The sequence below is a fragment of the Streptomyces sp. NBC_01257 genome, assembly GCF_035917255.1.
GTDB lineage: Bacteria > Actinomycetota > Actinomycetes > Streptomycetales > Streptomycetaceae > Streptomyces.
On sequence record NZ_CP108472.1, the window covers coordinates 4,904,770 to 4,959,494 of the forward strand.

The window sequence follows — 54,725 nt, forward strand, 5'->3', positions numbered from 1 at the left end:
GGATCATGACGAAGGCGATCAGGACCAGGGCGGCGGCCCATGCGCGGTCGTAGGACGCGGCCTCACCGATCTTGTACTGCTCGTAGATGTAGAACGGCAGTGACGACTGGGCGCCTTCGAAGGGGTTCGGGTTGATCAGCTGGCTGCCGAAGACCAGCAGGATGATCGGCGCGGTCTCGCCTGCGATGCGCGCGACGGCGAGCATGACGCCGGTGGCGATGCCGCCGATCGCGGTCGGCAGGACCACCTTCAGGATGGTGCGCCACTTCGGGATGCCGAGGGCCAGGGACGCCTCGCGGAGCTCGTTCGGTACGAGCTTCAGCATCTCCTCGGTGGAGCGGACCACGACCGGGATCATCAGGATCGTCAGGGCCAGGGCGCCCATCAGACCGGAGGGTTCGAGTCCCGCGATCAGCATGATCGAGAGGATGAACAGACCGGCCACGATGGACGGGATGCCCGTCATCACGTCGACGAAGAAGGTGACGGCCCTGGCGAGCGCGCCCTTGCCGTACTCCACCAGGTAGACCGCGGTGAGCAGTCCGAGCGGGGCGGAGATCACCGTGGCGATGCCGACCTGCTCCAGGGTGCCGATCAGGGCGTGGTAGACACCGCCGCTGGCCTCGGGTCCGAGGACGCCGGCCATCGAGTGGGTCAGGAAGTAGGGGTCCAGGCGCTCGGAGCCGCGGCTGATGGTCGTCCAGAGCAGCGAGGCCAGCGGGACGACGGCGATCAGGAAGCAGACCCACACGAGGCTGGTGGCGAGGCGGTCCCTGGCCTGGCGCTGGTTCTCGACGACGGTGGTCGCGACGTACGAGATCGTCAGGAAGAGCAGTGCGGAGATCAGGCCCCACTGGACGCGGCTGTGCCAGCCGGCGGCCACGCCGATGCCGACGCCCAGGGCGATCGACACGACGGCGAAGCCGAGCGGGGCCAGGCGGGGCAGGGTCCGGCTGCTGAGGCTGTTGCGCGGCGCGGCGGGCGCGGGGGGCGTCGGGCGGTCCTGGACGCTGGTGGATGCGTGGCTCATGCGTTGGCCCCCGAGTACTCCTTGCGGCGGGCGATGATGAGCCGCGCGGCGCCGTTGACCAGCAGGGTGAGGACGAAGAGGACCAGGCCGGAGGCGATCAGGGCGTCGCGCCCGAACGCGTCGGCCTCGCCGAACTTCGCGGCGATGTTCTGGGCGAACGTCCCGCCGCCCGGGTTGAGCACGTGCAGCGAGATGAGGAAGCTCGGCGACAGGACCGTGGCGACGGCCATCGTCTCGCCGAGCGCGCGGCCCAGGCCCAGCATGGACGCGGAGATCACGCCGGAGCGGCCGAACGGCAGCACCGAGAGGCGGATGACCTCCCAGCGGGTGGCGCCGAGGGCGAGCGCGGCCTCCTCGTTCATCTTCGGGACCTGGAGGAAGACCTCGCGGCTGACGCTGGTCACGATCGGCAGGATCATGATCGCGAGCAGGATGCCGACGGTGAACAGCGAGCGGGCGACGCCGATCTCGGTCTTCTCGAAGATGTACGTCCAGCCGAAGAACTGGTCGAGCCAGAGGTTCAGGCCCTCCAGGTACGGCACCAGGACGAGCGCGCCCCAGATGCCGTAGACGATGCTGGGCACCGCGGCGAGCAGGTCGATCACGTACGCGATCGGACCGGCGAGCTTGCGCGGTGCGTAGTGCGAGATGAAGAGGGCGATGCCGACAGCGATCGGAACCGCGATGGCCATCGCGATGATCGAGCTGATGACGGTGCCGAAGAGCAGGACGGCGATGCCGAAGACGGGCGGGTCGCCGGCCGGGTTCCAGTCGAAGGTGGTGAGGAAGTTGCCCTCGTCCCCGGAGATGGCGATCGCTGCGCGGTAGCTGAGGAACACGGCGATCGACGCCATGATCACGAGCAGCAGGATGCCCGAGCCGCGGGAGAGGCCCAGGAAGATCCGGTCACCGGCGCGGCCGGTGGACTTGGCGCGGGCGCGCCTGCCCGGCGGGGCCGGTGGAAACTCTGTCTGCGTGGTGGAAGCCATGGTCTTTCCGGTCTGTGTGGGGGAGCGGGGCTCCCCTGGCGGCGGTGCACCGGATGGGGGTGGCGGACCGGTCCGGAGGGGTGCACCGGACCGGTCCGCCTGTTGCGTCGTACGTCTTGCGTCGTGCTCGTTACGAGAGGCCGGCGACCGTCTCGCGGACCTTGGCGTTGATCGCCTCGGGGATCGGGGCGTAGCCGGCCTCGGTGAGGAGCTTCTGGCCGTCCGCGGAGGCGGTGTAGGTCAGGAAGGACTTCACGGTGCCGAGGGTGTCGGCCTTGTTGCCGGTGTCGCAGACGACCTCGTACGTCACCAGGACCAGCGGGTAGGCGCCGTCGGCCTTGGTGGTGTAGTCGAGGTCGAGCGCCAGGTCCTTGCCGGTGCCCTTGACCTTGGCGGCGGCGATGGCCTTGGAGGCGTTCTCCGAGGAGGCCTTCACCGGGGCGGAGCCGCCGGTGTTGATGTCGACCGTGGTGATCTGCTGCGAGGCGGCGTAGGAGAGCTCGAAGTAGCCGATCGAGCCGTCCACCTGCTTCACCTGGGTGGCGACACCGGAGGAGCCGGTCGCGCCCTGGCCGCCGGGGGCCGGCCACTTCTTCTCGGGCTCGTACTTCCAGTCGGACGGGGCCGTGGCGCTCAGGTACTTGCCGAGGTTCTGCGTGGTGCCGGAGTCCTCGGAGCGGTGGAAGGCCTGGATCGCCTTGTCCGGCAGCTTGGCGTCCGGGTTGAGCTTGGCGATCGCCTCGTCGTTCCACTTCTTGATCTTCGTGTCGAAGATCTTGGCGAGGGTGGGGGCGTCCAGGGTCAGGCTGTCGACACCCTCCAGGTGGAAGCCGACCGCGATCGGGCCGCCGACCATCGGGAGGTTGATGCCCTGGCCGGTCTTGCAGATCTTCTTCGAGTCGGCGACCTCCTCGGGCTTCAGCGCCGAGTCGGAGCCGGCGAAGCCGACGGTGCCCTGGTTGAAGGCGACGATGCCCTCGCCGGACGAGGAGGAGTTGTAGTTGATCTCCACGCCGGAGCAGGCGGCCATGTACTCCTTGACCCAGAGGTCCATGGCGTTCTTCTGCGCGCTGGAGCCGGAGGCGCGCAGCTGGCCCTTGGCGCCGTCGCACTTGACGTTCGAGGCGGCCTTCGTCTGGCTGGCGTTCCCGCCGGTGTCGCCACCGCTGTTGTTGTCCGAACCGCACGCCGTGAGGACCAGGGCGCCGGAGACGGCGAGGGCACCGAGCGCGGTGGCACGAAGCCGGTTCTTGCGCTGAAGCTTCACTTTCGGGTGTTCCTTCCAGAAGCCGCCGCGGTGGTTTCGGTCTACGACGGCGTGCGAGGTGTGGGTGGTGCGGAAGTCATGTCCGGTGCGGGAGATTCCCGGAGTGGTGCGGTCGTTCGCCGCGCACCGTGTACTGCCGAAATTAGGCAGAACAGGTGAAGCGGTTTGCGGGGGTGAGTGAACGGAAGGTGAACCGTGTCGGGCGGCCCGGTTCCGGGGCGGCGGGGTCCACGGCATGACGGCTCCGGGCGCACGCCACACGCGGGGGCGGCCCGGTCCCGGGCGGCGGATTCCGCCCTCGGACAGCGGGCGGGGCGGAGCGGCCGGCGTTACGCGGCCGGCAGGGTCCGCAGGGCCGCGTCCAGCAGATCGCGGTCGCGGGGCTGGGTCAGGCGGGTGCGGGCGGCCGACGCCGGGAGCCACAGCACGCCGTCCACCTCACTGTTCGGGACGAAGGCGCCCGCCGTGGCCTCGGCGGACCAGTACGTGACCTCCTTCGGGCGGCCGTTCGCGACGTACCGGGCCGTGGGGAGCACGGCACCCGGCACACAGTGGTGGCCCGTCTCCTCCAGGACCTCGCGCAGAGCCGCGTCCCGCGGGGACTCGCCGCGTTTCAGCTTGCCCTTCGGGAACGACCAGTCGTCGTAACGCGGCCGGTGGACGAGGCAGAACTCCACGCCCCCGCCGGCGGACGCGGGCGGGCGGCGCCAGAGCACGCACCCCGCCGCCCGCACCGTGCCGTTCGCCGTCCGGGTCATGGCCGGGTCGCCGCCGCGGTCGCGTACGGCCAGCACTCCCGGAAGACCGACCGCGCCGCCTCCACCTCGTGGCGCTGGTCGGCGTGGAGCACGCCCAGGGCGTACGCGGTCGTCGGCGCGATCCGGGGGGTGCGGGCGGCCGCTGCCGCCGCTGCCGCCGCCTCCGCCGCGTCCCGGTGCAGGTCGAGGGCGTGGCCGGGGCCGGCCAGGACCGGATCGGGGGCGCCGCGTACCACCTCGTGGGCGTACCGGTGCAGGCGCAGCAGCAGCCGGGTCTGGTGCCAGGGCGCGTCGTGCGCCTCGTTGTACGGCTCGGCCGTCTCGTACGGGGGGAGCGCGGCGACGGCGCCGAGCAGGCGCTGCTCGGCGCGGCCGGCCGGGTCGTGCAGCAGGTCGCCGGAGGGGTCGGCGGCCGCGGCGGACAGCGGGACCTCGGAGGCGAGCAGCGCGACGGCGTCGGCCACCGCGTGGAAGCGGGAGGAGCCGAGCGCCTGGAGCGCGGCGGAGTGGGCGCGGGTCCGGGCCAGGGTCAGCTGGCGCTCCAGCAGCGCCCCGGCGCGGGCGGCGCCGACGCCGAGTACGGCGCGCTCCTTGTCGGCGGAGGCCGAGGCGGAGGCGGAGGCGGTGCCGGACGCGGTACGGGCCGCAGGCAGCGGCGCCCCCGAGAGGCCGTGCAGTGCGTCGAGGAGCCGGTTCAGCCGGTCCGCGTACGCGTGCTCGCGGCCGAGCGTGCCGGACAGCCAGGCCAGCTCGGTGCGCAGCTGCTCGGCCCAGAGCGGGTCGAGCGCGGCCCGGAAGGTGTGCAGGGTGCCGCTGATCCGGCGGGCCGATCGGCGCAGCGCCCAGGCGGCCTGTTCGGCGGCCTGGGGTCCGGCGTCCGTGGGGGCACTGTTCTCGCGGTGCAGACGCAGGCTGCGCAGGAAGTCCGCGGCCTGTGCCCGCAGATACGGTGCGAGCACCGCCCCCGCGGTCACGTCCGCCTGTGTCTGGTGGTCAGGGCGTCGCACGCCGGCGCCTCCGGGCGTCAATGAGCATTTCCTGTACGTGCCGCAGCGGCCGGCCCTCCGCGTCCGTGGCGTGCCGGGTCCAGTTCCCGTCGGGACCCAGGTGCCAGGAGGAGGAGGTGTCGGCCATGCCGGTCTCCAGGAGCCGGCTGAGGGCGGCCCGGTGGGCGGGGTCGGTGACCCGGACCAGGGCCTCGATGCGGCGGTCGAGGTTGCGGTGCATCATGTCGGCGCTGCCGAACCAGACCTCGGGCTCGCCGCCGTTGCCGAACGAGAAGACCCGGGAGTGTTCGAGGAAGCGGCCGAGTATCGAGCGGACCCGGACGTTCTCGGAGAGGCCGGTGACGCCGGGCCGGATCGCGCAGATGCCGCGGACCCAGATGTCGACCGGGACGCCCGCCTGCGCGGCCCGGTAGCAGGCGTCGATGATCGCTTCGTCGACCATCGAGTTGACCTTGATGCGTACGTACGCGGGCCGGCCGGCCCGCTGGTTCGCGATCTCCTTGTTGATCCGGACGATCAGCCCGTCGCGCAGGGACTTCGGGGCGACGAGCAGCCGGCGGTAGGTCTCGCGGCGGGAGTAGCCGGAGAGCCGGTTGAAGAGGTCGGAGAGGTCCGCGCCGACCTGCGGGTCGGCGGTGAGCAGGCCGAGGTCCTCGTAGAGCCGGGCCGTCTTGGGGTGGTAGTTGCCGGTGCCGACGTGCGAGTACCGGCGCAGGGTGTCGCCCTCCTGGCGGACGACGAGGGAGAGCTTGCAGTGCGTCTTCAGGCCGACCAGCCCGTAGACGACGTGGCAGCCCGCCTCCTCCAGCTTGCGCGCCCACTTGATGTTGGCCTGCTCGTCGAAGCGGGCCTTGATCTCGACGAGGACGAGGACCTGCTTGCCGGACTCGGCGGCGTCGATGAGGGCGTCCACTATCGGTGAGTCGCCCGAGGTCCGGTACAGCGTCTGCTTGATCGCGAGGACGTCCGGGTCGCCCGCCGCCTGCTCCAGGAAGGCCTGGACGGAGGTGGAGAAGGAGTCGTACGGGTGGTGCAGCAGTACGTCGCGTTCGCGCAGGGCGGCGAAGATGTCGGGCGCGGAGGCGGACTCGACCTCGGCGAGGTCGCGGTGCGTGCCGGCGATGAACTTGGGGAACTTCAGCTCCGGCCGGTCCAGCGACGCTATGCCGAACAGTCCGGTGAGGTCGAGCGGCCCGGGCAGCGGGTAGACCTCGGCGTCGGACACCTTCAGCTCGCGGACCAGCAGGTCCAGCACGTACGGGTCGATGGACTCCTCGACCTCCAGGCGGACCGGCGGCCCGAAGCGGCGTCGCATGAGCTCCTTCTCCAGGGCCTGGAGCAGGTTCTCGGCGTCGTCCTCCTCGACCTCCAGGTCCTCGTTCCTGGTGACCCGGAACATGTGGTGCGCGAGCACCTCCATCCCAGGGAAGAGCTCCTCCAGGTGGGCGGCGATGACGTCCTCGATGGGGACGTAGCGCTGCGGCGAGGCCTCCAGGAAGCGGGTCAGCAGCGGCGGGACCTTGACCCGGGCGAAGTGCCGGTGGCCGCTGACCGGGTTGCGTACGACGACGGCGAGGTTGAGCGAGAGGCCGGAGATGTACGGGAAGGGGTGCGCCGGGTCCACGGCCAGCGGGGTGAGCACGGGGAAGACGCGCTGGCGGAAGAAGGTGAACAGGCGGGCCTGCTCCTTCTCGTTCAGCTCCGGCCAGCGGATCAGCTGGATGCCCTCGTCGGACAGCGCGGGGGCGACGTCCTGCTGGTAGCAGGCGGCGTGCCGGGCCATGAGTTCGCGCGACCGGGTCCAGATCAGGTCGAGGACCTCGCGGGGCTGGAGGCCGGAGGCGGACCGGGTGGCGACACCGGTCGCGATACGGCGCTTGAGGCCCGCGACCCGGACCATGAAGAACTCGTCCAGGTTCGAGGCGAAGATGGCGAGGAAATTAGCCCGTTCGAGGAGGGGGGTCGACGGGTCCTCGGCCAGTTCCAGAACGCGTTCGTTGAATGCGAGCCAGCTGCGTTCCCGGTCCAGGAATCGGCCCTGGGGCAGTTCGTCGCCGTCGGCATCGGGTTCGTACGCGTCGACGTCGGCATCGATGTCGGGGTCGAGATCCGCCGCAGTGGACAGGGCGGCGTGGCCGGCCGACCCGGTGGCGACGGCGTGCGGCCGGTGCGCGGCGAGGGAGCCGACGGACGGCTGGGCGGTGGGCTGGACCGGGACCTCGGAGCTGGGCTGCTGGCTCATGGGCCCATTCTTCCGCGCGGAGTGCTCGGGGGGCGCGTCGGAGGGGGATGAGATCGCGGAGATCGCGTGGTCGGCGCGCTCTCCGCCGGGAATTCTCCCGTTGCGGGGGGTCGGCACAGCTGGCTGCATTGTGTGAGGGTCGCAAGACCGTCTGAATGGCCGGTAACGGCGACATGACATGCAGGAAGCGGTGTGGGCCCGGTCCGGGGGCCGGTGGGGCCCCCGGGCGCGGTTCCCCGAGCCTCAGCCGTGCCGTCGGCGCAGCACCCGGAACGTGACGGCGACCAGGACCGCGGCGAGGGCGAGCAGGATGCCGGTCTCGACGAGCTGGAGCGGCCAGAAGTGCGAGGTGGGGTGGTAGTCGATGTAGAACCCGGTCGCGTGGTGCTCCGCCGCGCAGCGGGCCTCCTCAGCGCTGAAGTCCGGCCGGCAGGTCTCCATCGCCAGTCGGCGGCCGTCGGCGGTGATCCGGCCCATGTCGACTTCCCAGGAGTTCCCCTCGAGGCCGGTGATTTCGGTGCTGATCGACGTCCGCAGGGGCCACAGAGCATCTAGCTGGGTGGTCAGCACCACGGTGGACGCGGAGGCGGCCAGTACTGCCACGGACATCGCGGGCACCGTGCGGCGGATCAGGACGCCGGCGAGCGCACCGATGGCGAGCCCGAGCAGGGCGCGGCCGACGGGCGCGGTGCCCATGGCGGGGAAGACCAGGGGCGACCACCAGCTGGACGTGTGGTCGAAGTCCAGGTGTGACCGGGCCCAGGCGAAGGCGGCGGACAGGACGGACACCACGGCGATGAGCAGCACGGCCGGAACGGCGAGCTTGGCCAGCAGCCAGCGGGTCGGGGACACCGACTGCGTCCAGGAGACCTTGTACGACCCGTTCTCGAACTCCCTGGCGATCATGGGCCCCGCGACGAATGCGCCGACGAACACGGGCAGGAGCAGCAGGGCCAGTCCGGTGTACGTGAGCAACGTGCCGAACTCGGACATGGAGTCGCCGAACTCCTGGATCCTGGCATCGCAGCGGGCGCCGCTCGCCCCGGCCGACGAACAGGGGTCGCTCTCGAACGCGTCGGTGACGTGGACGGCCCACAGTGTGTAGCCGACCAGAACGAGGATCCCGACGAGAGCGAGTGCGCCCGCGGCCCACAGGGCCCGCCGGTGCTGCCGCAGAACGACGCGGGTACTGGCGCGCAGAGTGGGGCCGGACCTGGTAGGGAGGGGCGGTGCGGGTGCGATGGTCGCACTCATGCCGCGCTCACCGCCACTCGGGTCCCGGCGTCCGCGCTCGGCGTGAGCAGGGCGGGTGCGTCGGGGGACCGCAGGTGCGCCAGCAGCAGCTCCTCGAGGGACGGTTCCGTCGTCTCCCAGGCCGAGGTGTCCACCGGGCCCTCCTTCCTGACGAGTGCGGTCAGCTGCCGTCCCGTGGTGCGCGACTCCACGACGGTGTGCGGGGACAGGTCCCGCACCGGGCCGGTGAGCAGGGTGTGCGCGGCGAGCAGTTCGTCCGTCTCGCCGCCGAGCCGGATGCGGCCGCCGTCGACCAGGAGAAGGTAGTCGCAGGCGCCCTCCAGTTCGGTGAGGATGTGCGACGACATCACGATGGTCGTGGCGTGCTCGGCCGCCTCCACCATCAGGGCGCCCATCAGCTGGTGCCGGGCCAGCGGGTCGAGATCGGCCATCGGCTCGTCCAGCAGCAGCAGTTCGGGCCGCTTGCCGAGGGCGAGGGCCAGGGCGAGGCGGGTGCGCTGGCCGCCGGACAGGGTGCGGACCTTCGCGCCTCCGGGCAGCGGCTCCGTGATGCGTTCGGCGGTGTCCTGGTCCCACGTGGCGGGGTTGAGTTCGGCGCCCGCCCAGAGCGTCTCGGTCACCGTCAACTGCGGGTACAACGGCTTGTCCTGGGCCACGAAGGCCATCCGGCTACGGGCTTCGGCGGGCGGCGAGCCCAGCACCCGTACCGTTCCCTCGGCGGGCCGTAGGAAGCCCGCGGCGATGCCCAGCAGGGTCGACTTTCCGGCACCGTTGGGTCCGACGAGGGCGCACACGCGCCCGGCGGGCAGCCGGAACGAGCAGTCGCGCAGCGCCCAGCCCCCGCCCCTGCCCCGGTACTTCATGCCGAGGCCGTCGGCCTCGATCGCAGCGCCTGTCATCCGGGCTGATCCCCCTCGAAGGTCGTGTCCAGTACGGCGGTGAAGAGCGCGCTCACGTCGTCCCTGTCCAGGCCGGCGGAGCGGGCCCGGCGGGCCCAGTCGCCGAGTTCGGCGCGCAGCGGGGCGTCATCGGCGGCCGCCGCGCCGCCGAGGGTCCGGGTGACGAAGGTGCCGAGCCCGCGCCTGGCCTCGACGAGGCCTTCGCGCTCCAGCTCGCGGTAGGCCTTGAGCACGGTGTTCGGGTTGATGGCGGTGGCCTCCACGACCTCGCGGGCGGTGGGCAGCCGGTCGCCGGGCTCCAGCAGCCCCAGACGCAGGGCGTGCTTGGTCTGCTGGACGATCTGGAGGTACGTGGCGACGCCGCTGCGCCGGTCGATGCGGAACTCGACCGCTGCGGACTGTGCCATGTTCACCCCTTTCACTAATTGAGTAGTGAAAGGGTGGCGCAAAGAAGGGGCGACGTCAAGAGACGCCGCCCCTTGGGGTGTTGAGGGGAGGTCAGGACTCCGTGCGGTACATCAGGTCCACCTCGTGGGTGGTGAAGCCCATGCGCTCGTAGACCGTCACGGCCGCGACGTTGTCCGCGTCGACGTAGAGCATCGCCGTGGGCACCCCCTCGGCGGCGAGGTGGCGCAGCCCGATCGCGGTGAGCGCCTTGCCCAGGCCGCCGCCCTGTGCGTCGGGACGGATGCCGACCACGTACACCTCGCCGAGCTGCTCCTCGGAGTGCACCTTCGTCCAGTGGAAGCCGATGAGCTCGGTGCCCCCGTCGTCGGTGGCCCGCTCGGCGAGGAAGAAGCCCTTCGGGTCGAACCAGGGCTCGGCCTTGCGGTCGTCGAGGTCGCGCTGGGTCAGCGATCCCTGCTCGGGGTGGTGGGCGAACGCGGCGCTGTTCACCGCGAGCCAGGCGGCGTCGTCCTCGCCGGGCACGAAGGCGCGGACGGTGACGCCCGCCGGCAGCACCGGCTCCGCGAGGTTCAGCGGGTTCAACGGCCTCCGCAGCTGCCGCAGTTCGCGGAACAGGGACAGGCCGAGCACCTGGGCGAGGTGACGCGCCGCGGACTTCCCGCCGTGCGCCCAGACCCGCAGCCGCTTGCCGGTCGCGGCGAGCAGCGCCGCCCCGAGCGCCCGCCCGTGCCCGTGCCCGCGGTGCGCGGGGTGCACGACCAGCTCGGCGGCCGGTGCCTCGACGGGGTCGGTGTCCTCCAGCTGTGCGTACCCGACCAGCACGCCCCCGGCGGTCAGCAGGAAGTGCCGCACACCCTCCCGGTGCCCGCCCCGCAGCTGGAGCCGCCCCTGCTCGGACACGGCCTGCCGGCCGTCGGACCGGGCGGCCTCGGCGAGGAGCTCGGAGACGGCTCCGGCCTGGTCGGGGGAGAGGGTGTCGAGCGTCTGGATCTCGCGTCCGGGGGCGGGGAGGGGTACGTCAGTCGTCATGTGTACGAGCGTACGGGGGGTGGCGGGGTTCCGTCCTCAATCGCCGGACGGGCTTGTTCGTGCGGGTTCCCCGCGGGGCGCGCTTCCGGGTGGGTGGGGGTCCGGTGCCCCTCCGGGGCGTCTCCTCAAACGACGAACGTTTCCAGTCCCACGCGGCGGGAGCCCGGTATGTGTTCGTCGTCCTGCGGGGACTCCCCTGCACGGCCCCGGACCCGGCCGCCTTGCGTCTGCGGCGTTCGTTTCGTCGGGGTTCAGACGCGACTGATGCTGGGTGGGGGCGTGCAGGGGCGTCCCCGCAGAAAAATGGCGTACTACCCGGCCCCCGCTACGTGTCGGGTTGCCACGCCAGTTTTTGAGGAGACGCCCCGGAGGGCCCCCACCCCCACACACCGGACAGGGGCGAACCCCGCGAAAACCTCGGCGGCAACCTTTTCGTAACCCCAAACATCTGTCGCGCTACGCGCGTTGACTCTAGGCTGCGGCACGCAGGATCCAGACTCGTCACCACCCTCAAACCTCCCGCTGAACTCACAAGGGGTCCGATGTCAGCGACACCGCAGAAGAACCGCGCGTCCCGGCGGGTGCTCGCCGCCGCGGCCGGTCTGGCCACCGTCGGCGCGCTCGTCGCCGCCATGCCGGCCGGCGCCCACGGGCACGGCAAGGGCCACGGCCATCACCCCCCGGCCCGGACCGTCGACGTCCAGCTGCTGTCCTTCAACGACCTGCACGGCAACCTGGAGCCGCCGGCCGGTTCGGCCGGCACGGTCAACGAGACGCAGGCCGACGGCACGGTGAAGGCCGTTCCGGCCGGTGGCGTCGAGTACCTCGCCTCCTCGCTGCGCACCGCGCGCAAGGGGCACCCGTACTCGATCACCGCGGCCGGCGGCGACATGGTCGGCGCGAGCCCGCTGCTGTCGGGTCTCTTCCACGACGAGCCCACCATCGAGGCGCTCAACAAGATCGACCTCGATGTGACGAGCGTCGGCAACCACGAGTTCGACGAGGGCGCCACCGAGCTGGCCCGCCTCCAGAACGGCGGCTGCCACCCGGTCGAGGGGTGCTACGAGCAGGGCAAGAAGTTCAAGGGCGCCGACTTCCCGTACCTCGCCGCCAATGTGACGGACGAGAAGACCGGCAAGCCGATCCTCAAGCCGTACACCGTGTGGAAGAAGAACGGCGTCAAGATCGGCTTCATCGGGGTGACCCTGGAGGGCACGCCGAACATCGTGACGGCCAACGGCGTCAAGGGCCTGAAGTTCCACGACGAGATCGAGACGGTCAACAAGTACGCCAAGGAGCTGGACCGCCAGGGCGTCAAGTCGATCGTCGCGCTCATCCACGAGGGCGGCGCCCCGGCCTCGTCCTCGTACAACTACGACTGCGACAGCCCGGGTGCCGGTGACGGCATCTCCGGACCGATCACCGACATCGCCAAGGGCATCTCGCCGAAGGTCGACGCGCTGGTGACGGGCCATACCCACCAGGCGTACGTCTGCACGATCCCTGACCCGGCGGGCAACCCGCGCCTGGTCACGTCGGCCGCGTCGTTCGGCAAGCTGTACACGGACACCACGCTCACGTACGACCGCCGCACCAAGGACATCGTGCGCACGGCGGTGAAGGGCTCCGGTACGGCGAAGTCCTCCAAGCACCACCCCGCGCCCGCGAACCCGGTCTCGGCGAACCACGTCGTCACCCGGGACCAGGCGAAGGCCACGGACATGACGGCGCTCATCGCGCGCTGGAACACCCTCGCGGCGCCGATCGCCAACCGGCCGCAGGGCTTCATCTCCGCGGACATCAACGGCCGCGGCTCCACGGCCCCGGAGAAGCCGCTCGGCAATCTGATCGCCGACGCGCAGCTCGAGGGTCTGGCCCCGGCCGACAAGGGCGGGGCGGTCGTCGCGTTCATGAACCCGGGCGGCATCCGCGCCGACCTCGTCTACAAGGCGACGGGCAGCGAGGGCGACGGCGTGGTGACGTACGGGGAGTCGTTCACCGTGCAGCCCTTCACCAACATGATGAACGTCGTCGACCTGACCGGCGCGCAGCTCGTCACCGCGCTCCAGCAGCAGGTCAGCGGCTCGAACGAGGCCAGCCCGAAGATCCTTCAGGTGTCCAGGGGCCTCACCTACACGCTCGACATGACGAAGAGCGGGGCGGACCGGGTGGTCGCGGACACGATCAAGCTGAACGGTGAGGCGATCGACCCCGCCAAGAGCTACCGCGTCGCCATGAACGAGTTCCTGGCGGGCGGCGGCGACGGCTTCGCGGCCCTCGGTGCGGGCACCAACAAGCTGGTCGGCGCATCCGACCTGGACCTGTTCAACGCCTACCTGGCCGCGCACTCCACGGCCGCGGCGCCGCTGGCCCCGCCGGCGACGGACCGGATCACGGTCGTTCAGTAGGACGTACGTGGCAGGGGCGCGGGGGCGGTGGGCCGGACGGTCCGCCGCCCCCGCGCCCGTGTCCGAGTCGGTGCGGGCGGTCCCAGGGCCGGTGCTGAGGATGACCGTCTGTTCCGCGGCCAGCAGGGATGCGGTGTTCAGGTCCGACCGGGCCCAGGCGGTGTGGGTGACGTCCACGAGGTACGGACGCACTCCGACGGACCGGGCGGCGGCGAGCCGCGGTCCCCGTGTGTGAAGGCCAGGCTCCATATGCCGATCGTTCCGAGGTTCATCCGCGGCTCCTCCGGTGTGGGGGCTCTTTTCCAACCACGCGTCAGCGGCACGCTGCCGGTGCTTGCACCACTCTGTCCGGAACGGGTCCACGGGTGTCCGGATGCCCGGGGGACGGCCTCTTCCTGCGGTGACGTGCACCCGACATAATCCATGGGCCCGGCCCGCACGCCAGTACCACGCTGACCCCACACGGCACCCGGAGGCGACCCCGCATGAGCCCGTACACAGCCAACCGCCGGAACTTCCTGGCCGGCGCACTGGCCGTTTCCGCCACCGCGGTCCTGGGCACGGCACCCGCCCGCGCCACGGCCCGCAGAGCCCTCACCGCTCAGGACTGGATGAGCGGCATCGCGGACGCCACGGAGCTGCGACGGCTCACCATCCCCGGCTCGCACGACTCCGGCGCCCGCTACGGCGGGCCCTGGACGGAGTGCCAGAACACGACGATCGCGGAACAGCTGAACAGCGGGCTGCGCTTCCTCGACGTGCGGTGCCGGATCACGGACGGGTCTTTCGCGATCCACCACGGAGCCTCGTACCAGAACCTGATGTTCGGGGATGTCCTGGGCGCCTGCCGGGACTTCCTGTCCGCGCGGCCCACCGAGACGGTACTGATGCGGGTCAAGCAGGAGTACTCGGAGGAGAGCGACGCGGCGTTCCGGGCGGTTTTCGACGACTACCTGGACGCCAGGGGCTGGCGGCCGCTGTTCCGCATCGACTCCGCGCTGCCCGCGCTGGGGGAGGCGCGCGGCAAGGTGGTGCTGCTGGCTGACAACGGGGGCCTGCCGGGGGTGCGTTACGCCGATCCGGACCTCTTCGACATCCAGGACGACTACATGGCGGAGCCGTTCGCCAAGTACCCGAAGATCGAGGCCCAGTTCCGCAAGGCGGCGGAGCAGCCGGGCAAGCTCTTCATGAACTACGTCTCGACCGCCGCTCTCCTGCCGCCCCGGGGGAACGCGGACCGGCTCAACCCCCAGGTCCAGTCGTTCCTCGACGGCGCGGAGGCGTCCGGCTGGACCGGTCTCGGCATCGTTCCGCTGGACTTCCCGGCGACCCGGTCCGGACTGGTGGAGTCCCTGCTCCGGCACAACCCGGCGGCCTGAGCCGCCGTTCCGGGTCTACGACCTGCTCGCATGGACCTGCGTACTCGGCCCCTTGGCCGGGATCACCGAGGGTGTGCAGCACGGTCCTCTGTGCGGCTTCCTGAGCGGGCTGGTGTTCGGGCTCGTGTCCGCGTTCGCGGGCGGGATCGGACACGGACTCACCATGACCGCGTGGTGCCAGTGGGTGGCCCTGTGCCGCATCTGGCTGCCCTTGCGGGGACGCCTGTCCTGGGCACTGATCGCCTTTCTCGACGACGCCCACGAGCGGGGTGTGCTGCTGCGGTCCGGTGCGGTCTACCGGTTCGGGCACGCACGGCTGCAAGACCAATTGAGCCGCACTTCATACCGAACCGTTGGGCCGGAGTGACCATCGACCGCACCGACGTCGAAAAGGCGGCGGGCTCCGGAGCCCCGGAGTACGCGGTCAGGGGTGGCGGGCCGACCGGCCTGCCACCCCTGACCGCGGTTCCCGGCTGTCAGACCTGGGAGCCGGCCTTGCGGCGGCGGACGACGAACATTGCCGCCGCGCCGAGTGCCACGGCCGCAGCGCCGAGGAGGCCGAGCTGCGAGGTATCGGACGAACCGGTGGAGGCGAGGGTGCCGTCGCCGGTGGCCACCGGGTTGCTCGACGCCGTGCCCTGGGCCGACGGGTTGGAGCCGCCCGAGGTGCCGGTGGTGCCGGTGCCGGTCGTGCCCGTGGTGCCGGAGTCGGTCTTGCCGGGCTTCGGCTTCGCGGCCTTGAGGACACCGAAGTCGTACATGGCGATGTCCGGGTTGCCCCCGCAGGAGCCGTTCTCGTTGGTGTAGTCGGCCGACACGAAGGCGGCGCCGTTACCGGCCGGGGCCGACGCGTCGATGGTGAGGCGCAGCTTGATGTCGGCGTGGGCGCCGGCCTTCAGCGGGCCGATGCCGTCGATCAGGTGGTCGCCGCCGATGCTGTGCCACTTCGGGGAGGACGCCGTGGACCACTGCAGGTGCAGGAGCTTGTCCGTCTCCTTGAGGCCGCTCGTGTCGGTGGCGTGGGTGAAGGCGTGGGCGAGGACGTCGTCCATGGCCTTGTCTGTGCGGTTGCTCACCCGGAGGGAGAGGGCGGTGGTCGTACCGGCGGTGATCGAGTCCGGAACGCCGGTCAGGACGGTGGTGAGACCGGGCTCGGCCACGCAGTCCTGGTTCTCGTTCTCCTCTTCGCGGGCCTTGGCCAGCGCGTCGTCGGCGGCGGTCTTCGCGTGGAGGGCGTCTGTCAGGGCCTTCTGCACCAGGGAGTAGGCGCGGGCAGCGGCGACCCGTGCGTCGTCGGCGGCATTGCCGGCCTCCTTGGCCTTCGCGTCGGCTGCCGTCTTGTCGTCGGCGGCGGTTGCGGCGGTGGCCTCGGCCCGGGTGACGGCGGTCTCGGCCGCGGTCCGCTCCTCCTCCGTGGCCGTCTCGGGCAGCGCGTCGAGGGCGGCCTTCGCGTCGGTGACGGCCTGGTCGGCGGCGGTCTTGGAGGTGCCTGCCTCGTCTGCGGCCGTCTTGGCGGCTTTGGCGGCCAGGGTGAGCGGTGCCGTGTCGGAGAGCGCCTCCTTCAGCACTTCGTAGGCGGCGGTCTTCGCGGCGAGTGCCTTGTCGTAGGCCTCCTGTGCCACGGCCGCGGCCTTTTCGAGCTCTTCCAGTGTCGGCTTGGCCTGCGTCTGTGCCGTCGGTGGGGCGTCCGCGAACGCGGGGGTGACGGAGAGCAGTACGGCGGGTGCGGTCACGGCGACGGCCACGGCAGTGGCGAGAATGCGGCGAATCTTCACATGAGCCCTTGGGTCCGGATCCGAAAAGGAAAGAAATAGGGGCGAACGGCTGCCACGGCGGCAGGATCACGCGGGCGGCTGTGAAGATGCTATGGCTGTCGCTGGAGGCGGTGGCGTGCTTTTTCCGGCGCTACGGACCGGTCCGGGGCCCCGGTCGCGGACAGACGTCACGAAAGGGCGCAGTTGCTCTCAGCCCTGTGCCTTTCGTTGTGACGAAAGGCACAGGGCTTGCCCGGACCCTTGCTGAGCTGCGCGTTGCCCACCCCGGCAGTTGCCTCGCCCCCTCACCCCAGCGGCGCGTCCGGCGGTGGCTGGGGTGCTCCGGGGAGTCGGATGGCAGCCTCCGTGCCCCCGCCGGGGCCGGGCAGCAGGGCGATCTCGCCGCCGGCCTGCTGGACCGTGCGCGCGACGATCGACAGGCCGAGGCCCGAGCCCGGCAGCTGGCGGGCGGAGGGGGAACGCCAGAAGCGTTCGAAGACGTGCGGGAGTTCGTCGGCGGGGATGCCGGGGCCCTGGTCGCGGACCGTCAGCTCGCCGCGGTGCAGGACGACGTCGATCGTGCCGCGCGGCGGGCTGAACTTCACCGCGTTGTCCAGGACGTTGACGACCGCCCGCTCCAGCGCGGCCGGCTCGGCCCTTACGTACCAGGGGGCCAGGTCGGCCGTGATCGTCAGCTCTGGACCGCGCAGGCGGGCGCGTTCGAGGGCGGTGCGGGTGATGTCGTGCAGGGGCACCACCTGGAGCGGCCCGGGCTGGGCGGCGTCCGGGCGGGCGAGCTCCTGGAGGTCGCCGATGAGCGAGGCCAGCTCGGTCATCTGGGCCTTGACCGAGGACATCAAGGCCTTGCGGTCGTCGGGCGGGATCGCCCGGCCTGTCTCGTCACTGCGGGCGAGCAGTTCCACGTTGGTGCGGAGTGAGGTGAGGGGGGTGCGCAGCTCGTGGCCGGCGTCCGCGATCAGCTGGGCCTGGCGGTCGCGCGAGGTGGCCAGGGAGGCCGTCATCGAGTTGAAGGACCGGGAGAGGCGGGCGATCTCGTCCTCGCCCTCGACCGGGATGCGGACGGTGAGGTCCTCGGTGTGGGCCACGTGCTCCACGGCCTCGGCGAGTTCGTCGACGGGCCGCAGGCCGGAGCGGGCGACCCAGAGACCGGCGGCGCCCGCGCCGACGACGCCGATGCCGGAGACGAGGAGGAGGACCCAGGCGAGGGTGGAGAGGGATTTGTCGATCTCGCTCACCGGGCGGGCGACGGAGACGCCGAGATCGATTTCGGCGCGCGGCTGACCCGGCCCGCGGGACACCGTCACGGTCACCGGATAGGTGAAGACCCGCATCTTCACCCCATCGGCATCGGCCTCGGAGTGAAGCGCCCCGCTCCGCTCGTGACTGACGACCGCGAGGTCGTCCGCGGTCACCGGGAGCGCGGACGAGTCCGGGGAGGTGCAGGCCGTCCCCTGGGCGTCGATGAGCTGGACGGTGAAGCCCGTGTAGGGCCGGGTCGGCTGCTTGCTGATGCCGGTGCAGTGCTGGTAGAGGTCGATCAGGTATTCGTTGTCGACCTTGGTGGAGCGCAGCGTCGTGTCCCGCTGCTGCTCCAGCTGTGCCTTCGTCACGAACCAGCACGCCGCCGCGACCGCCGCCACCGCGACCGCCACCGCCGTCGCGACCAGCAGCGCCAGGCGGGACCGGAGCGGCAGGGTGCGGAAGCGGTGCAGGGGCCCCGTCACCCCTCGCCCCCGCCCGCCCGCAGCGCGTACCCGACGCCCCGCACCGTGTGGACCAGGCGCGGTTCGCCGCCCGCCTCGGTCTTGCGGCGGAGGTACATCACGTACACGTCCAGCGAGTTGGAGCTCGGCTCGAAGTCGAAGCCCCAGACGGCCTTGAGGATCTGCTCGCGGGTCAGCACCTGGCGCGGGTGCGCGAGGAACATCTCCAGCAGGGTGAACTCGGTGCGGGTCAGCTCCACGCGGCGGGTGCCCCGGCTGACCTCGCGGGTGGCGAGGTCCATCCGGAGGTCCGCGAAGGCCAGCACGTTGTTGTCGGGGAGGTCGGCACCCGACGCCGTCGCGTACGAGCTGCGGCGCAGCAGGGCGCGGATGCGGGCGAAGAGCTCGTCCAGCTCGAAGGGCTTGACCAGGTAGTCGTCGGCGCCCGCGTCGAGTCCGGTGACGCGGTCGCCGACGGTGTCGCGGGCGGTGAGCATCAGGATGGGCGTGGTGGTGCCCGTGGCCCGGATGCGGCGGGCTGCGGTCAGCCCGTCCATCCGGGGCATCTGGATGTCGAGGACGATGAGGTCGGGTGCGTACGACTCCGCCTTGGTGAGGGCGTCGAGACCGTCGACGGCGACCTCGGTGCCGTATCCCTCGAACGCGAGACTGCGTTGCAGGGCCTCGCGCACGGCGGGCTCGTCGTCGACGATCAGGATGCGCTGCGGATCGTCTTCGGCGGGGCTCATCGCTGCTTCGTCCTCTTCTCGGTCCGTACGGGGCGGGGCGCCGCCCGCCAGTTTCTCAGCCTCGCACGGCCCGGGTGCGGCGGCGCGGATCAGGAGCCGTCGCCGGCCCGCAGGGTGTCGAGGTCGGCCTTGAGGGTGTTCACCGGGATGGCGAAGCCGAGGCCGACGCTGCCCGCGCTGGAGCCGGTGGAACCGCTGCTCGAACTCGCCGAGTACATGGCCGAGTTGATGCCGATGATCTCGCCGTCCATGTTGATCAGGGCGCCGCCGGAGTTGCCCGGGTTGAGCGAGGCGTCGGTCTGGATGGCCTTGTACGTGGTGGTGGAGTCGCCGGTCTCGCCGTTGAACTGCTGTCCGCCGAACTCGAACGGCCACTGCTGCCCGCCGCCCTGCCCCTGCCCCTGCCCCTGGCCGCTGCCGCTGTCGCCGTCCTTGGCGACCGTGACATCACGGTCGAGCGCGGACACGATGCCGCTGGTGACCGTGCCGGTGAGGCCCTCCGGGGAACCGATCGCCACGACCTGGTCGCCGACGGCGACCTTGGAGGAGTCGCCGAGCGTGGCCGTCTTCAGCCCGCTCGCGCCCTGCAGCTTGATCAGCGCGAGGTCCTTGTCGGCGTCGGTGCCGACGATGTCCGCGGTGTACGTCCTGCCGGTGCTCAGCGTGACCTTGACGGAGGTGGCGCCCGCGACGACGTGGTTGTTGGTGACGATCTCGCCGTCGGACGTGATGACCACACCGGAGCCGGTGGACTCGCCCGCGTTCGAGGTCGCGCCGATCTCGACGATCGTCGGTGAGAGTGCCGAGGCCACGCCGGAGACGGTGCCCTTGCTGCTCTGCGCGACGGTCGTGCCGGGGACGACGCCGCTGCCGTTGCTGGTGGTGCCGTTGTCGGTGAGCTGTCCGATCACGGTGGCGGTGCCGCCGCCGACGATCGCCGCCGCGATGGCCACGGCCGCGAGGAGCGCGACCGGGCGGCGGACCCGGCGCCGGGAGGGCGCGGGCTCGGGCGCCGGCTGCGGCAGCCCGTGGAGGCCGTCACCGCCGTGGCCCGCACCGCCGTTGTACGCGTCGGCCGCGCCGGGACCGGGCCACACGGTGGTTCCGGGGCCCGTGCTGACCGGCTGCGCGGGCTGGTATGACGGCGGCGGCGGGTAGGCCGCGTCGCCGTTGCCGTACGAGGGGTACATCGGGTACTCGCCGCTCGGGCGCTGGCTCTCTGTCATGTCTACGAGAGTGTCCAGCGAACATGAGAGGACCCTGAGTACGTCCTGAGAAGCCCGGCAGAACCTCGTATGCCCGATATAAAGGCCAGCCCTCAGGACAGCACCCGTGCCGCCGGCGGTTCTCCGCAGCCGCACGAGCGCCGGACCACCAGGGCCGACGGGAACTGCTTCAGCCGCTCACGCCGTGAGCCCGACACCCGCAGCGAGTCGTCGAGCACCAGGTCCACGGCCGCCCGCGCCATCGCCGGGCGGTCGGAGAAGACCGTCGTCAGCGGCGGATCGGTCAGACCGGCTTCCTTCACGTCGTCGAAGCCCGCCACCGCCAGCTCGCCCGGCACGTCGATCCGGAGCTCGCGCGCGGCCCGCAGCACCCCGATGGCCTGGTCGTCCGTCGAACAGAAGATCGCCGGGGGACGGTCCGGGCCCGCGAGGAGCTCCAGCGCCACCCGGTAGGCGTCGTAGCGGTTGTACGGGGCCTGGAAGAGCCGGCCCTCCGTGGAGCGGCCCGACTCGTGCATCGCCCGGCGCCAGCCCTCGACGTGGTCGGCGACCGGGTCGCCGACCGCCGGGGTCGACTCCATGCCGCCGAGGCACGCGACGTACTCGTTGCCGTGTTCCAGCAGATGGCGGGTGGCGAGCTGGGCGCCGCCGACGTCGTCCGTGACGACCGCGACGTCGTCGATCGCCTCGGGCCGCTCGTGCAGCAGCACGACCCGGGCGTCCCACGCCTCTATCTCGGCAGCCGCGCGCTCGCTGGGACCCTGGCTGACCAGGATCAGCCCGGAGACGCGCATGCCGAGGAAGGCCCGCAGGTAGTGGACCTCGCGCTCGTCGCGGTAGTCCGAGTTGCCGACGAGCACCATTTTCCCGCGCTCGGCGGCGGCCTGTTCGACCGCGTGCGCCATCTCCGCGAAGAACGGCTGCCGCGCGTCGGGCACGATCATGCCTATGAGGTCGGTCCGCCGCGAGGCCATCGCCTGGGCGACCCGGTCGGGCCGGTAGCCCAGCTCCTTGATCGCGGCGAGTACCCGCTCGCGCGTGGCCGGGGCGACCGGCCGGGGTCCGTTGTTGATGACGTAACTGACCACTGCGGTCGACGTCCCCGCCAGTCTCGCCACATCGTCCCGCGTCACCTTGGCCACGCGCGGCAGTCTACGCGGATGGACCTACCTCTTGGCAGGCTGGACCGGGGCTTCTTCCGTGACCTCCGCTACCTCGGGCTGCTCCGAACGGGTGACGGTTTCGGTGGCCGCCTTCGCGGCGGCCGCCTTGGCCTCCTCGGCGGCGGCCCGCTCCACCTTCTCCGGCGCGACGAAGCGGTAGCCCACGTTGCGGACGGTGCCGATGAGCGACTCGTGCTCGGGGCCGAGCTTGGCGCGCAGCCGCCGTACGTGGACGTCGACCGTCCGCGTACCGCCGAAGTAGTCGTAGCCCCAGACCTCCTGGAGCAGCTGGGCACGGGTGAAGACCCGGCCCGGGTGCTGCGCCAGGTACTTGAGCAGTTCGAATTCCTTGAAGGTCAGGTCCAGGACCCGGCCCTTCAGCTTGGCGCTGTACGTCGCCTCGTCCACCGAGAGATCACCGTTGCGGATCTCCATCGGGGAGTCGTCGGAGGTGATCTGCTGCCGGCCGGTGGCCAGCCGCAGCCGCGCCTCGACCTCGGCGGGGCCCGCCGTGTCCAGCAGCACGTCGTCGATGCCCCAGTCCGCGGTGACGGCCGCGAGGCCGCCCTCCGTGACGACGAGGATCAGCGGACAGCCGGGTCCGGTGGACCGCAGCAGCTGACAGAGCGAGCGGACCTGGGGAAGGTCGCGGCGTCCGTCGATGAGGATCACGTCGGCACCAGGGGTGTCGACCAGAGCGGGTCCTTCGGCGGGGGCGACCCGCACGCTGTGCAGCAGGAGGCCGAGGGCGGGAAGCACCTCCGTCGACGGTTGGAGGGCATTCGTCAGGAGCAGCAGTGAACTCATCGCCGCCCACCTGCCTGGGTCGTCGGTCGATGATCGTGCACGGTTGGCTCGCCCATTACGTCGGTCCTCCTCGTTCCCTGCGAGAGGGGCACTCCCGGGTGGGACCCGGGGGAGTATTCGGCACTGCTTCGTACGCTTTTTCGTGCGGGGCCGTACGACATTTCGTCATACGGTTTTTACCGGTGCGGCCCGCGCCCAGGACCGCTGAGCTTGTCGAAACGTCGTCGTAACAACGCGCGGAAAGCACAAAAGGACCCGGGGGCTGCTTTGCCCGGATCCTCTTCCCAGCAGAATAGCCCACATGAGTTCTGTGTCCGAGGGGCGATTTCGCACTTCTTCTGTTCCCTTGATCACGCGCGGTGCGCTGCGGACCACGTTGCCGACCGATGACGGGGTCCTGATCGAGGCGGTGTACGAACCGTGTACGGCGGATGCCGGCGCGGGCGGGGAGGCCGGTGACGCGGGTACGGCGATCGTCGTCGCGCACGGATTCACCGGTTCGGCCGACCGCCCCGCGGTGCGGCGCGCCGCGGAGGTGTTCTCCCAGCGTGCGGCGGTGGTCACGTTCTCCTTCCGGGGGCACGGGCGCTCCGGCGGCCGGTCCACGGTGGGCGACCGCGAGGTGCTGGATCTGGCGGCCGCGGTGGCCTGGGCGCGGTCGCTCGGACACCGGCGCATCGTTACGGCCGGGTTCTCGATGGGCGGCTCCGTGGTGCTTCGGCACGGGGCGCTGTATACGGCCCCCGGCGCGGAGGGGGAGGCGGAGGGGCGCACGGAAGCGCACGGGGAGGCGCACGCCGACGCGGTGGTGTCCGTGAGCTCCCCCGCGCGCTGGTACTACCGGGGGACGGCCCCGATGCGGCGGCTGCACTGGATGGTCACCCGGCCCACCGGCCGCGTCGTCGGCCGGTACGGCTTCCGGACCCGGATCGACCGGAACGACTGGGACCCGGTGCCGCTCTCCCCGGCCGAGGCCGCCGGGCTGATCGCCCCCGCCCCGCTGCTGATCGTCCACGGCGACCAGGACCCGTACTTCCCGCTCGACCATCCGCGGATGCTGGCCGACGCGGCGGGCGGGGCGGCCGGCCTGTGGCTGGAGCACGGCATGGGCCACGCGGAGAACGCGGCCGACGAGACCTTGCTCACCCGCATCGCCGACTGGGCGATGGACCCGGTGACGCCGTGAACCATGATGGACAGCCGACGCGTGAGCTGACGCGAGACGAGAGGAGCGCCGCCATGCCCGCGGGAACGATCCGCTACTGGGCCGCCGCCAAGGCCGCGGCCGGAACCGCGGAGGAGCCGTACACCGCCGCGACGCTCAAGGAGGCGCTCGACGCGGTGCGCGCGCAGCACCCCGGTGAGCTGAGCCGGGTACTCCAAAGGTGTTCGTTCCTCATCGACGGTGACCCCGTCGGGACCCGGAGCCATGAGACCGTACGCCTTGCCGAGGGCGGCACGGTCGAGGTGCTCCCGCCGTTCGCAGGAGGGTGAACCGCAGAACATGAGCAGCAGCGATCAGCAGCAGCCGTACCCGCAGCAGCCGCCGCCGCCGTATCCGTACGGACAGGAGCCGCAGCAGCAGCCGCAGCAGCCGCAGTACCCGTACGCAGAGCCGTCGCCCTACGGCGGTCAGGGGTATCCGGAGCAGGGGTACCCGGATCCCTCGTACGGGCAGCAGGCGCCCTACGCGGGCGATGCGGCGCCGTACGGCGTCCCGTACGACCCACAGGGCGCTTACGACCCGCAGGGCGCGTACGACCCGCAGCAGGCCCCACAAGCCCCACAGGCGCCCCAGGCCCCACAGGTCCAGCAAGCACCCCAGGCGCAGGCCGGCGGTGGCTGGCCGGCCGGTGAGCAGGGCGTCACCCAGACGTGGGAGGGGCAGACCTGGGACACCCAGTACCAGCCGACGATCCAGCCCGCACCGGCCGCCTCCCAGCTGCCGCCGCAGGGCGCCGCAGGCTCGTACCCGCTGCCTCCCGAGGCACAGGACGTCCCGGCGGCCGGTCCCGCACCGGTGGCCGGGCCGCAGGCCGCCGCGCAGGGCGAGGACGGCTACAGCGCGCCGACCACCCTGGGCAACAGCCGCATCACCGACGCCCAGCGCGCCCGTGCCGAGGGCCGCTCGCCGATCATCGCCCCCGGCATGCAGCCGGCCGCGATCACCGCGGGGCTCGGGCTGCTGCTCGCGCTCGGGGCGGCCGTCGGGCCGTACGCCCTGGTCGTTCCGCTGGTGCTGCTCCAGGCGGTGACCGCGGCCGGGTGGTTCCGGCTCAACGGCATGTGGCCGGCCCGGCAGGGCATCGCGCTCGCCTTCGCCGGCGGACTCGTCGCCGATGTGGCGCTGCTGGCCGCGGGCCGGGAGAACGGGCCGGCCGCGATGCTCGGCACGCTCGGCGTCTGGGTGCTGCTCACCGTCGTGCTCCAGCTGCGCAGCCGGGCGGGCGCCGACGAGCGGATGCAGGGGCTGATGGCCACGGTCGCGTCGGCCGCCCTCGCGGTCCTCGCCGCCGGTCACCTCGCGGCCGTTCCGGACGCGGTGACGGTCGGCGGCGTGGCCGTCGCGCTCGCCGTGCTCGTCCGGGCGCTCCCGCTGCCCGGACCGGCCTCGGTCGTGGCGGCGCTGGTCGTCGCCGCGGGCGCCGGTGCGGTGGCGGGCGCCGTCACGGACCTGGGCGGCAAGGGCGCACTGCTCGGCCTCGCGGCCGGCGGCTGCGCGCTGATCGGGCTGCGGGTGGCGAGCTATGACTACCCGTCACGCTTCGTGCACATGACCGCCGGAGTCGCGCTGCCGCTCACCTCGGCCGCCCCGGCCGTCTACCTGATCGGACGCATGCTCTCGTAGGCCCTTTCCGCGAACGATCCGCGATCCGTTTCGCGGCGCAGGCATGAGAAGCCCTCCACGGGGAACCGGTGGGGGGCTTCCGTTCGTCGATCACCCCGGGCGTGACGTGCGGCCGCAGTAGGCTCACGGGCGCCGGGCGTCCGGACGGACGCGGGGTGGGGGAGGACAGGCATGCGAGCGCTGCGAATACTGCTGGTCGTCGTGGTGGTTCTGGCCGGTGTGTTCATCGCCGTGGACCGTGCGGCGGTGTATTTCGCCGAGTCGGAGGCGGCGGACCGGGTCGTGGTCCAGGGGGCGAGGATCGGTTCCACCGACGTCTCCATCAAGGGCTTTCCGTTCCTGACCCAGGTGGCCGGATCGGAGCTCGACGAGGTCGACGTGAAGGTCACCGGCATCGAGACGAGCGCCGGCGGCCGCATGCTCCGGATCAGCCGGATGAACGCGGAGCTGCGCCAGGTCCGGCTGACCGACGGCTTCTCCGGCGCCACCGCGGCCCGTGCCAGCGGCACGGCCGTCATCTCGTACGCGGACCTGACCGAGGCGGCCGACAAGGACGTCGTCGTCGAGTACGGCGGCAACGGCAAGGTGAAGGTGACCGGTGCGGTCAACATCCTCGGCCGCACGATCACGCGCAGCGTCCTGTCCACCGTCACCCTGGTCGACGGCCACACCGTGCGGGTGCACGCGGACAAGGTCCCGGGTGAGGGAATCCCCGGCCTGGAGGGTCTGATCCGCGAGAAGACCGACTTCGAGCGCGGGGTCGGCGGACTGCCGAACGGTCTGAAGCTGCAGAAGATCCAGCCCACCGCCGACGGCCTGGAGATCTCCGTGACGGGCACGGACGTCCGTCTCGCCGGATAACACCTCCCGCGGCCGGGTAGAGGCCCTGGGTGGCCTGACCGCCCCTTGGCGCCGTGACAGCGTTTGAGCGCCTTGAGGGCTGCCGCGCCACATGCTGAGACGCCGGAGTCCGTTCCGTAGATGCCCGACGGGCCCCACGCCCCGGGCAGGCGCTCCGGACCCTCCGTGTTCCGACTCTCGTCTCGCATTCCGGACGATCGTGTCTCAATATGCGACACAACGGTGACATGTCCGCCCGTACGTCCCTACGATCGGTCCCATGCAGTGCTCTATTAGCGGTCTCCGACAGCGGGGACAGGCGGATCTCACGAAGCGGCGGGCAGTGGACCTGTGCCGCGTCGCCGCCATGCTCTGTCGCACTGTCTGAGCGGGATCTGTCGATTTCGACCTCCCGCATTCCCGGCCCCTCGACCGCTCGTCGGGGCCATCCCGCGTGACGACGGTGCACGCGCCGAGCCCGCGCCGCGCACATCCGGACCGCGCACCATCACGCACCATCACGCACCAACTCGCATCATCTCGCCGCAGACTGCCCCGGAGGAGAACAGAATGAGCCGCAGTGACGTCCTGGTAGACGCCGACTGGGTCGAGGCCCACATCGACGACCCGAAGGTTGCCATCGTCGAGGTCGACGAGGACACCTCGGCGTACGAGAAGAACCACATCAAGAACGCGATCCGGATCGACTGGACCAAGGACCTCCAGGACCCGGTCCGCCGCGACTTCATCGACCAGGCCGGCTTCGAGGAGCTGCTGTCCGGCAAGGGCATCGGCAACGACACCACGGTCGTCCTGTACGGCGGCAACAACAACTGGTTCGCGTCCTACGCGTTCTGGTACTTCAAGCTCTACGGTCACCAGGACGTCCGCCTGCTCGACGGCGGCCGCAAGAAGTGGGAGCTCGACTCCCGCGACCTGGTCGACGGCGACCAGATCCCGTCCCGCCCGGCCACCCAGTACAAGGCCCAGCCGCAGGACGAGTCGATCCGCGCCTACCGCGACGACGTCGTGAAGGCCATCGGCACCCAGAACCTGGTCGACGTGCGGTCGCCCGACGAGTTCAGCGGCAAGCTGCTCGCCCCGGCCCACCTCCCGCAGGAGCAGTCGCAGCGCCCCGGCCACGTGCCGAGCGCCCGCAACATCCCGTGGTCGAAGAACGCCAACGACGACGGCACCTTCAAGTCGGACGACGAGCTCAAGGCCCTCTACGAGGACGAGCAGGTCGACCTGGCGAAGGACACCATCGCCTACTGCCGCATCGGTGAGCGCTCCGCGCTCACCTGGTTCGTGCTGCACCAGCTGCTCGGCCAGGAGAACGTCAAGAACTACGACGGTTCGTGGACCGAGTACGGCTCCCTCGTGGGCGTGCCGATCGAGCTCGGCGCCAACAAGTAACCCGTACGACCTGGACCAGCACGACCCCCGACCAGAAGGACAGAACGCCATGTGTGGAGCAAAGGCCGGCGGCCCCGACGCTTCGACGATCAAGCCCGGTGAGACCACCATCCAGGGCAGCGTGACCCGCGACGGCGAGCCCGTCACCGGCTACGTGCGCCTGCTGGACTCGACCGGCGAGTTCACCGCCGAGGTCCCGACCTCGGCGACCGGACAGTTCCGCTTCTACGCGGCCGAGGGCACCTGGACGCTGCGCGCCCTGGTTCCGGGCGGCAGCGCCGACCGTACGGTCGTGGCGCAGACGGGCGGCCTCTCCGAGGTGGCCATCGCCGTCTAGTGCCTCTTCCGCACATGCGGCAGCGGTAGTCGCGGCTCTGCCGACGACCGGCCGAAGGGCCGTACCCCAGGGGGTTGGACGCCTTCCTGAAACCGGGGTACGGCCCTTCGTGCCGTCCGGGCGCAAGCCGGCGCGGTCCAGGACCGGCCGGGTGGGCGAATCGGGCCTACGCTGGATTCATGTACCGCCGACGCCGGCGCGCCTACTTCCTGATGATGGGCGGATGTCTCGTCCTCTTCGTCTCGGCCTGGGCCTTCGTGAGGCTCTGGTCGATGCCAGCCGCCATCGCGATGTGCGTGGTCGCGATGGTGATCCCGCCCGTCGCGGCGATGGTCGCGAACCGGAAGGGCCCGGAGGACCGCTGGTGGGACGACCCCGCCCCGGGGTCCCGGCCCCGGCCCGCTGCCCCGCCCCGCTCCGGCAGGGGCGGCCCCCCACCGAAGGGTCCCACCGGCGATCCGGAGTCGGACGCGTGGTGGGACGAGCTCGACGGCAAGAAGCGCCGCCAGTGAGCGACCGGCCCCGTCAGTAGACGAGGGCCTGGACGCCGTCGGCCATGACCTCGCTGACGAAGACCTGGGCGCCGGCGATCCGTACGCCCTCCAGGACGTCCTGCTCGGTGATGTCGCGGCGGGCCGCGCACTGGGTGCAGAGGGTGATCAGGCCGCCCGCCTGGATCGACTCGATCAGATCCGGCAGCGGGGCCGCGTGCGGGAGTTCGAACTCGGCGGCACGCCCCGGCAGGGCGAACCAGGCGGACTCCCCGGTCAGCCAGAGCGAGACCTCCACGCCGCTGGCGACGGCGACCGCCGCGACGGTGAACGCCTGCGAACAGCGCTCTGCGGAGTCGGCACCTGCGGTCACCTTGATCACGAGCTTCTTCGGCATATGCCGAACTGTAATCCTCGGCCGTGCAACCTCGTTGGCGCCTTGGGGGTCAGGTGGGTGCGCGGATAACGGAATCCGCGCCTCAGGTCTCGTGGGGGGACCCCTTTTGAATCCGAAAGACACCATTCCTGACGGACCGGCCGAGCCGTCCGACCAGGTGGGAGCGGTGGACCCGGCAGTACCGGAAGCATCTGCTCCGCAAGCGGCGGGCGTCGTACAGCCGGCCGCACCGGCAGCCGCACCGGCAGTCGCACCCGCACCCGCACCCGCACCGGCAGTCGCACCCGCAGCCGTGACGCCGCTTCTCGAGGCTCCGGCCGAGGAGCCGTCCGGTCCGCGGCCCGTCGCGGCGAAGCGGCGCCCGCGCGGCCGCACCACCCTGATCATCGCCGCCGCCGTGGTGCTCGGCATCGCGGCCGGCACCGCCGTCGGCTACGGCGTGCAGGCCCGGCGCGAACCGACCCCGCTGACCGCGCTCTCGCAGCCAGGCCTCGCCTACCCGGCCAAGGCACTGCCCGCCGGCCAGGCGCCGGCCCCGCTCCCCGCGTCGCAGGACCGCCGGGTCCGTACGGACGGTGATCTGCGCAAGCTGATCGCTCCCCGGCCCGCGGGCTGGGAGGACGACAAGGAACTGGACATGTTCGCGCAGGACGGGTGGATGGGGGTGGAGGACTACGCACTCGACTTCGAGGACGAGGACTTCATGTACACCAACCTCCTGGAGTCGGACATCCGCCGGGTCGCGGCCAAGGCCTGGAAGAAGGGCCGGTACCGCACGGCCGCGGTCTGGCTGGTGCAGTTCCGCTCGGGCGCCGCGGCGGCCGAGCACGCGGAGGGCCAGCGCGCGTACATGCCCGACTCCGACCACGGCGCGGGCAACGAGGGCTCCGCGCTCAAGGGCAGCGGCACGGGCCGCTACTACGTCTTTCCGGCCGAACGGAAAGCCGGCTACATGCCGCTGCACCACGCCAGAGCGGTCTTCCACCGGGGCGACGTGATGGTCGACATCAACATCTACGACACCGAGTCGATCAGCAAGAAGGACATCCGGACGCTGGCCGAGCGACAGCTGGAGCGCCTGTGAACGACGACGTGACCCCGCCGGCCCCTGCCGGGCCCGCGCCCGGAACCGCTCCGGAGCCCGCCCGTAAGGGCCGGGCCCGCCGGGTCGTCCTGGCGACCGTCCCCGTCGTGCTGGTGCTCGCCGCCGTCGCCGGCGCGGCCGCGTACACGAAGGTCACGGTCGACGGAGCCGACCGTACGGTCAGCACGGCCCTCTGGCGGAAGCCCGCGCACGGACCGGGCAAGGACCCGGCCGGCGACGTCGCCCGGGGCCGGGCCTCCACCGAGCTGAGCAGGCTGCTGCTGCCCGTTCCCTCCGGCTTCCGGCTCGGTCCGGACTCCGGGACGTACGGGAACGACACCGAGCTCAGCGGCCGCGCGGCGACCGCCCAGATGAAGGACGCCAGCCGCGGTCTGTCGGGCAAGCAGCGCCGGGAGTTCGAGAAGCGGATCGACAAGCTGCATGTGCAGGGTCTCGCGATCCGTACGTACGCCTCGGACGCCAACGACCTGACCGTCGACACCCAACTGGTGCGGATGAAGGACAAGAAGGCCGTCCGGGACCTCTACACGTTCAAGTCGGAGCTCTTCGACAGCATCGGCGTCTTCCGGGACGGCCCGGCGATCAGCGGTCACAAGAAGAACGCCACGTGCTTCCTGGACCCGAAGAGCAGCAAGCAGAAGATCGAGGGGATGTTCTGCACGGCCTACGACGGCGAGCTGGTGCTCACCTTCAACGCGTCCGGGACCAAGCCCTTCGACAAGTCGGCCGTCGCCGAACTGGTGAAGGACCAGCTCGACCACATCACGTCCCCGGGGGAGTACGTATGACCGAGCAGACGGCCGCGCCGGCCGCCACCGACACCGCACCGGTCACCGAGCCCGCACCCGCGCAGCTCCCGCCCATGCCGCTGCTGCCGCCCCTGCCCCCGCCGCCCGCCGCACCCCGGCCGCCGCGGCGGGTCCTGCGGGCCGTGGCCCGGTGGACCGCCGCCGTCCTGGTGCTCGGCGGAGTCGGCGCCGGCACGGCGTACGGCATCACCTCGATGGAGCGCACCGAGGTGCCGGGGCTGGCCACCGAGGGTGACGGACGCTGGGAGTACCCCCGGCTGAGCCTGCCCGCCCTCCCGGCGGGCGCGCCGCGCCCCTTCCACGAGGGCAACACGGCCGAGGTCCACCACGCCGACCTGCGCAAGCTGCTGCTCCCGGCCCCGGCCGGAGCAACGGCGGACAAGAAGCTGACGGGCGGCTGGGTCTCCACGCAGCAGTTCGTCTCCGAGTACGACAAGGAAGCCCGCGCCGGCCTGGGCGTCACCCTGCGGGACGCGGCCCTGCGGCATATCGCTGCCCGCGGCTGGACCATGCCGGACGGCACGTCGAGCCGGATCTACCTGCTCCAGTTCAACTCGACGGCCGACGCGGACGCGTACCGCGACGAGCGCTCCATCGGGTCCTCGGCCGGCGATCCGCTGGCCGGTGCGGCCGAGATGGCCCTCGACGAGTCGTGGGCGGGCGGGGGAAGGGTGGTGAACACGTCGTCGTACGTGTTCAGCGAGCAGAAGCCCTTCGGGGCCGCGCAGGCCCGGCAGGGTTATCTGGTCGCCGGCGACACCGTCGCCCTGGTCGTCCAGTCCCGGAAGGGGGGCGGGGGGACGCCGCGCGTCCCCTTCCACCAGACCCTGATCCTTCAGAACCAGCTGCTGGGCTGAGCCGCCCCGCGGCAAACCCCGAACCGACGGGCCGGGCCCCCACCCATTAGGCTGGGGCCCGGCCCTGTACTGCCGCCATACCGCTCGTTCAAGGAGCTCCCGTGCTTGAGGCATTCTTCTCCGCCCTGCTGGTCCTGGTCTGCCTCGGCGTTCTCGCCTTCGCCGGCGTGACCGTGAAGAAGCTGTACCAGGGTCAGCGCTAACCCCTTCCTCCCGTTCCCGGCGTCCCCGCCTCCCGCCTCACAGATCGACTGAGCCGCTCATGATCGAGATCCCGTCCGACCTTCACCCGGACCTCGTCCCGCTGGCCTTCCTCCTGGGCAACTGGGCGGGCGCGGGCGTGTCCGACTTCCCCGGCGCCGAGAAGTGCAACTTCGGCCAGGAGGTCTCCTTCAGCCACGACGGCCGGGACTTCCTGGAGTACGTCTCGCACACCTGGGTCCTCGACGCCGAGGGGAACAAGGTCAGCGCGCTGGAGTCCGAGTCCGGCTACTGGCGCATCGACAAGGACCGCAAGGTCGAGGTCGTCATGGCCCGCGACCAGGGCGTCATCGAGATCTGGTACGGCGAGCTGGCCGACCAGAAGCCGCAGATCGACCTGGTCACCGACGCGGTGGCCCGGACCGCGGCCTCCGGCCCGTACAGCGGTGGCAAGCGGCTCTACGGCTATGTGAAGAGCGACCTCATGTGGGTCGGCGAGAAGGCCACCCCCGAGGTCGAGCTGCGGCCGTACATGTCGGCGCACCTGAAGAAGGTCGTCACCCCGGAAGAGGTCGAGGCGATGGCGAAGAGCCTCGGTGACGACCTGCCGGACGACGGCATCGCGTTCTTCAAGTAGCCGGCGCGGCCCGTTCCGCCCGCCCGCGCGGCCGTTCCTGCGGACAGCCCGGGCCGGGCGGTCACCCGGACCTACACTGGAGCCTGTGGTGAGCACCGACTGGAAGACCGATCTTCGGCAGCGCGGCTACCGGCTGACGCCGCAGCGGCAGCTTGTCCTGGAAGCCGTCGACACGCTGGAACACGCGACGCCCGACGACATCCTGTCGGAGGTGCGGCGGACCGCGTCCGGCGTGAACATCTCCACCGTGTACCGGACCCTGGAGCTCCTGGAGGAGCTGGATCTGGTCAGCCACGCCCATCTGGGCCACGGCGCCCCGACGTACCACCTGGCCGACCGCCATCACCACATCCATCTGGTCTGCCGGGACTGCACGAACGTCATCGAGGCCGATGTCGACGTCGTCGCCGAGTTCACCGAGAAGCTTCGGGGCACGTTCGGTTTCGAGACGGACATGAAGCACTTCGCGATCTTCGGCCGCTGTGCGGACTGCACGGCGAAGGCGGCCGCGGCCGCCCAGGAGGCGACACCCGGGACCGCGCCTTAGATCGAGTCGTACGCTGGTCGCATGAAGAGCCCCCTGCTGTCCCTGCCCGGCGCCGTCCCCGCCGAGGGGCGCGACGAAGGCGTCGCCGCGCACTACGGCGACCTGTTCCGCGAGCAGCGCGCCCTCGCCGACGGTTCCGGACTGGTCGACCTCTCGCACCGCGGAGTCGTGACCGTCACCGGGAGCGACCGGCTGGCCTGGCTGCACCTGCTGATCACGCAGCACGTCACCGACCTCGCGCCCGGCCAGGCCACCGATTCCCTGATCCTCACGGCGAACGGGCACATCGAGCACGCCATGTACCTCGTCGACGACGGCGAGACCGTGTGGATGCACGTCGAGCCGGGCACCCAGGGTGAGCTGATCGCCTATCTGGAGTCGATGAAGTTCTTCTACCGCGTCGAGGTCGCCGACCGCACCGAGGACTTCGCGGTCGTGTACCTGCCGGCCGGTTCCATCGCCGAGGTGCCGGAGGGTGCCGCCGTACGCGAGACGCCGTACGGCCGCGACCTGTTCCTGCCGCGCGCGGACCTGGAGGCGTACGCGGCGGCGCACGGCCCGGCCGCCGGGGTGCTGGCCCACGAGGCGCTGCGCGTCGAGGGCCACCGTCCGCGGCTCGGTTTCGAGACCGACCACCGCACGATTCCGCACGAGCTGGGCCTGATCGGCAGCGCCGTCCACCTCCAGAAGGGCTGCTACCGGGGCCAGGAGACCGTGGCCCGGGTGCAGAACCTCGGCAAGCCGCCGCGGCGCCTGGTCTTCCTGCACCTGGACGGCAGCGAGGTGCTGCTGCCCGGGCACGGCACCCCGGTGCGGCTCGCCGCGGACGGGGCCGAGGGCCGTCAGCTGGGCTTCATCACCAGCTCCGCCCGCCACCACGAGCTGGGGCCGATCGCCCTGGCCCTGGTGAAGCGGAACGTGGCGGTGGACGCGGAGCTGCTGGCGGGGGACACGGCGGCGGCCCAGGAGACGGTCGTCGAGCCATAGGGCCCGGTTCCGCCCCGAGGCCGTTTCGGACCTCGGTTCAGGCCTTGGCCCAGACCTCGACGATGACCTCGGCTCAGACCTCGACGATGACGGTGAACGGGCCGTGGTTCGTGAGCGAGACCCGCATGTCCGCTCCGAACCGGCCCGTCTCCACGTGCGCGCCCAGCGCCCGCAGCTGCGCCACGACCTCGTCGACCAGCGGTTCGGCGATCTCGCCGGGCGCCGCTGCGTTCCACGTGGGCCTGCGGCCCTTGCGGGCGTCCCCGTAGAGAGTGAACTGCGAAATCACCAGAAGCGGCGCATTCACATCGGAGCAGGACTTCTCGCCCTCCAGGATGCGGACCGACCAGAGCTTGCGGGCGAGCTGCGCCGCCTTCTCCGCGGTGTCGCCGTGGGTGACTCCCACCAGCACACACAGCCCCTCGCCGACGATTTCGCCGACGACCTCGCGACCGCCGTCCTCGCCCCCGGCGCCGGCCACCGTGACGCTCGCCCCGTCCACCCTCTGTACCACTGCACGCATACAGACCAACCTATCTTGGGCTGAACGGGTACAGAGCAACTCCACGGGCCCCCTCGGAGTGGCACCATGCACAAGAGGCGGTGTGCCGACGCACCGGTCGAGGGGATGGACACAAACATGAGCACGCATGGAACCGGGCAGCCCCCGGGCGCAGTGCCGGTCGCGCGCCCCGGCGTCAACAGCAGTGTCAGTACGAGTACGGCTGCGAGTACGAGCACCATGCGGCCACCTGTTCAGCGGACCGGGCACGGCTCCGAGGACGGGTCCGCGGGGGCGGCCGCGCCCGATCTGGGCGCGCTGCGGCTGCCGGAGCTGCGTGCGCTGCGGCGCGACTCGCAGCGTGACGAGGCCGATCTCAGCTATGTGCGGCGGCTCGTCCAGGGGCGCGTCGACATCCTGCGGGCCGAGCTGGCCCGGCGCCGGGACCCCGAGTCGCCGGTGGTGGACCGGCTCTCGGAGATCCTCGCCGACACCCCGTCGCTGCACCGCTCCTCCGCCCGGCACGTCACGCTGAGCACGCCGCGCAGCGACGAGTACCGGAAGCTGGCGGCCGAGACGCTCGCCGAGGTCGAACTCTCCGACCTCGACGCCCGGACGGACGAAGAGCTGCACACCGCCATGGGGCGCCTGGTCCGCTACGAACAGCAGGTCTCCCGGCGCCGGGCACGGCTCCAGCGCACCGCGGACGATTGCAGTGCGGAGATCGCCCGCAGGTACCGTGACGGGGAAGCACAAGTAGACGACCTGCTCGCCTGAAGCGATCCTTCCGGAGGCGGGTCCCGCCCGTCCCCGGAAGGCCACCATGACCTCCAGCGCAGTCCCGTCGCCCCCGTCCGGCATATCCGGCCCGGCTCCCGCCCTGCCCGTGCTGGCCGAGGTCGTCCGGTCCGGTTTCGTGGAGGGCCGTCACCGGGGCTCCCTGGTGGTCCTGGCCGCCGACGGCAGCGTGGAACTGTCCCTGGGCGATCCGGCGGCCCCGGTCTTCCCGCGTTCCTCCAACAAGCCGATGCAGGCCGCGGCGGTGCTGCGGGCCGGTCTCGACCTGTCCGGGGAGCGGCTGGCACTGGCTGCCGCGAGCCATTCGGGCGAGGGCTTCCACCTCGATCTCGTACGCAAGATGCTCACCGAGCACGGGCTGTCGCCCGACGATCTGCAGACCCCGCCGGATCTGCCGCTGGACCCGGTCGAGGCGGAGACGTACCTCGCCGCGGGCCACGTCCGGGAGCGGATCACGATGAACTGCTCCGGCAAGCACGCGGCGATGCTCGCGGTGTGCCTGCACAACGGCTGGGACCCGGCCACCTACCTCGACCCGGCCCACCCGCTCCAGCAGCTGGTCCACCGGGTCGTGGAGGAGGCGGCGGGCGAGCCGGTCGCGGCGGTCGGCACGGACGGCTGCGGGGCGCCGCTGATGGCGATCTCGCTGGTGGGTCTCGCGCGGGCGTTCCGTACGTTCGTCACGGCGGAGCAGGGCACGGCCGAGCGCCGGGTGGCGGACGCGATGCGCGCCCATCCCGAGTACGTGGCCGGCACCCGGCGGCCCGACACCTGGCTGATGCGGGAGGTGCCGGGCACGCTGTCCAAGATGGGGGCGGAGGCGGTCCAGGCGGTGGCGCTGGCGGACGGCCGGGCACTGGCCTTCAAGATCGACGACGGTTCGACCCGGGCACTGGGTCCGGTGCTGGCCCGGGCGCTGGGCCTGCTGGGCGTGGACGCGCCGGTGGTGTCGCGGATCGGCCGGGCACCGCTGCTGGGCGGCAGCGCGGAGGTCGGGCAGATCAGGGCGGCGTTCTGACCCGCCGCTGACCCGCTGACCGGGCAGCCCGGCCGTGCCCGGTTTGCTGCCCGTGCCCGTCCCCGTACCACCCGGCCGAAAACCGGGCGACATCCGGACCCTCCGAATCTAGCGTGGGGCATATGACCAGCCTCGATGTCCGTACCGTCGCCGAATCCGAGCTCCACGACTGGCTCCGCGCTCTGAACACCGGTTTCCTGCGGGCGCCGACACCGTCGGACGAGGAGGTGGCAGGCCGGTTGCCGTACCTGGACCTGGCACGCATGCAAGGGGTGTTCGACGAGGGGCGGTGCGTGGCGACGTTCCGTTCGTTCGCGCAGGAGATGACGGTCGTCGGCGGTGCCACGGTGCCGACGGACGCGGTCACCAACGTCACGGTGACGCCCACGCACCGCCGCCGCGGGCTGCTCTCGCGGATGATGGCGACGGACCTGGCGGCGGCGAAGGAGCGCGGCGATGTGGCGGCCACGCTGATCGCCGCCGAGTACCCGATCTACGGGCGGTACGGCTTCGGCCCGGCGGCGTGGACCACCGAGTGGGAGGTCGACGTCCCCCGGACGGGCCTCGACCCGCACCGCAGGGTCCCGTCGGCCGAGGACGGCGGCCGGATCGACCTGGTCGACGGCGCGGAGGTCCGCAAGCTGGGGCCGGTGCTCCACGACCGGCTGCGGGCCCGGCAGCACGGGGCGGTGAGCCGCGGCGAACGCTGGTGGGACCTCGTCACCGGTGAGGTGCTCTTCCCGCACGACACCTGGACCGAGCCGTTCTACGCCGTCTACCGCGGAGCCGACGGCACCGTCGACGGCCTGCTGGTCTACCGCTCCGACGACAACTGGGGCGACGCCAAGCAGCCGCTGAACCGGGCGACGGTGCGCAGCCTGATCGCGGTGACCCCGGCGGCGGAGCGGGCGTTGTGGCACTTCCTGTGCTCCATCGACTGGATCTCCACGATCCGCACCGGCCACCGCGCCCCCGACGACCTGCTCCCGCTCCTCCTCCCGGACCCGCGCGCGGCCCGCGTGGTGACGCACGCCGACTTCATGTGGGTCCGCGTCCTCGACGTCGTACGCGCCCTGGAGGCCCGCACCTACGCGGTCCCCGGCTCGCTCGTCCTGGACATCCACGACTCGACGGGCCTCACCGCGGGCCGCTTCCACCTGGATGCCACGCGCGAGGGCGCGACGTGCACCCCGACGACGCGGTCGGCCGATCTGGCGATGGACGTACGGGAGCTGGGCACGCTGTACCTCGGCGACGAGTCGCCCCTGCGGCTGGCGGCCCTGGGCCGCATCGAGGAGCTGACCCCGGGCGCCGCGGCTCGCGCGGACGGGGTGCTGAGGGCGGGGCGGCGGGCCTGGTGCCCGGATGTGTTCTAGGGCGGCGGGGGGCGGTGCCTGACCGTGCGAGCGCGGGTCAGGAGTCGGTCGGGACCAGGAGCAGGGCCAGGATCAGGGCCCCCGCACAGGCGCAGTTGGGGCTTCCCGCCTTGAGGCCGAAGGACAGCAGGGCGAAGCCCACCGTCCCCATCAGCCCGTACTTCCACTGCACGATCTGCTCGATGCCCAGCGTGACGAATGGCATGACGATCACTCCTCCGGCGGTGAAGGGGCGTCGATGCTCGCACTCCGTTGTGTCGAGAGGACGCTGCCTGTGTACCTAGAACAACCGATCAACCTCTTAGATTTGACTGGTTGGCTTGACTGTAGGTTTCCCTACGAATGAGTAGTCGTAAACTTGTATGGTTGCCTGGATTGGTTGGTTGTCGTGATGGTCATGTGATTTTCATGGTTGCTCACCCGAAGTCTCCCTGTCTGGCGACCAGTTGTATGGTTGTGATGTGACGAATCGTGAGCATGACTTGGCTGAAGGTGACTTCATCTATCAGCGCGTCGCCGACGAGCTGCGTCAGGGCATCAGCGGCGAGGAGTGGGGGCCGGGCGACCGTCTGCCCACGCGCGCCCAGCTCGCCGAGCGGTTCGACGTCTCGCCCGCCACGATCAACGAGGCGCTGAAGCGCTTGCGCGGCGAGGGCCTGATCGTCACCCGGCAGGGCAGTGGCACCTTCGTCCGCGGCGGACCGCATGGTGACGGGCGTGCGGCGTCGCAGGGGGCCCGTGCCGGTGAGGGCGCCGGGGGGCCGGGCGGTCCCTGGGCCGTGATGGCCGAGGGCGTCAAGCCCGTGAAGCTCGGACCGTATCTGGCCGAGGCGTTCGAGGCGTCCGAGGTGACGCTCGATGTCTTCTCGATGACCACGGAGACGCTGGCCAAGCGGGTGTCGGACCTGAAGGACCGGTTCATCCAGGAGAACATCCCGCCGCCCCGCAGCATCAAGGCCCGGCTGATGCTTCCGGACTGCGACTCCCCGATGCTGACCATTCCCCGCAGGGTCGACGGCGAGGACGACCCCCGCGTGCGGCAGCGGTTGAAGTCGATCCTGCAGAGCCACGCGACGATGTTCCAGGAGGCGTTGTTCGAGCTCCAGCGCTGCGACCCCGCGCCGGAAGTGGACGTCGAGGTGCGAGTGGTGCCGTGCTCGCCCCAGATGAAGTTGTACATTCTGAACCGCAGCCTGGCGCTGCAGGGCTTCTACGTCGTGGATGTGGGCAGCATCCCGCTCCCTCCGGGACGTGAGGAGGTCCGGATATACGACGCGTACGGCACGGGAGCCACCCTCTTTCCGTACCGTGTCGCGGCGACGGCGAAGACCGCCGGGAGCGGACAGCGCGACATCGTGCAGGAGTGCCAGGCGTTCTTCGATTCGTACTGGAATCACCAGGCCACGAGGGTGGATCTCTGATCGTGCTGTCCCCAGTTGCTGCCCCTGTACGTGACGAGGCCCAGGCCGTCCGGCGTGCGCGGAATCTGCTCGCCCGTGCCCAGTGCCTCGTCTGGGACTTCGACGGGCCCATGGTCCGGCTCTTCGTCAGCGAGCAGGGGAGCGGGGACAGCGAGGCGCACCTGATCGCCGACGAGCTCATCGGCATCGCCGCGCAGCACGGCCCCGTGCCGGACGAGGTGCGGGGTAATCCGGACCCGCACGGTGTCTTCCGGCGGTACGACCGGCTGGCGCATCGGCCGGGTGCCACGGAACGGGCGCGCGCGATCGTGGTGGAGATGCGCCACGCGCTCACCGCCCGGGAGCTGAAGGCCGCCGAACACGCTACCCCCACCCCCGGGGCGGACCGGCTCGTCAGGGCCTGGCACGCGCTCGGCCGAGGGCTCGCCGTGGCGTCCAACAACCATGCGGACGCGGTGCGGCGCTATCTGGAACGCACTTCGCTGGACCGGTACTTCGGGGGCGCACCGGTCATCGGGCGCTGCGATGCCGACACCCGGCGGATGAAGCCCGATCCCTGGGTGCTGAACGGGGTCGTCGCCGCGACGGGTCTCGGTGTCGACGGCCATGTGATGATCGGCGACTCCACCGCCGATCTGGGGGCGGCCGGTGCGATCGGCATGCCGTTCATCGGCTATCACCGGGATCGGGCGGGGCGGGACGCCCTGACGGCGGCCGGTGCGCGTACGGTCGTGGGCTCCATGGCGGTGCTGGCCGATGCCGCCGAGGCGTTGTCGGCGCAAGTGCGCTGAACCGGCGGGAAGTTGTACCGTCCCTGTATGGGTCTCAACGCTGGGGGACGCCGTACCCCGACGGTCCGCGGCCGGCAGCCGGCGCCGCCACCCACGGCGCCGGTCACCCCCGGCCGGTGGCGGCGGTGACGCAGGACCACCTGTCCGGCGACCTGGCGCTGCCCGCCGGGCGGGTGGACGCCCGGGTGTCGGCGGCCCGGCGGCGTGCGGCCGCGCTCGTCTCCGACGAGCGGCTCCTGGTGGGCCCGCTCAAGGGCTACCACCACGAGACGTACGCCTTTCCGCTTCCGGACGCCGACGGCTCGGGACGGCAGACCTGGTGGAAGTGCCGGGATCCGCGCGCCGGCCTGTTCTGGTTCGATCTGCGCGCGTTCGCCTCGGAGAAGGAGCTCGTACGGGCCCTGCAGGGGAGCATCACCCGCATCCCCGTGGTGATCGAGCGGGAGGGGGTCTCCCTCTACACCTTCGTCGAGGGGCGGACGCTCGGCGAGGCATGCCCTCCCGGGCAGCCGCTTTCGGGGCGTCACGCGGGGCAGCTCGGGGCCCTGTTCGGCGAACTCGTCTCCGTCCGGCCCGAGTCGGTGGTCGCGTCGGCCGGCCGGGCGGCAGGGCTCCGTCCCGCCGGGCGGCAGAACGACTCCGCCGCCTTCCTCGCCCGGCTGATCGACTTCACGGATGCCCACATCTACCAACGGCATCTGCCGCGCTACCACCCGCTCTTCCGGGACCTCGGCATACCCGGCGGCGCCCTCGACGGTCTCCGTGCGGCGGCCGGGGATCTCGTGTCCCGCCCCTTCGCCCTGCTCCACGGCGATCTGCACCGGGAGAACTTCATCGTCGACGCCCGCGACGACCTGTGGACGATCGACTGGGAGCTGGCCATGGTCGGTGATCCGCTCTACGACCTGGCCACCCACCTCCATCTGATGCACTACCCGCCCGGGCAGCGGGCGCGGATCACCGGCATCTGGCGCCGCGCGGTCGAGAACGCCCGGCCCGGGAGCTCGGACGGGTGGGAGACGGACCTCCCGGTGCTCCTCGCCTACAAGCAGGCGCAGTCCGTCTACACGGATGTGATCCGGGCGGCGCTGGCCCTCGGCGGGCTCACGGAGGAGCAGCGGCGACGGCAGCTGCCCCGGGCGGCCCGGCGGATCGAGAGGGCGCTGGGGGCCGCGCGCCGGACCCTCGGGCTCACCTGTGAGCTCTCCGCGGACGAGGTGGCCGCCGTGTATGTCCGGTGGTTCGGCGACCGACCGCCCGCCGTCACCGCGTCCGCACCCTGAACAGTGCCCCCGACAGGCCGATCGCGAGCTGCAGCAGGCCCGTGGCCCAGCCGAGGGCGATCCAGGGGGTGTTGCCGGCCGGCTGGTTCAGGAGGAGGGCGCGCAGGGACTCGATGGCCGGGGTGACCGGCTGATGGTCGGCGAAGGCGTGGAGCCAGGTGGGCATGGAGTCGACCGGGACGAAGGCGCTGCTCGGGTAGGGGAGGAACGACATCAGGAAGGTGAATCCGCCTGCCGCCTCGGGGGTCCTGGCGAGCAGGCCGATGGCCGCGGAGAGCCAGGACAGCGCGACGATGTACGTGGTCAGGACGGCGAGTGCGGTGAGCCAGCCGGTGGGGGTGGCGCTGGGGCGGAAGCCGATCAGGAGGGCGACGCCCAGGACCACGGTGGTGGAGACCAGATTGCGGGCCGTGCTCGAGGCGACATGGCCGGCCAGGATGGCGGCGCCGCCGATGTCCAGGGAGCGGAAGCGGTCGATGATGCCGTTCTGCATGTCCTCGCTGACGGCCACGGCGGTGCTCGCGGAGCCGAAGCCCGCGCACATGAGCAGGACACCGGGGACGACGTAGGTGACGTACGAGGAGTGCGGGGCGCCGGTGTCGATCGCGCCGCCGAAGAAGTAGACGAAGATCAGCATCAGCAGGACCGGCAGCATCAGCGAGGTGATGAGCGCGTCGGTGTTGCGCCTGCTGATCCGCAGAGATCGGCCCGCCATGGTGCCGGCGCGGGCGAGGGGTGCGGTGAGGGTCTCAGACATGGGCGGTCCGGGTCTCCTTCGTCGTGGTGAGGGCCAGGAAGACGTCGTCGAGCGTGGCGCTGTGCAGGGAGAACCGTTCGACCGCCGTCCCGGCCGGGTCGATCTCGTCGAGCAGGGCCCGGACATGGGCCGCCGAGCCGTCGGTCGGCAGGCCGAGGGTGAGCGTCGAGGGTGCGTGGTGCACCGCGCGGTGGGTGAGGCGGAGGTAGGCCGCCCGGTCGGCCAGGACCACGTCGAGGCGGTGACCGGCGACGCGGGACTTGAGGGTCTCGGCGGTGCCCTCGGCGACGGTGCGTCCGTGGTCCAGGACGGCGATGCGGTCGGCCAGCCGGTCGGCCTCCTCCAGGTACTGGGTGGTGAGCAGGACCGTGGCGCCCTCGGCGGCGAGGTCGCGGACCACCTGCCAGAGTTCCTGGCGGCTGCGCGGATCGAGGCCGGTCGTCGGCTCGTCCAGGAAGAACACCTCCGGCAGCGGGCTGCCGACGAGCCCGGCCGCCAGGTCGAGCCTGCGCCTCATGCCGCCGGAGTACGTACGGGCGGGGCGGCGGGCCGCCTCGGTCAGGCCGAAGCGTTCGAGGAGGTCGGCGGCGCGGCGGCGGGCGTCCGCGCGGGAGCGGCCGGCCAGCCGGGCCATCATGCGCAGGTTCTCCTCGCCGGTCTGGGCCTCGTCGACGGCGGCGTACTGGCCGGTCAGGCTGATCGCGCGGCGGACCCGGCTCCGGTCGGCGACGACGTCGTACCCGGCGACACGGGCCGTGCCGCTGTCGGCCGCGGTGAGCGTGGCCAGGATGCGGACGACGGTGGTCTTGCCCGCGCCGTTGGGGCCGAGCAGGGCGAAGACGGTGGCGCGGTCCACCCGTAGGTCGATGCCGTGCAGGACGGGTGGCGCGGATCTTCCGTACGACTTGGTGAGGCCGTGGGCCTCGATCATGGCGGACGACGGCATGACTTCCCCTTCTGCGTATGTGGTACGTGGTAGTGCGTAAGGGTTACGCATAACTAGGATGGACGTCAAGGGAAGGTGGGTTCAGGTGACGCGAGGGAACGGTTCGCAGGGCGGTACGGGCCTGCCGGCCAGCATCGAGGCGGCCTGGGGACTGCGGGCGCGCCCGGTCAAGGGGCCCAAGCCCGGACTGACGCTGGAGCGCATCGTGGACGCCGCGGTGGCGGTGGCGGCGGCCGAGGGGCTCGGCGCGGTGTCGATGGGCCGGGTCGCCAAGGACCTCGGCGCCTCGACGATGTCGCTCTACCGGTACGTCGCCGCCAAGGACGAGCTCTACGTGCTCATGCAGGAGGCGGCCATGGGCCCGCCGCCCCCGCTGCCCGCCCTGGAGGAGAACGCGGGCTGGCGCGAGGCCCTCGCGCAGTGGGCCGGGGCGATGCGCCGCGTCTACCACGCCAACCTCTGGATGCTCCGCATCCCCATCGCGGGACCGCCCGCGAGCCCCCACTCGGTCGCCTGGTGGGAACAGGGCCTCCAGGCCCTCGACGGCACCGGTCTGGGGCCGGGCGAGGAAGTCTCCGTCATCCTTCTGGTCAGTGGTTTCGTGCGGAACGAGGCGCTGGTGACGGGCGATCTCGGCGCCGCCGTCGAGGCCCGCGGCGTCTCGGAGACGGAGGTCATGGAGGGCTACGCCCGCACGCTGGACCGGCTGGTCGATCCCGTACGCCATCCCTCGCTCACCCGGCTGCTGGCCTCCGAGGTGATGTGGGCGCCGGACGCACCCGACTACGAGTTCACGTTCGGCCTCGAACGCGTGCTGGACGGGATCGAGGCGCTGGTCCGGTCCCGGCGGTAGGGGACGGGTGTCGTACCGGTTGCGGGGCTTTGGACGTCAAGTCCGCTTGAGGTCAAGGGCGTACGCTGCATGGTCATGAGCGCAGAGAAGCCCGGGTCACGGACATCGGCGGATGCGGCGGCGACGGGCGGGGGAGCGGCCGGGCAGGCCGCGCCGGATGCGCCGACGAGTCTGCGGGAGCGGAAGAAGCAGCTGACGTACCAGGCGGTGTCCGAGGCCGCGATCTCCCTGTTCCTGGAACGCGGCTTCGACAAGGTCTCGGTGGCGGAGATCGCGGCCGCCGCGGACATCTCCAAGCCGACGCTGTTCCGGTACTTCCCGGCCAAGGAGGACCTGGCGCTGCACCGGTTCGCCGACCACGAGGACGAGTCCGCCCGGGTCGTCGCCGGCCGCGCCGACGGCGAATCCCCGCTGGACGCGCTGCGCCGCCACTACCTGGACGGCCTGGAGCGGCGCGACCCGGTCACGGGGCTGTGCGACGTCCCGCAGGTGCTGGCGTTCCACCGGCTGCTGTACGGGACACCGTCCCTGGTGGCCCGGCTCCACGCGTACCAGAGCCGCTCCGAGGCCGCGCTCGCCCGCGCGCTCGGTGACCGGGTGACGGACCGGCTGGCCGCGGGCCAGATCATCGCGGTCCTGCGCATCCTGGCCATGGAGAACTGGCGGCGGATCAGCGAGGGCCGCAGCGCGGACCAGGTGTACGGGGCGGCGGTCGAGGAGGCGGAACGGGGCTTCGCGCAGCTGCGGTCGGGGCTGGGGGAGCGGCGGTAGTCCGGCCCCGCCGCCCTGGCGCCCGGCTCCCGGGCTGCTCCGCTACTGGCCGTCCACGGCACGCTGCACCGCTTCCGCTATCTCCCGGACCCGGTCGAACGTGATGCCCGTGCGCTGCTCGACGGCCAGCGGATGATCGGTGGGCTCCAGCTCGATGAACGGGCGCCGGCCGATCGGACGGGTGTGCGCATTGGTCTTGAGGTTGGTCGTACGGGGGGTGTAGAGCCCCAACTCGGTGGTGAGCCAGCCGAAGTACGGCTTCTCGGACTCCCGGCCCGGCGTCTCCCACACATCGAGGGCGCGGCCGAAGTTCTCCCGGCTCAGCGACACCCAGACACCCCAGGAGAACGGCTCCGGGCTGCCGGCCACGGGTATCTCGATCAGGCCCTTGATGAAGTAGTGCTCGTGTCTGACGATGCACTGGTCCGACGAGAGCATGCTGTCGGGGTCGCTCTCCAGGCTCGCGTCCCAGACGTCGGGCGCCATGGTCGAGTACCCCATCGGGAGTTCCGTGTGGTGTTCGCCGCAGCGGGAGCAGGTGTAGCCGGGGTCGGTAGCCATGGGCGGGATCCTAGAGCTTCCGGGAGGTGCTCATGTGGCCCCGGGTGGGGCCCGGCCGCCGAGCTCAGTCCGCGGCCGGGATGTCCAGCGCCGTTCCGTACAGCCGGGAGACGCGGATCCGGATCACCACGCGCCGGTCCGCGACCACCTGGGCCAGGAAGGCCGCCTCCTCGGCCGGGTCCGCGAAACCCGGTGTCAGGGAGAGGAGTTCGCGACTGACGTCGTCCCCGGGCACGGCCGCCGGAGCCGACACCTCCGCCTCGCCCTCGGCGACCGCGAACGAGAACACGTCCGGGCCGCTGACGTGCAGCGCCGCATGCGGATCGGTGCGCAGCTGACGCGGCTTGAGGCGGTCGGCGGTGCTGGACACGCGCACCACACGCTCTTCGGCGTCCCAGGAGTAGAGCACCGTCGTCAGATGGGGGTGCCCGGTGCGCCGCACGCTCGCCAGGACGCCGAACTGCTGCTCCCGGAGCAGCCGGGACAGTTCCGCTTCGGTGAGCACGCGCGGCCCCGGACCTGCGCCCGGACCGGAGCCGGAGCCGGTGTCGCTGTCGGTGACGGACTGTGGTTCGTTCTCGACGGGGGTGGTGGGAAGGGGCGGCATGGGTTTCTCCTCAGGGCCGGCGGGGACCGGTGGGCAGTGGTCAGGCGGAAGGTGCGGGACTTGTCGGTGCGGCTGTTGCCGCCGTGGCCGTGTGGCGGTCCGGCCGTCCGAGCACCACCAGCGCGACGAGGAACGCGGCGGTGAGCAGTCCGGCTCCCACGGCGAAGGCCAGGTGGTAGCCGCCGGTCAGCGCCTCGGCCCGGCTGCTGCCGTCGGCGAGCAGGGTGTCGGTACGGGAGGCGGCCAGCGTGGACAGGACGGCGACGCCCATCGCCATGCCGATCTGCTGGGTGGTGTTGAACAGTCCGGACGCGAGTCCGGCGTCCTCCTCGCCCGCCCCCGACATGCCGAGCGTGGTCAGCGCCGGGAGGGCGAGGCCGAATCCCGCGGCGAGGAACATCACCGGCAGCAGATCCGTGGCGTAGTGCGCGTGGACGGGGAGCCGGGTGAGGAGGACGAGCACGCCGATCAGCAGGACCAGCCCCGCCAGCAGCACGCTCCGGTCGCCGAGCCGTGTGCTCAGCCGGGCCGATATCCCCAGCGACACGGCACCGATGACCGCGGCCGCCGGCAGCATGGCGAGCCCGGTGGCGGTGGCCCCGTAGCCGAGCACCCGCTGCAGATACAGCGCGACCAGGATCTGGAACGAGAACAGCGCGGCCACCATGAGGATCTGGACCAGATTGGCGCCCGCGACACTGCGCGAGCGCAGGATGCGCAGCGGAAGGAGCGGGGTCGCGGCCGTGGCCTGGCGGACGAAGAACGCGGCGAGCAGGGCCACCGCGAGGGCGCCGAGCCCGAGCGTGTGCGGTGACACCCAGTCGTACGACTCGACCTCGACGACGGAGTAGATGCCCACCATCACCCCCGCGGTGACCAGGAGTGCGCCGACGGCGTCCGCGCCCGCGGTGAGGCCGGGCCCGCGGTCGCCGGGCAGGACGCGCGCCGCGACGAGCAGCGCCGCGAGTCCGATCGGCAGGTTGATGAAGAAGATCCAGTGCCAGCCGAGCGCGTCGGTGAGGATCCCGCCGAGCACCTGCCCGATCGAGGCCCCGGCCGCGCCGGTGAAGCTGAACACGGCGATGGCGCGGGCCCGTTCGCGGCTCTCGGTGAAGAGGGTGACCAGGATGCCCAGGCCGACCGCGGACGCCATGGCGCTGCCGGCGCCCTGGAGGAAGCGGGCGGCGATCAGCAGGGCGGGGGTACCGGCCGCTCCCGCCAGTACGGAGGCGGCGGTGAAGACCGCCGTGCCGGCCAGGAACATCCGCTTGCGGCCGATGAGGTCACCGAGCCGCCCCGAGAGCAGCAGCAGGCCGCCGAAGGCGATCAGGTACGCGTTGACGACCCAGCTGAGGCCGCCGGGAGTGAAGCCGAGGTCGTTCTGGATGGCGGGCATCGCCACGGTCACGATCGAGCCGTCGAGCACGGTCATCAGCAGACCGGTGGCGATCACGCCGAGAGCGAGGTGGCGCGAGCGGGTGACGGGCGGGGCGGGGGCCGGGGCGGGAACGGGGCGAGCGGGCGCGGACATCGGGCTCTCCTGTCGGTCGGTGCGACAAGAGAGAACGTAGCAGATGGTTTTGTTGCGGACTATTTCTTTCGGTTCCATTTTCCGCGGATGGCTCGGCTTCCGCGGTGCTGCGCCCGTGGGTGGCGGGGTGGGGGATGGGTGCTGGGCCGGTGGTGTCGCCTACTTCTGGCTCTGGCGGGCCCTGCGGACCGCCCGCGGGTTCTCGGCCGGGGTGGCCAGGTGCTCGCCGGCCAGCTGGTTCAGCGCGCGCAGGAGCGTCTCCCGGTCCGCCCGGGCCAGGCTGCCCAGCGCCTCCTCGTGCACCCGGTCGACGATCTCCTGGCTCCGCGCGGCCAGGGCCGCGCCCTGCTCGGTGACGGCGATGATCCGCGCCCGCCGGTCCCGGCTGGAAGGGCGGCGCTCGGCGAGGCCCGCGCTCTCCAGCGCGTCCACCGTCACCACCATGGTGGTCTTGTCCATGTCGCCGATCTCGGCGAGCTGGATCTGGGTGCGCTCCTCCTCCAGGGCGTGGACCAGGACGCAGTGCATGCGTGCGGTGAGCCCGATCTCGGCGAGCGCCGCCGACATCTGGGTCCGCAGGACGTGACTGGTGTGGTCCAGGAGGTAGGAGAGGTCCGGTGCGGTGCGGGTGGGTGCCATGGCGGTCATGTCTGCCAGCGTAACAATTCGGTCTGTGGCAGATCGTCCGCAAGTGGACGTCTTGCTTCCTGCCCCTCCGCCCGGCAGGGTCGCCGGATAATCGCTGGCGGGCCCCTTCCGGCGGCGGCAGAGTCGACCGTATGCCGATCCCCGTCGAAGCCGCGTTCCTGCCCGGTCTGGAGCTCTCCAGGATTCTGTACGAGACCGCGGTGCGGCCCGTCCTCGACGACGCCTTCCCCGGCCTGCCGTACGCCGCCGCGCGGATCGGCGCCGGATCGGAGGTGCTCGGCTTCGACACCGCGCGCTCGACCGACCACGACTGGGGCCCGCGCCTGGACCTCTTCCTCGCGCCGGACGACGCGGCGGCCCACGGCGACGCGATCCGGCGGCTGCTGGCGGACCGGCTGCCCAAGGAGATCCGCGGCTGGCCCACCCATTTCCGCCCGGCCGCCGACCCGCTCGACCCGGTCGGCCACATGGCGATGACCGACGGACCCGTCGACCACCGCGTGGTCGCGCACGACACCGGCGCCTGGCTGGTCCGGGAGGTGGGCCTCGACGCCTCCACCACGGAACCCGCCGTACGGGACTGGCTCGCCATGCCGCAGCAGAGGCTCGCCCAGGTCACCGCCGGCGCCGTGTTCCACGACGGCCCCGGTCTCCTCACCACCGCACGCGCGCGGCTGGCCCGCTACCCCGAACAGGTGTGGCGCCACGTCCTGGCCTGCCAGTGGCAGCGGATCTCCCAGGAGGAGGCGTTCGTCGGACGATGCGCCGAGGCCGGCGACGACCTCGGTTCGGCCGTCGTCGCCGGGCGGCTGGTCCGCGACCTCATGCGGCTGTGCCTGCTGCTGGAGCGGCGCTACCCGCCGTACGGCAAGTGGCTGGGCAGCGCGTTCGCCCGGCTGGAGGCGGCCGGGGAGCTGACGCCGTCGCTGCGGGGAGCGCTGGCGGCGACGGAGTACCCGGAGCGGGAGCGGCACCTGTGCGCGGCGTACGAAGCGGTGGCGGTCCGGCAGAACGCGGCCGGGCTGACCGACCCGGTGGACCCGTCGCCCCGCCCGTACCACGGCCGTCCGTTCCTCGTCCTGCACGCGGAACGCTTCGCCCGCCCGCTGGCCGCCTCGGTCACCGACCCGGACCTGCGCGGGCTGCCGCTGACCGGGGTCGTCGACCAGTGGGCGGACAGCACCGACCTGCTCTTGGGCAGGGACGGGGACGCGCTGCGGGCGGCGAGTGCGGCGGTGGGCGGACGCTGAGGCGAACGGCCCGGATTCGAGGGCGGCGGCCGCGGTCGGCGGTGCGGCTTCGGACGCCATGAAATCCGGTGGCGGGCCTTCGTGCGCTCCACCTAGTTTGGACGCCCGTGACCCATGATCCGAAAGCCTTCGCCGACGGGTGCGCGCATGCTCCCGCCCGCACCGAGTTCGTGCCAACTCCCGTCCGCGGCGAGGGATTCGGCCGGTCGATGACCGGCGGCAGGCGATGACCGGCCAGGCGGCGGTGCGGCCCGCGGCCGCCGATGAGCGGCTGTTCTCCCGGACGTACGCGGCCGCCACGTTCAGCTTCGCCGCGGTCATGTTCCTGACCGGGTTCGCCGCACTCGCCGTCGTGCCCATGCTGCCGGTGGCCGCCCGCGACTTGGACGGGGTGCCGCTCTACCCGCTGGTGGCGGGCTGTTTCGTCGCGGCGAGCCTGTTCGGCGGGGTGCTGGGCGGTGACTGGGCGGACCGTGCGGGGCCGGGCCGCCCGCTGGCGGCGGGCGTGGTGCTCGCGGTGGTCACCCTGGTCGTCTCGGCCACCAGCACCACCATCTGGCAACTGGCGGCCGGGCGCTTCCTGGACGGGGTGGCGGCCGGGATGATCGCGGTGGCCATCAACACGGCCATCGCCCACGCTTATCCGGACCGGCTGCGGGCGCGCGCCCTGGCGTTGATGAGCACCTGCTGGATCATCCCGTCCCTGGCCGGCCCGCCGCTCGCCGGCCTGGTGGCCGCCTGGTGGTCCTGGCGCCTGGTGTTCTTCGGGCTGGCCGCCCTCACCGTGATCCCGTCGCTGGTCGTCGTCGTCATGCTCCGCAACCCATCCTGGCAGGGACAGGGACAGGGACAGGGACAGGGACAGGGGCAGGGACAGGGGCAGGGGCGGTCCCGGGCGCGGTCGAAGCAGGAAACCGGTCCGGCGGCGGACGTGACGCCGCGGCCCGCGCTGATGGTCGCGGCGGCCGTGAGCGTGGGGGCGGCGCTCGGGCAGTACGCCGTCTCGGGCTGGGACGTACGCCATCTGCTGTGCGGGGTGGCGGGAGTCGCCCTGCTGGTGGTGTTCGTGCCGAGGCTGCTCCCGGCGGGCACGTGGCGTGCCGCGCGCGGACTGCCCGCCGCCGTGCTGCTGCGCGGCCTCACCTCGGGGGCGTACTTCACGCTGGAGGCCTTCGTGCCGCTGCTGCTGAACACCGCGAGGCGCGTGCCGCCCGTGCAGACCGGACTGGCCTTCACGGGGGCCGCCATCGCCTGGGCCGGCTCCTCCTGGCTCCAGGGGCGGCTCCAGGGGCGGGTCTCCCGCCACCGGTTGGTCACGGCCGGGGCCCTGGTGATGGGGGCGGCGGTGGCGCTCGCCGCGGTGGGCACGCTGCCCGCGCTGCCCGCCCTCACCGCCGCCGGGGCCATGGTCCTCGCGGCCGTCGGCATGGGCATGGCCACGCCCTCCCTCACCCTGCTCTCGCTCACCCACAGCCCGCCGGGCCGGCAGGGGTACGCCAGCAGCGCCATGCAGACCAGTCAGAACCTGGGCCAGATGGCGGTGATGGGGGTGGCCGCGGCCCTGTTCAACCTCTTCCTGGGCTTCGGCTCCGCCGACCTGGCGGCCTATGCCGCCGCCTTCGGCCTGCTGCTCGTGCCGAGCGTCCTGGCGGCGACGCTCGCGGTCAGGGCCCGCGAAGCCTGAAGGAGGGGGGCGCGCCGGGGCCGTCTAGCCCCTCAGCCGGTCGCGCTGGATCCGGTGGGCGAGGGCGCGGCGCACGGAGGCCGAGCCGGCCGGGGCGGTGGCGGTCCCGGCCGGTACGTCGAGGCCGCGGCTGATCTCGTCGTACGCCTCGCGGTGGCCGGCGGGCAGTTCCGCGGCGTGCAGCCGCAGGTCCTCCTCGACGAGCCGGCGCAGTTCGTCGACGGTCCGCTCGGTGAAGCGCTTCTTCCCGCGCGCGAGTGCGCCGACGCAGGGAGTGCAGCGGGCGGCTCCGTCGTACGTCTCCGAGAGGTCCTCGGCGAGACCCCACAGGCGTCCCTCCAGCCACGGCAGGTCGTGCTGGCCGAGGGAGACGTCCATGGAGGGTCCGGGACCGGCGTCCCGGTACTTCGCCACCTGCTTGGACACGGCGGGCTGGCTCATGTCGGTGAGCCGGGCGATGCGCTCCTGGGTCCAGCCGAAGCCGGTGAGCACCTGGATCATCTCGGCGCGGAGCCTGCGCATCTCCTCGCCGGCGCGGATCACGTCGTTCATCCCGGCGAACATCCGCCCGGCCTGCTCCTCGGTCAGAGCGGGGGGACCGCCGGTGCCCGCCGCGGCCGCCGGGGTGCGCGGGGTGTGTCGTGTGTTCTCTTCGGCTGCTGCCACAACCCAGTTATATACCCTGCTCCATACGTCATAACCGAGTTGTATAACCTGGTTATGAGTGACAGGATCGCCCTGTGTCCACCTTCTGCGCCTCCGACGGAACCCAGCTCGCCTACCGCACGTACGGAGCCGGCGATCCGCTCGTCTGCATCCCCGGCGGCCCCGCGGACTCCCGCTACCTGGGCGAGCTCGGCGGCCTCTCCGCCCATCGCCGTCTGATCGTCCCGGACCTGCGCGGCACCGGCCGCTCGGCGGTCCCCGAGGACAACGCCGGCTACCGCTGCGACCGGCTCGTCGACGACATCGAGGCCCTCCGCGCCCACCTCGGTCTCGCGCGTACGGACCTGCTCGGGCACTCCGCCGGAGCGAACATCGCCGTCCAGTACGCGGCCCGGCACCCGTCGCGCGTCGGCCGCCTCGCCCTGATCACCCCCGGGGCCCGGGCCGTCGGCATCGACATCCGCGGGGAGGAGCGGCGTGCGCTCGCCCGGCTGCGGAGCGACGAGCCGTGGTTCCCGGCGGCGTTCGCCGCGCTGGACGCGATCACCCGGGGGACGGGCACGGACTGGGCGGCCGTCGACCCGTTCTTCTACGGCCGGTGGGACGAGGCCGCCCGCGCCCACCACGCGGCGAGCAGGCCCGACAACCCGGACGCCGTCGCGGGCTTCGGGGCCGAGGGCGCCTTCGACCCGCCCGCCACCCGTGCCGCGCTCGCCGCCTTCGGGGCGCCCGTCCTGCTGCTCGCCGGGGAGTTCGACCTGAACAGCCCGCCCCGCTCGGCGGCCGACTTCGCCGCCCTGTTCCCCGACGCGACACTCGTCGTCCAGGAGGGGGCGGGGCACTACCCGTGGGTCGATGACGCCGACCGGTTCACGGAGCTGGTGTCGGCGTTCCTGGCATAGGGCCGGCGCGCCTCGCCGGACCGTACGGGATCGCGCCCGCCCGGTCTCAGTCCAGCAGCCGGGACAGCCGAACCGCCTGACGTTCGGCCGTCCCCGGCGGATTGCGGGGGTGCTCGGGGTCGTCGAACGAGAGCAGGAACAGCCATACGAGGGCGACCAGCCGACGGGTGTCGAGCAGCAGGGCCCGCTCCGCGGCGTCCAGTTCGAAACGGCCGATGAACTCCTCGGCGTCGAGGGGTTCGCCGACCCAGGCGGACACGTGCTCGGTGATCTCCGCCAGTTCGAGGGGACGGTCGCTGCGGCCGGACTCCTCGAAGTCGACGATCCGTACCCGGGAGCCGTCCCACAGGTAGTTGGCGAGGTTGCCGTCCCCCGGGCCGAACACCGGCCGGATGCCCGGCCGGTCTCCCGCGTGCCACGGGTCCGCGCCCGCCAGCCACTCCAGGCCGCGGTCCATGGCCCCGCCCACCCCGGGCCCGACCCGGGGGCGGGTCCGCGGCGCCCAGGCCTCGATCCGACGGGCCAGGTACTGCCGGTGCCCCGGCCTGACGGGCACCTCGTCCAGCAGGTGCGCGGGCACGCAGTCGTGCACCTCGGTCACCGCCGAGACCAGGGCGTCGAGCCGGGGGCCGTCGATCCGTTGCCCGCGGAGCGGCAGGCCCGGGAGGCGGGACATCGCCACGGTCGGTTCGTCGGAGGTGAGATCCGCGTGCCGGGGCGCGGGGGCGAGCCCGGGAGCGTGGGTGCCGAGCAGCGTGAGCGCCCGCCATTCGCGCTCGCTCTGCTCGTGGTGGCCGGGACGGAACGTCTTGATCACGGTGTCCGGCCCGAGGTCGAGACCGTGCGTGCTCCAGGAATCGGCAGTCATGGGAGGGGATCCTGCCAGGCGGGCAGGGCCGGGCCGGCGGCTCGGCCCTCACGCCCGAGGCGCGGCCGGTCAGGCCGGCAACTCGACCGTCACGTACGGGGCCAGCGCGCGGAGGAAGTCCGCCGCGTCGAACATCGCCCCGGCCGAGGCCACCCCCGTGGTCCGCGTGCGGCCGGTCAGGATGCGTGCGACGGCCTCCACCGCCAGGGGTGCGGTGACGGCGTAGATGTCCTGGCCGCGTGCCGTGGCGCGGCGCTCGACGCCGTCCGCGCGGACCAGGACGTCGACGACGAACGTCTGGTCCGAGCGCCCCAGCGTGTCGACCGCCTCCGGTGCCGGAGTGTCCTTCCCCGCCAGGTCGCCCGCCGCCTCGACGGACATGTGGGTACGGACCTCGGACACCTTCACATGGCTGGGCACGGTGACGACGTCGGCCATGGTGAACTCCGTGATCACCGCGCGCCGGCCCAGCGGTTCGGGGAACAGCCAGTCGCCCTGCGACACCGCGTCGTCGTGGTAGCGCAGCGCGCCGTCCGCGTACCGCACCCGACGGCCCGCGCGGCGGTCGTGGGAGACCTGTCCCGCCTCCCGGGTGCCCGCCGTGGGGCGCCAACTGCTCAGTCCGTACGCGACGTCCACCGAATCGGCGGACGTCGCCCCGCCCATCGCCGCGGTGACCAGCAGATCGCCCAGCCCGCCGTAGAAGGCCATGGCCGGCACCACGGGAGTGCCCGCCCGCAGGGCCGCCTCCGTGTGGTCGGCGAACATCGCGGCGTTCGCCTCGATCTCCGCCGCGACGTCGACGTACGGGATCCCCGCCCGCAGGGCGGCCTCGACGACCGGGCCGCCGGTCACCGCGAAGGGGCCGGCGCAGTTGATGACGGCCGCCGCGCCGGCGAGCGCCCGGTCGAGCGCGCCCGCGTCGTCCACGCCGGCCGGCCGTACCTCCGCCTCGCCCCACTCGGCCGCCAGCGCCTCCAGCCGTGCCGCGTTCCGGCCGGAGAGGACCGGGGTGAATCCGCGCCGCCGGAGCTCGGCGACGATGAAGCGACCGGTGTGTCCCGTCGCCCCGTAGACCACGACCGCAGTCGCTGTACTCATGGTTTCCCGCTCTCGACCTGGTGGTTCGGTGTGCTGAGGTGTCCAGTCTCGGTGCGTGCGGTGTCCGGCCGTGAGGGTCCGGACCGACAGCATGCGTACACTTTCGGACATGCCAACTGTCGCGCTGCTGACGGCCGGTGACCTGCTCCACTTCGAACTGGGGGTGGCGTACGAGATCTTCGGCAACCCGCCGCGCGAGGCGTCGGACGGCTGGTACGACGTCCTGCTCTGCGGGCCCGGTCCGGTGCGGGTCGGCCCCTTCACGGTCGAGCCGGACCACGGGCTGGAGCGGGCGGCCGGCGCCGACACGGTGATCGTGCCCGCGTGCGTCGACATCGACGTGCCGCCGCCGGCCGAACTGGTCGAGGCGGTGCGCGCGGCGCACGAGGCGGGCGCGCGGGTCGCCTCGCTGTGCACCGGGGCGTTCGTGCTCGGTGCCGCGGGGCTGCTGGACGGCCGGCGGGCCACCACCCACTGGGCGCACGCCGCCGAGCTGGGCAGCCGCCATCCACAGGCCGTGGTCGACCCGGACGTCCTGTACACGGACAACGGCAGCGTGCTCACGTCCGCGGGCAAGGCCGCCGCCGTGGACCTCTGCCTGCACCTGATCCACCTCGACCACGGCGCTGCCGTCGCCAACGCGGTCGCCCGCCGCCTGGTCATGCAGCCGCACCGGCCGGGCGGCCAGGCCCAGTTCGTCGCCACGCCGGTGCAGGTCTCGGGCGACCACGCCCTCGCCCAGCTGCTCGCCTGGGTCCAGCAGCGGCTGGACCAGCCGCTGTCGGTCACCGACATGGCGCGCAAGGCGAACACGAGCCCGCGCCAC

Annotated in this window: 57 protein-coding genes (2 of these 57 only partly in view); 29 read left to right on the forward strand and 28 right to left on the reverse strand. The window is 72.0% G+C overall.

The window, feature by feature from the left end:
• The 10 genes from pstA to mshD all read right to left on the reverse strand — a co-directional run.
• Positions 1-1,030, reverse strand: partial view of a phosphate ABC transporter permease PstA gene (pstA, locus tag OG408_RS21120; RefSeq protein WP_285569266.1) — the 5' portion only. It extends 56 nt beyond the left edge of the window; 1,030 of the gene's 1,086 nt are visible here — the first part of the coding sequence; the start codon lies at positions 1,028-1,030; its stop codon lies beyond the left edge, outside the window.
• Positions 1,027-2,019, reverse strand: a complete 993-nt coding sequence (gene pstC / locus OG408_RS21125; protein ID WP_266780681.1) for a phosphate ABC transporter permease subunit PstC — start codon at positions 2,017-2,019, stop codon at positions 1,027-1,029. Before pstC ends, pstA begins: the two co-directional genes overlap by 4 nt.
• A 130-nt stretch (positions 2,020-2,149) precedes the next feature.
• Positions 2,150-3,286, reverse strand: a complete 1,137-nt coding sequence (gene pstS / locus OG408_RS21130) for a phosphate ABC transporter substrate-binding protein PstS (RefSeq protein WP_266780683.1) — start codon at positions 3,284-3,286, stop codon at positions 2,150-2,152.
• Positions 3,287-3,615: 329 nt separating this feature from the next.
• Positions 3,616-4,044 (reverse strand): NUDIX hydrolase, encoded by a 429-nt coding sequence (locus OG408_RS21135; protein ID WP_266780685.1) that lies wholly within the window; start codon positions 4,042-4,044, stop codon positions 3,616-3,618.
• Positions 4,041-5,051, reverse strand: a complete 1,011-nt coding sequence (locus tag OG408_RS21140) for a CHAD domain-containing protein (protein ID WP_326671351.1) — start codon at positions 5,049-5,051, stop codon at positions 4,041-4,043. The genes OG408_RS21135 and OG408_RS21140 overlap by 4 nt, the downstream gene beginning before the upstream one ends.
• Positions 5,038-7,293: an RNA degradosome polyphosphate kinase gene (locus OG408_RS21145; RefSeq protein ID WP_326671353.1), complete on the reverse strand. Its 2,256-nt coding sequence runs from the start codon at positions 7,291-7,293 to the stop codon at positions 5,038-5,040. The genes OG408_RS21140 and OG408_RS21145 overlap by 14 nt, the downstream gene beginning before the upstream one ends.
• A gap of 243 nt (positions 7,294-7,536) precedes the next feature.
• Positions 7,537-8,547 (reverse strand): ABC transporter permease, encoded by a 1,011-nt coding sequence (locus tag OG408_RS21150; RefSeq protein WP_326671355.1) that lies wholly within the window; start codon positions 8,545-8,547, stop codon positions 7,537-7,539.
• Positions 8,544-9,446 carry an ABC transporter ATP-binding protein gene (locus OG408_RS21155; RefSeq protein WP_326671357.1) on the reverse strand — a complete coding sequence of 301 codons (903 nt, stop codon included), beginning with the start codon at positions 9,444-9,446 and terminating at the stop codon, positions 8,544-8,546. Before OG408_RS21155 ends, OG408_RS21150 begins: the two co-directional genes overlap by 4 nt.
• Positions 9,443-9,853: a GntR family transcriptional regulator gene (locus OG408_RS21160; RefSeq protein ID WP_326671358.1), complete on the reverse strand. Its 411-nt coding sequence runs from the start codon at positions 9,851-9,853 to the stop codon at positions 9,443-9,445. The genes OG408_RS21155 and OG408_RS21160 overlap by 4 nt, the downstream gene beginning before the upstream one ends.
• Positions 9,854-9,944: 91 nt before the next feature.
• Entirely contained in the window at positions 9,945-10,883 is a 939-nt protein-coding gene (gene mshD, locus OG408_RS21165; RefSeq protein ID WP_326671359.1) for a mycothiol synthase, read from the reverse strand.
• Positions 10,884-11,425: 542 nt separating this feature from the next.
• Between mshD and OG408_RS21170 the strand changes: the two genes are divergently transcribed.
• The 3 genes from OG408_RS21170 to OG408_RS21180 all read left to right on the forward strand — a co-directional run bounded on the left by OG408_RS21170 (position 11,426) and on the right by OG408_RS21180 (position 15,037).
• Positions 11,426-13,291: a bifunctional metallophosphatase/5'-nucleotidase gene (locus OG408_RS21170; protein WP_266780700.1), complete on the forward strand. Its 1,866-nt coding sequence runs from the start codon at positions 11,426-11,428 to the stop codon at positions 13,289-13,291.
• Positions 13,292-13,776: 485 nt separating this feature from the next.
• Positions 13,777-14,670 carry a phosphatidylinositol-specific phospholipase C gene (locus OG408_RS21175; protein ID WP_326671361.1) on the forward strand — a complete coding sequence of 298 codons (894 nt, stop codon included), beginning with the start codon at positions 13,777-13,779 and terminating at the stop codon, positions 14,668-14,670.
• A gap of 52 nt (positions 14,671-14,722) precedes the next feature.
• The gene (locus OG408_RS21180; protein ID WP_326671363.1) at positions 14,723-15,037 is read left to right on the forward strand and encodes a hypothetical protein; all 315 of its coding nucleotides are present in this window, start codon (positions 14,723-14,725) and stop codon (positions 15,035-15,037) included.
• Positions 15,038-15,146: 109 nt separating this feature from the next.
• Here the strand turns inward: OG408_RS21180 and OG408_RS21185 are convergent, their stop codons facing one another.
• The 6 genes from OG408_RS21185 to OG408_RS21210 all read right to left on the reverse strand — a co-directional run bounded on the left by OG408_RS21185 (position 15,147) and on the right by OG408_RS21210 (position 22,093).
• Positions 15,147-16,445 carry an LPXTG cell wall anchor domain-containing protein gene (locus OG408_RS21185; RefSeq protein ID WP_326671365.1) on the reverse strand — a complete coding sequence of 433 codons (1,299 nt, stop codon included), beginning with the start codon at positions 16,443-16,445 and terminating at the stop codon, positions 15,147-15,149.
• Between the two features lie 284 nt (positions 16,446-16,729).
• Entirely contained in the window at positions 16,730-18,169 is a 1,440-nt protein-coding gene (locus OG408_RS21190) for a sensor histidine kinase (RefSeq protein ID WP_326671367.1), read from the reverse strand.
• A complete protein-coding gene (locus OG408_RS21195; RefSeq protein ID WP_266780708.1) occupies positions 18,166-18,897 on the reverse strand; it encodes a response regulator transcription factor in 732 nt (243 codons plus the stop codon). Before OG408_RS21195 ends, OG408_RS21190 begins: the two co-directional genes overlap by 4 nt.
• An 89-nt stretch (positions 18,898-18,986) precedes the next feature.
• Positions 18,987-20,123 carry a S1C family serine protease gene (locus OG408_RS21200; protein ID WP_326671370.1) on the reverse strand — a complete coding sequence of 379 codons (1,137 nt, stop codon included), beginning with the start codon at positions 20,121-20,123 and terminating at the stop codon, positions 18,987-18,989.
• A 92-nt stretch (positions 20,124-20,215) separates the two neighbouring features.
• Entirely contained in the window at positions 20,216-21,265 is a 1,050-nt protein-coding gene (locus tag OG408_RS21205; protein WP_285569237.1) for a LacI family DNA-binding transcriptional regulator, read from the reverse strand.
• Positions 21,266-21,289: 24 nt separating this feature from the next.
• Positions 21,290-22,093: a response regulator transcription factor gene (locus OG408_RS21210; protein ID WP_266780714.1), complete on the reverse strand. Its 804-nt coding sequence runs from the start codon at positions 22,091-22,093 to the stop codon at positions 21,290-21,292.
• Between the two features lie 301 nt (positions 22,094-22,394).
• On the opposite strand from OG408_RS21210, the gene OG408_RS21215 reads away from it, so the two are divergent.
• The 8 genes from OG408_RS21215 (at position 22,395) to OG408_RS21245 (ending at position 28,046) form a co-directional block, all read left to right on the forward strand.
• Positions 22,395-23,279 carry an alpha/beta hydrolase gene (locus OG408_RS21215; protein ID WP_266780716.1) on the forward strand — a complete coding sequence of 295 codons (885 nt, stop codon included), beginning with the start codon at positions 22,395-22,397 and terminating at the stop codon, positions 23,277-23,279.
• A 53-nt stretch (positions 23,280-23,332) separates the two neighbouring features.
• A complete protein-coding gene (locus OG408_RS21220; protein WP_266780718.1) occupies positions 23,333-23,587 on the forward strand; it encodes a MoaD/ThiS family protein in 255 nt (84 codons plus the stop codon).
• Between the two features lie 10 nt (positions 23,588-23,597).
• Positions 23,598-24,941, forward strand: coding sequence for a hypothetical protein (locus tag OG408_RS21225; protein ID WP_326671373.1), 1,344 nt, complete (start codon positions 23,598-23,600; stop codon positions 24,939-24,941).
• A gap of 171 nt (positions 24,942-25,112) precedes the next feature.
• The gene (locus OG408_RS21230) at positions 25,113-25,802 is read left to right on the forward strand and encodes an LmeA family phospholipid-binding protein (protein WP_326671375.1); all 690 of its coding nucleotides are present in this window, start codon (positions 25,113-25,115) and stop codon (positions 25,800-25,802) included.
• Between the two features lie 259 nt (positions 25,803-26,061).
• A complete protein-coding gene (locus OG408_RS40190; protein ID WP_351392369.1) occupies positions 26,062-26,169 on the forward strand; it encodes a putative leader peptide in 108 nt (35 codons plus the stop codon).
• Between the two features lie 182 nt (positions 26,170-26,351).
• The gene (locus OG408_RS21235) at positions 26,352-27,197 is read left to right on the forward strand and encodes a sulfurtransferase (RefSeq protein WP_266780724.1); all 846 of its coding nucleotides are present in this window, start codon (positions 26,352-26,354) and stop codon (positions 27,195-27,197) included.
• Positions 27,198-27,246: 49 nt separating this feature from the next.
• Entirely contained in the window at positions 27,247-27,534 is a 288-nt protein-coding gene (locus tag OG408_RS21240) for a DUF1416 domain-containing protein (RefSeq protein WP_018490348.1), read from the forward strand.
• 179 nt (positions 27,535-27,713) lie between these two features.
• Positions 27,714-28,046, forward strand: a complete 333-nt coding sequence (locus OG408_RS21245; RefSeq protein WP_285569215.1) for a DUF3099 domain-containing protein — start codon at positions 27,714-27,716, stop codon at positions 28,044-28,046.
• A gap of 13 nt (positions 28,047-28,059) precedes the next feature.
• On the opposite strand, the gene OG408_RS21250 is transcribed toward OG408_RS21245, so the two are convergent.
• A complete protein-coding gene (locus OG408_RS21250) occupies positions 28,060-28,422 on the reverse strand; it encodes a DsrE family protein (RefSeq protein ID WP_266780728.1) in 363 nt (120 codons plus the stop codon).
• Positions 28,423-28,714: 292 nt separating this feature from the next.
• Here OG408_RS21250 and OG408_RS21255 point away from each other — a divergent pair, with 292 nt between their 5' ends.
• From OG408_RS21255 to ygfZ, 6 genes are all read left to right on the forward strand, one after another.
• Entirely contained in the window at positions 28,715-29,506 is a 792-nt protein-coding gene (locus OG408_RS21255; RefSeq protein ID WP_326671380.1) for a hypothetical protein, read from the forward strand.
• A complete protein-coding gene (locus tag OG408_RS21260; protein WP_266780732.1) occupies positions 29,503-30,315 on the forward strand; it encodes a hypothetical protein in 813 nt (270 codons plus the stop codon). The genes OG408_RS21255 and OG408_RS21260 overlap by 4 nt, the downstream gene beginning before the upstream one ends.
• Entirely contained in the window at positions 30,312-31,193 is an 882-nt protein-coding gene (locus OG408_RS21265) for a hypothetical protein (protein ID WP_326671382.1), read from the forward strand. The genes OG408_RS21260 and OG408_RS21265 overlap by 4 nt, the downstream gene beginning before the upstream one ends.
• 262 nt (positions 31,194-31,455) lie before the next feature.
• Positions 31,456-32,031, forward strand: a complete 576-nt coding sequence (locus tag OG408_RS21270) for an FABP family protein (RefSeq protein WP_266780736.1) — start codon at positions 31,456-31,458, stop codon at positions 32,029-32,031.
• 85 nt (positions 32,032-32,116) lie between these two features.
• Entirely contained in the window at positions 32,117-32,578 is a 462-nt protein-coding gene (locus tag OG408_RS21275; protein WP_266780738.1) for a Fur family transcriptional regulator, read from the forward strand.
• Positions 32,579-32,599: 21 nt separating this feature from the next.
• Complete coding sequence (gene ygfZ, locus OG408_RS21280) at positions 32,600-33,565, forward strand: CAF17-like 4Fe-4S cluster assembly/insertion protein YgfZ (RefSeq protein ID WP_266780740.1); 966 nt, start codon at positions 32,600-32,602, stop codon at positions 33,563-33,565.
• A 73-nt stretch (positions 33,566-33,638) separates the two neighbouring features.
• Here the strand turns inward: ygfZ and dtd are convergent, their stop codons facing one another.
• Positions 33,639-34,088 carry a D-aminoacyl-tRNA deacylase gene (gene dtd, locus OG408_RS21285; protein ID WP_266780742.1) on the reverse strand — a complete coding sequence of 150 codons (450 nt, stop codon included), beginning with the start codon at positions 34,086-34,088 and terminating at the stop codon, positions 33,639-33,641.
• 117 nt (positions 34,089-34,205) lie between these two features.
• Here dtd and OG408_RS21290 point away from each other — a divergent pair, with 117 nt between their 5' ends.
• The 3 genes from OG408_RS21290 (at position 34,206) to OG408_RS21300 (ending at position 37,259) form a co-directional block, all read left to right on the forward strand.
• A complete protein-coding gene (locus OG408_RS21290; protein ID WP_266780744.1) occupies positions 34,206-34,844 on the forward strand; it encodes an RsiG family protein in 639 nt (212 codons plus the stop codon).
• Positions 34,845-34,890: 46 nt separating this feature from the next.
• Positions 34,891-35,883 carry an asparaginase gene (locus OG408_RS21295; RefSeq protein ID WP_326671387.1) on the forward strand — a complete coding sequence of 331 codons (993 nt, stop codon included), beginning with the start codon at positions 34,891-34,893 and terminating at the stop codon, positions 35,881-35,883.
• 122 nt (positions 35,884-36,005) lie between these two features.
• Positions 36,006-37,259 carry a GNAT family N-acetyltransferase gene (locus tag OG408_RS21300; RefSeq protein ID WP_266780748.1) on the forward strand — a complete coding sequence of 418 codons (1,254 nt, stop codon included), beginning with the start codon at positions 36,006-36,008 and terminating at the stop codon, positions 37,257-37,259.
• Between the two features lie 37 nt (positions 37,260-37,296).
• On the opposite strand, the gene OG408_RS21305 is transcribed toward OG408_RS21300, so the two are convergent.
• Positions 37,297-37,464, reverse strand: coding sequence for a hypothetical protein (locus OG408_RS21305; protein ID WP_266780750.1), 168 nt, complete (start codon positions 37,462-37,464; stop codon positions 37,297-37,299).
• Positions 37,465-37,720: 256 nt separating this feature from the next.
• On the opposite strand from OG408_RS21305, the gene OG408_RS21310 reads away from it, so the two are divergent.
• The 3 genes from OG408_RS21310 (at position 37,721) to OG408_RS21320 (ending at position 40,754) form a co-directional block, all read left to right on the forward strand.
• Positions 37,721-38,680 carry a winged helix-turn-helix domain-containing protein gene (locus OG408_RS21310; RefSeq protein WP_285569184.1) on the forward strand — a complete coding sequence of 320 codons (960 nt, stop codon included), beginning with the start codon at positions 37,721-37,723 and terminating at the stop codon, positions 38,678-38,680.
• Positions 38,681-38,682: 2 nt separating this feature from the next.
• Positions 38,683-39,471 carry an HAD family hydrolase gene (locus OG408_RS21315; RefSeq protein WP_285569182.1) on the forward strand — a complete coding sequence of 263 codons (789 nt, stop codon included), beginning with the start codon at positions 38,683-38,685 and terminating at the stop codon, positions 39,469-39,471.
• Between the two features lie 125 nt (positions 39,472-39,596).
• Positions 39,597-40,754: a phosphotransferase gene (locus OG408_RS21320; RefSeq protein WP_326671391.1), complete on the forward strand. Its 1,158-nt coding sequence runs from the start codon at positions 39,597-39,599 to the stop codon at positions 40,752-40,754.
• On the opposite strand, the gene OG408_RS21325 is transcribed toward OG408_RS21320, so the two are convergent.
• Complete coding sequence (locus tag OG408_RS21325) at positions 40,735-41,511, reverse strand: ABC transporter permease (RefSeq protein ID WP_326671393.1); 777 nt, start codon at positions 41,509-41,511, stop codon at positions 40,735-40,737. The two genes, OG408_RS21320 and OG408_RS21325, sit on opposite strands and share 20 nt — an antisense overlap.
• Complete coding sequence (locus OG408_RS21330; protein ID WP_266780759.1) at positions 41,504-42,457, reverse strand: ATP-binding cassette domain-containing protein; 954 nt, start codon at positions 42,455-42,457, stop codon at positions 41,504-41,506. The genes OG408_RS21325 and OG408_RS21330 overlap by 8 nt, the downstream gene beginning before the upstream one ends.
• A 58-nt stretch (positions 42,458-42,515) precedes the next feature.
• Here OG408_RS21330 and OG408_RS21335 point away from each other — a divergent pair, with 58 nt between their 5' ends.
• Together OG408_RS21335 and OG408_RS21340 are read left to right on the forward strand one after the other, a co-directional pair.
• A complete protein-coding gene (locus tag OG408_RS21335; RefSeq protein ID WP_442806049.1) occupies positions 42,516-43,310 on the forward strand; it encodes a TetR/AcrR family transcriptional regulator in 795 nt (264 codons plus the stop codon).
• 69 nt (positions 43,311-43,379) lie between these two features.
• Positions 43,380-44,081, forward strand: coding sequence for a TetR family transcriptional regulator (locus tag OG408_RS21340; RefSeq protein ID WP_442806050.1), 702 nt, complete (start codon positions 43,380-43,382; stop codon positions 44,079-44,081).
• Positions 44,082-44,123: 42 nt separating this feature from the next.
• On the opposite strand, the gene OG408_RS21345 is transcribed toward OG408_RS21340, so the two are convergent.
• From OG408_RS21345 to OG408_RS21360, 4 genes are all read right to left on the reverse strand, one after another.
• Positions 44,124-44,582 (reverse strand): DUF2199 domain-containing protein, encoded by a 459-nt coding sequence (locus tag OG408_RS21345; RefSeq protein ID WP_326674570.1) that lies wholly within the window; start codon positions 44,580-44,582, stop codon positions 44,124-44,126.
• A 124-nt stretch (positions 44,583-44,706) separates the two neighbouring features.
• Complete coding sequence (locus tag OG408_RS21350) at positions 44,707-45,249, reverse strand: pyridoxamine 5'-phosphate oxidase family protein (RefSeq protein WP_326671398.1); 543 nt, start codon at positions 45,247-45,249, stop codon at positions 44,707-44,709.
• Positions 45,250-45,289: 40 nt separating this feature from the next.
• Positions 45,290-46,780, reverse strand: coding sequence for an MFS transporter (locus tag OG408_RS21355; protein ID WP_326671400.1), 1,491 nt, complete (start codon positions 46,778-46,780; stop codon positions 45,290-45,292).
• A 159-nt stretch (positions 46,781-46,939) separates the two neighbouring features.
• On the reverse strand, positions 46,940-47,428 hold the full coding sequence (locus OG408_RS21360; RefSeq protein ID WP_266780769.1) for a MarR family winged helix-turn-helix transcriptional regulator: 489 nt from the start codon (positions 47,426-47,428) through the stop codon (positions 46,940-46,942).
• Between the two features lie 131 nt (positions 47,429-47,559).
• On the opposite strand from OG408_RS21360, the gene OG408_RS21365 reads away from it, so the two are divergent.
• Together OG408_RS21365 and OG408_RS21370 are read left to right on the forward strand one after the other, a co-directional pair.
• Positions 47,560-48,678: a DUF4037 domain-containing protein gene (locus OG408_RS21365; protein WP_326671402.1), complete on the forward strand. Its 1,119-nt coding sequence runs from the start codon at positions 47,560-47,562 to the stop codon at positions 48,676-48,678.
• 226 nt (positions 48,679-48,904) lie between these two features.
• Positions 48,905-50,362: an MFS transporter gene (locus OG408_RS21370; RefSeq protein WP_326671404.1), complete on the forward strand. Its 1,458-nt coding sequence runs from the start codon at positions 48,905-48,907 to the stop codon at positions 50,360-50,362.
• A gap of 24 nt (positions 50,363-50,386) precedes the next feature.
• Here OG408_RS21370 and OG408_RS21375 read toward each other — a convergent pair whose 3' ends face one another.
• Complete coding sequence (locus OG408_RS21375) at positions 50,387-51,028, reverse strand: sigma-70 family RNA polymerase sigma factor (protein ID WP_285569153.1); 642 nt, start codon at positions 51,026-51,028, stop codon at positions 50,387-50,389.
• A gap of 74 nt (positions 51,029-51,102) precedes the next feature.
• On the opposite strand from OG408_RS21375, the gene OG408_RS21380 reads away from it, so the two are divergent.
• Positions 51,103-51,930: an alpha/beta fold hydrolase gene (locus OG408_RS21380; RefSeq protein WP_326671406.1), complete on the forward strand. Its 828-nt coding sequence runs from the start codon at positions 51,103-51,105 to the stop codon at positions 51,928-51,930.
• A gap of 46 nt (positions 51,931-51,976) precedes the next feature.
• Here the strand turns inward: OG408_RS21380 and OG408_RS21385 are convergent, their stop codons facing one another.
• Positions 51,977-52,798 carry a phosphotransferase family protein gene (locus tag OG408_RS21385; RefSeq protein ID WP_326671408.1) on the reverse strand — a complete coding sequence of 274 codons (822 nt, stop codon included), beginning with the start codon at positions 52,796-52,798 and terminating at the stop codon, positions 51,977-51,979.
• Positions 52,799-52,867: 69 nt separating this feature from the next.
• Positions 52,868-53,899 carry a saccharopine dehydrogenase NADP-binding domain-containing protein gene (locus tag OG408_RS21390; protein ID WP_266780781.1) on the reverse strand — a complete coding sequence of 344 codons (1,032 nt, stop codon included), beginning with the start codon at positions 53,897-53,899 and terminating at the stop codon, positions 52,868-52,870.
• A gap of 109 nt (positions 53,900-54,008) precedes the next feature.
• On the opposite strand from OG408_RS21390, the gene OG408_RS21395 reads away from it, so the two are divergent.
• Positions 54,009-54,725, forward strand: partial view of a helix-turn-helix domain-containing protein gene (locus tag OG408_RS21395; RefSeq protein WP_266780783.1) — the 5' portion only. 231 nt of this gene lie beyond the right edge of the window; the window shows 717 of its 948 coding nt (coding positions 1-717); its start codon is at positions 54,009-54,011; its stop codon lies beyond the right edge, outside the window.

Excerpts from the sequence above, each read along its gene's own strand:
- pstC (WP_266780681.1), bottom strand. The coding sequence starts at position 2,019 with ATGGCTTCCACCACGCAGACAGAGTTTCCACCGGCCCCGCCGGGCAGG.
- OG408_RS21135 (WP_266780685.1), bottom strand. The coding sequence starts at position 4,044 with ATGACCCGGACGGCGAACGGCACGGTGCGGGCGGCGGGGTGCGTGCTC.
- OG408_RS21145 (WP_326671353.1), bottom strand. The coding sequence starts at position 7,293 with ATGAGCCAGCAGCCCAGCTCCGAGGTCCCGGTCCAGCCCACCGCCCAG.
- OG408_RS21150 (WP_326671355.1), bottom strand. The coding sequence starts at position 8,547 with ATGAGTGCGACCATCGCACCCGCACCGCCCCTCCCTACCAGGTCCGGC.
- OG408_RS21155 (WP_326671357.1), bottom strand. The coding sequence starts at position 9,446 with ATGACAGGCGCTGCGATCGAGGCCGACGGCCTCGGCATGAAGTACCGG.
- OG408_RS21160 (WP_326671358.1), bottom strand. The coding sequence starts at position 9,853 with ATGGCACAGTCCGCAGCGGTCGAGTTCCGCATCGACCGGCGCAGCGGC.
- mshD (WP_326671359.1), bottom strand. The coding sequence starts at position 10,883 with ATGACGACTGACGTACCCCTCCCCGCCCCCGGACGCGAGATCCAGACG.
- OG408_RS21170 (WP_266780700.1), top strand. The coding sequence starts at position 11,426 with ATGTCAGCGACACCGCAGAAGAACCGCGCGTCCCGGCGGGTGCTCGCC.
- OG408_RS21175 (WP_326671361.1), top strand. The coding sequence starts at position 13,777 with ATGAGCCCGTACACAGCCAACCGCCGGAACTTCCTGGCCGGCGCACTG.
- OG408_RS21195 (WP_266780708.1), bottom strand. The coding sequence starts at position 18,897 with ATGAGCCCCGCCGAAGACGATCCGCAGCGCATCCTGATCGTCGACGAC.
- OG408_RS21200 (WP_326671370.1), bottom strand. The coding sequence starts at position 20,123 with ATGACAGAGAGCCAGCGCCCGAGCGGCGAGTACCCGATGTACCCCTCG.
- OG408_RS21210 (WP_266780714.1), bottom strand. The coding sequence starts at position 22,093 with ATGAGTTCACTGCTGCTCCTGACGAATGCCCTCCAACCGTCGACGGAG.
- OG408_RS21215 (WP_266780716.1), top strand. The coding sequence starts at position 22,395 with ATGAGTTCTGTGTCCGAGGGGCGATTTCGCACTTCTTCTGTTCCCTTG.
- OG408_RS21220 (WP_266780718.1), top strand. The coding sequence starts at position 23,333 with ATGCCCGCGGGAACGATCCGCTACTGGGCCGCCGCCAAGGCCGCGGCC.
- OG408_RS21225 (WP_326671373.1), top strand. The coding sequence starts at position 23,598 with ATGAGCAGCAGCGATCAGCAGCAGCCGTACCCGCAGCAGCCGCCGCCG.
- OG408_RS21230 (WP_326671375.1), top strand. The coding sequence starts at position 25,113 with ATGCGAGCGCTGCGAATACTGCTGGTCGTCGTGGTGGTTCTGGCCGGT.
- OG408_RS40190 (WP_351392369.1), top strand. The coding sequence starts at position 26,062 with ATGCAGTGCTCTATTAGCGGTCTCCGACAGCGGGGACAGGCGGATCTC.
- OG408_RS21235 (WP_266780724.1), top strand. The coding sequence starts at position 26,352 with ATGAGCCGCAGTGACGTCCTGGTAGACGCCGACTGGGTCGAGGCCCAC.
- OG408_RS21240 (WP_018490348.1), top strand. The coding sequence starts at position 27,247 with ATGTGTGGAGCAAAGGCCGGCGGCCCCGACGCTTCGACGATCAAGCCC.
- OG408_RS21245 (WP_285569215.1), top strand. The coding sequence starts at position 27,714 with ATGTACCGCCGACGCCGGCGCGCCTACTTCCTGATGATGGGCGGATGT.
- OG408_RS21250 (WP_266780728.1), bottom strand. The coding sequence starts at position 28,422 with ATGCCGAAGAAGCTCGTGATCAAGGTGACCGCAGGTGCCGACTCCGCA.
- OG408_RS21265 (WP_326671382.1), top strand. The coding sequence starts at position 30,312 with ATGACCGAGCAGACGGCCGCGCCGGCCGCCACCGACACCGCACCGGTC.
- OG408_RS21270 (WP_266780736.1), top strand. The coding sequence starts at position 31,456 with ATGATCGAGATCCCGTCCGACCTTCACCCGGACCTCGTCCCGCTGGCC.
- ygfZ (WP_266780740.1), top strand. The coding sequence starts at position 32,600 with ATGAAGAGCCCCCTGCTGTCCCTGCCCGGCGCCGTCCCCGCCGAGGGG.
- dtd (WP_266780742.1), bottom strand. The coding sequence starts at position 34,088 with ATGCGTGCAGTGGTACAGAGGGTGGACGGGGCGAGCGTCACGGTGGCC.
- OG408_RS21290 (WP_266780744.1), top strand. The coding sequence starts at position 34,206 with ATGAGCACGCATGGAACCGGGCAGCCCCCGGGCGCAGTGCCGGTCGCG.
- OG408_RS21295 (WP_326671387.1), top strand. The coding sequence starts at position 34,891 with ATGACCTCCAGCGCAGTCCCGTCGCCCCCGTCCGGCATATCCGGCCCG.
- OG408_RS21300 (WP_266780748.1), top strand. The coding sequence starts at position 36,006 with ATGACCAGCCTCGATGTCCGTACCGTCGCCGAATCCGAGCTCCACGAC.
- OG408_RS21305 (WP_266780750.1), bottom strand. The coding sequence starts at position 37,464 with ATGCCATTCGTCACGCTGGGCATCGAGCAGATCGTGCAGTGGAAGTAC.
- OG408_RS21325 (WP_326671393.1), bottom strand. The coding sequence starts at position 41,511 with ATGTCTGAGACCCTCACCGCACCCCTCGCCCGCGCCGGCACCATGGCG.
- OG408_RS21330 (WP_266780759.1), bottom strand. The coding sequence starts at position 42,457 with ATGCCGTCGTCCGCCATGATCGAGGCCCACGGCCTCACCAAGTCGTAC.
- OG408_RS21335 (WP_442806049.1), top strand. The coding sequence starts at position 42,516 with ATGGACGTCAAGGGAAGGTGGGTTCAGGTGACGCGAGGGAACGGTTCG.
- OG408_RS21340 (WP_442806050.1), top strand. The coding sequence starts at position 43,380 with ATGGTCATGAGCGCAGAGAAGCCCGGGTCACGGACATCGGCGGATGCG.
- OG408_RS21345 (WP_326674570.1), bottom strand. The coding sequence starts at position 44,582 with ATGGGGTACTCGACCATGGCGCCCGACGTCTGGGACGCGAGCCTGGAG.
- OG408_RS21350 (WP_326671398.1), bottom strand. The coding sequence starts at position 45,249 with ATGCCGCCCCTTCCCACCACCCCCGTCGAGAACGAACCACAGTCCGTC.
- OG408_RS21355 (WP_326671400.1), bottom strand. The coding sequence starts at position 46,780 with ATGTCCGCGCCCGCTCGCCCCGTTCCCGCCCCGGCCCCCGCCCCGCCC.
- OG408_RS21360 (WP_266780769.1), bottom strand. The coding sequence starts at position 47,428 with ATGACCGCCATGGCACCCACCCGCACCGCACCGGACCTCTCCTACCTC.
- OG408_RS21365 (WP_326671402.1), top strand. The coding sequence starts at position 47,560 with ATGCCGATCCCCGTCGAAGCCGCGTTCCTGCCCGGTCTGGAGCTCTCC.
- OG408_RS21370 (WP_326671404.1), top strand. The coding sequence starts at position 48,905 with ATGACCGGCCAGGCGGCGGTGCGGCCCGCGGCCGCCGATGAGCGGCTG.
- OG408_RS21385 (WP_326671408.1), bottom strand. The coding sequence starts at position 52,798 with ATGACTGCCGATTCCTGGAGCACGCACGGTCTCGACCTCGGGCCGGAC.
- OG408_RS21390 (WP_266780781.1), bottom strand. The coding sequence starts at position 53,899 with ATGAGTACAGCGACTGCGGTCGTGGTCTACGGGGCGACGGGACACACC.